Source organism: Streptosporangium sp. CA-115845 (assembly GCF_050943795.1).
Classification (GTDB): Bacteria; Actinomycetota; Actinomycetes; order Streptosporangiales; family Streptosporangiaceae; genus Streptosporangium.
This window is the reverse complement of record NZ_CP191988.1, coordinates 612,874-670,544: the sequence shown is the minus strand read 5'-3', so window position 1 is coordinate 670,544 and position 57,671 is coordinate 612,874. Positions and strand designations below refer to the sequence as shown.

50 protein-coding genes (2 of these 50 only partly in view) are annotated in these 57,671 nt (G+C 70.8%); 15 read left to right on the top strand and 35 right to left on the bottom strand.

The genetic code is table 11. The annotated features are described in order from the left end of the window. Nucleotides 1-860, bottom strand: the beginning of a protein-coding gene (locus ACQP0P_RS05215) for a glycosyltransferase (RefSeq protein ID WP_433371594.1). It extends 1,561 nt beyond the left edge of the window; 860 of the gene's 2,421 nt are visible here — the first part of the coding sequence; the start codon lies at nt 858-860; the stop codon falls past the left edge of the window. Continuing rightward, nucleotides 857-1,702, bottom strand: a complete 846-nt coding sequence (locus ACQP0P_RS05210; RefSeq protein WP_433371591.1) for a WecB/TagA/CpsF family glycosyltransferase — start codon at nt 1,700-1,702, stop codon at nt 857-859. The genes ACQP0P_RS05215 and ACQP0P_RS05210 overlap by 4 nt, the downstream gene beginning before the upstream one ends. Nucleotides 1,703-1,810: 108 nt before the next feature. Here ACQP0P_RS05210 and ACQP0P_RS05205 point away from each other — a divergent pair, with 108 nt between their 5' ends. Continuing rightward, complete coding sequence (locus ACQP0P_RS05205) at nt 1,811-2,359, top strand: dTDP-4-dehydrorhamnose 3,5-epimerase family protein (RefSeq protein WP_433371588.1); 549 nt, start codon at nt 1,811-1,813, stop codon at nt 2,357-2,359. Here the strand turns inward: ACQP0P_RS05205 and ACQP0P_RS05200 are convergent. The 17 genes from ACQP0P_RS05200 to ACQP0P_RS05120 all read right to left on the bottom strand — a co-directional run bounded on the left by ACQP0P_RS05200 (nt 2,298) and on the right by ACQP0P_RS05120 (nt 19,614). Beyond that, nucleotides 2,298-3,704, bottom strand: coding sequence for an O-antigen ligase family protein (locus ACQP0P_RS05200; protein ID WP_433371585.1), 1,407 nt, complete (start codon nt 3,702-3,704; stop codon nt 2,298-2,300). The two genes, ACQP0P_RS05205 and ACQP0P_RS05200, sit on opposite strands and share 62 nt — an antisense overlap. Continuing rightward, a complete protein-coding gene (locus tag ACQP0P_RS05195) occupies nt 3,701-4,387 on the bottom strand; it encodes a hypothetical protein (protein WP_433371582.1) in 687 nt (228 codons plus the stop codon). Before ACQP0P_RS05195 ends, ACQP0P_RS05200 begins: the two co-directional genes overlap by 4 nt. Nucleotides 4,388-4,512: 125 nt before the next feature. Then, on the bottom strand, nt 4,513-5,307 hold the full coding sequence (locus tag ACQP0P_RS05190; protein WP_433371579.1) for a hypothetical protein: 795 nt from the start codon (nt 5,305-5,307) through the stop codon (nt 4,513-4,515). 115 nt (nt 5,308-5,422) lie between these two features. Continuing rightward, the gene (locus ACQP0P_RS05185) at nt 5,423-6,319 is read right to left on the bottom strand and encodes a hypothetical protein (RefSeq protein ID WP_433371576.1); all 897 of its coding nucleotides are present in this window, start codon (nt 6,317-6,319) and stop codon (nt 5,423-5,425) included. 21 nt (nt 6,320-6,340) lie between these two features. Then, a complete protein-coding gene (locus tag ACQP0P_RS05180; protein WP_433371573.1) occupies nt 6,341-7,252 on the bottom strand; it encodes a glycosyltransferase family 2 protein in 912 nt (303 codons plus the stop codon). Between the two features lie 28 nt (nt 7,253-7,280). Continuing rightward, the gene (locus tag ACQP0P_RS05175; RefSeq protein ID WP_433371570.1) at nt 7,281-8,867 is read right to left on the bottom strand and encodes a lipopolysaccharide biosynthesis protein; all 1,587 of its coding nucleotides are present in this window, start codon (nt 8,865-8,867) and stop codon (nt 7,281-7,283) included. A 34-nt stretch (nt 8,868-8,901) separates the two neighbouring features. Further along, a complete protein-coding gene (locus ACQP0P_RS05170; protein ID WP_433371567.1) occupies nt 8,902-9,924 on the bottom strand; it encodes a hypothetical protein in 1,023 nt (340 codons plus the stop codon). Then, nucleotides 9,921-11,210, bottom strand: a complete 1,290-nt coding sequence (locus tag ACQP0P_RS05165) for a DUF4910 domain-containing protein (protein WP_433371564.1) — start codon at nt 11,208-11,210, stop codon at nt 9,921-9,923. The genes ACQP0P_RS05170 and ACQP0P_RS05165 overlap by 4 nt, the downstream gene beginning before the upstream one ends. Continuing rightward, on the bottom strand, nt 11,200-12,249 hold the full coding sequence (locus tag ACQP0P_RS05160) for an NAD-dependent epimerase/dehydratase family protein (RefSeq protein ID WP_433371562.1): 1,050 nt from the start codon (nt 12,247-12,249) through the stop codon (nt 11,200-11,202). The genes ACQP0P_RS05165 and ACQP0P_RS05160 overlap by 11 nt, the downstream gene beginning before the upstream one ends. A gap of 5 nt (nt 12,250-12,254) precedes the next feature. Next, entirely contained in the window at nt 12,255-12,905 is a 651-nt protein-coding gene (locus ACQP0P_RS05155; RefSeq protein ID WP_433371559.1) for a PIG-L deacetylase family protein, read from the bottom strand. Then, nucleotides 12,902-13,699 (bottom strand): sugar phosphate nucleotidyltransferase, encoded by a 798-nt coding sequence (locus ACQP0P_RS05150; protein ID WP_326634945.1) that lies wholly within the window; start codon nt 13,697-13,699, stop codon nt 12,902-12,904. The genes ACQP0P_RS05155 and ACQP0P_RS05150 overlap by 4 nt, the downstream gene beginning before the upstream one ends. Continuing rightward, the gene (locus tag ACQP0P_RS05145) at nt 13,696-14,931 is read right to left on the bottom strand and encodes a class I SAM-dependent methyltransferase (protein WP_433371556.1); all 1,236 of its coding nucleotides are present in this window, start codon (nt 14,929-14,931) and stop codon (nt 13,696-13,698) included. Before ACQP0P_RS05145 ends, ACQP0P_RS05150 begins: the two co-directional genes overlap by 4 nt. Beyond that, the gene (locus ACQP0P_RS05140) at nt 14,928-15,995 is read right to left on the bottom strand and encodes a glucose-1-phosphate thymidylyltransferase (protein ID WP_350955429.1); all 1,068 of its coding nucleotides are present in this window, start codon (nt 15,993-15,995) and stop codon (nt 14,928-14,930) included. Before ACQP0P_RS05140 ends, ACQP0P_RS05145 begins: the two co-directional genes overlap by 4 nt. Next, nucleotides 15,995-17,365: a sugar transferase gene (locus ACQP0P_RS05135; RefSeq protein WP_433371554.1), complete on the bottom strand. Its 1,371-nt coding sequence runs from the start codon at nt 17,363-17,365 to the stop codon at nt 15,995-15,997. The genes ACQP0P_RS05140 and ACQP0P_RS05135 overlap by 1 nt, the downstream gene beginning before the upstream one ends. A 326-nt stretch (nt 17,366-17,691) precedes the next feature. Beyond that, nucleotides 17,692-18,042, bottom strand: a complete 351-nt coding sequence (locus ACQP0P_RS05130; RefSeq protein ID WP_433371551.1) for a hypothetical protein — start codon at nt 18,040-18,042, stop codon at nt 17,692-17,694. Between the two features lie 58 nt (nt 18,043-18,100). Continuing rightward, nucleotides 18,101-18,724 carry a GntR family transcriptional regulator gene (locus tag ACQP0P_RS05125; protein ID WP_433371549.1) on the bottom strand — a complete coding sequence of 208 codons (624 nt, stop codon included), beginning with the start codon at nt 18,722-18,724 and terminating at the stop codon, nt 18,101-18,103. After that, nucleotides 18,721-19,614, bottom strand: coding sequence for a DMT family transporter (locus tag ACQP0P_RS05120; RefSeq protein ID WP_433371546.1), 894 nt, complete (start codon nt 19,612-19,614; stop codon nt 18,721-18,723). Before ACQP0P_RS05120 ends, ACQP0P_RS05125 begins: the two co-directional genes overlap by 4 nt. Nucleotides 19,615-19,757: 143 nt before the next feature. Here ACQP0P_RS05120 and ACQP0P_RS05115 point away from each other — a divergent pair, with 143 nt between their 5' ends. Next, the gene (locus tag ACQP0P_RS05115; RefSeq protein WP_433371543.1) at nt 19,758-20,186 is read left to right on the top strand and encodes a barstar family protein; all 429 of its coding nucleotides are present in this window, start codon (nt 19,758-19,760) and stop codon (nt 20,184-20,186) included. On the opposite strand, the gene ACQP0P_RS05110 is transcribed toward ACQP0P_RS05115, so the two are convergent. After that, a complete protein-coding gene (locus ACQP0P_RS05110; protein ID WP_433371540.1) occupies nt 20,096-20,425 on the bottom strand; it encodes an SWIM zinc finger family protein in 330 nt (109 codons plus the stop codon). The two genes, ACQP0P_RS05115 and ACQP0P_RS05110, sit on opposite strands and share 91 nt — an antisense overlap. A gap of 219 nt (nt 20,426-20,644) precedes the next feature. On the opposite strand from ACQP0P_RS05110, the gene ACQP0P_RS05105 reads away from it, so the two are divergent. Further along, a complete protein-coding gene (locus ACQP0P_RS05105) occupies nt 20,645-22,666 on the top strand; it encodes a sensor histidine kinase (protein WP_433371537.1) in 2,022 nt (673 codons plus the stop codon). Next, entirely contained in the window at nt 22,666-23,022 is a 357-nt protein-coding gene (locus ACQP0P_RS05100) for a DUF742 domain-containing protein (RefSeq protein ID WP_355631179.1), read from the top strand. Before ACQP0P_RS05105 ends, ACQP0P_RS05100 begins: the two co-directional genes overlap by 1 nt. Nucleotides 23,023-23,048: 26 nt before the next feature. Here the strand turns inward: ACQP0P_RS05100 and ACQP0P_RS05095 are convergent, their stop codons facing one another. The 3 genes from ACQP0P_RS05095 to ACQP0P_RS05085 all read right to left on the bottom strand — a co-directional run bounded on the left by ACQP0P_RS05095 (nt 23,049) and on the right by ACQP0P_RS05085 (nt 27,857). Beyond that, nucleotides 23,049-23,540, bottom strand: a complete 492-nt coding sequence (locus tag ACQP0P_RS05095; RefSeq protein WP_433371532.1) for a GNAT family N-acetyltransferase — start codon at nt 23,538-23,540, stop codon at nt 23,049-23,051. 250 nt (nt 23,541-23,790) lie between these two features. Continuing rightward, nucleotides 23,791-27,366, bottom strand: coding sequence for a BTAD domain-containing putative transcriptional regulator (locus ACQP0P_RS05090; protein ID WP_433371530.1), 3,576 nt, complete (start codon nt 27,364-27,366; stop codon nt 23,791-23,793). Further along, a complete protein-coding gene (locus tag ACQP0P_RS05085; protein WP_433371527.1) occupies nt 27,366-27,857 on the bottom strand; it encodes a GNAT family N-acetyltransferase in 492 nt (163 codons plus the stop codon). The genes ACQP0P_RS05090 and ACQP0P_RS05085 overlap by 1 nt, the downstream gene beginning before the upstream one ends. 219 nt (nt 27,858-28,076) lie before the next feature. Between ACQP0P_RS05085 and ACQP0P_RS05080 the strand changes: the two genes are divergently transcribed. Next, a complete protein-coding gene (locus ACQP0P_RS05080) occupies nt 28,077-29,477 on the top strand; it encodes an FAD-binding oxidoreductase (RefSeq protein WP_433371524.1) in 1,401 nt (466 codons plus the stop codon). A 61-nt stretch (nt 29,478-29,538) separates the two neighbouring features. Here the strand turns inward: ACQP0P_RS05080 and ACQP0P_RS05075 are convergent, their stop codons facing one another. Further along, a complete protein-coding gene (locus ACQP0P_RS05075; protein ID WP_433371521.1) occupies nt 29,539-30,444 on the bottom strand; it encodes a hypothetical protein in 906 nt (301 codons plus the stop codon). Nucleotides 30,445-30,937: 493 nt separating this feature from the next. Here ACQP0P_RS05075 and ACQP0P_RS05070 point away from each other — a divergent pair, with 493 nt between their 5' ends. From ACQP0P_RS05070 to ACQP0P_RS05045, 6 genes are all read left to right on the top strand, one after another. Next, nucleotides 30,938-33,436, top strand: coding sequence for a discoidin domain-containing protein (locus tag ACQP0P_RS05070; RefSeq protein WP_433371518.1), 2,499 nt, complete (start codon nt 30,938-30,940; stop codon nt 33,434-33,436). 474 nt (nt 33,437-33,910) lie between these two features. After that, nucleotides 33,911-35,512: a sensor histidine kinase gene (locus ACQP0P_RS05065; protein WP_433371515.1), complete on the top strand. Its 1,602-nt coding sequence runs from the start codon at nt 33,911-33,913 to the stop codon at nt 35,510-35,512. Nucleotides 35,513-35,610: 98 nt separating this feature from the next. Beyond that, on the top strand, nt 35,611-36,045 hold the full coding sequence (locus ACQP0P_RS05060) for a roadblock/LC7 domain-containing protein (protein ID WP_433371512.1): 435 nt from the start codon (nt 35,611-35,613) through the stop codon (nt 36,043-36,045). Next, on the top strand, nt 36,042-36,398 hold the full coding sequence (locus ACQP0P_RS05055) for a DUF742 domain-containing protein (RefSeq protein WP_433371510.1): 357 nt from the start codon (nt 36,042-36,044) through the stop codon (nt 36,396-36,398). The genes ACQP0P_RS05060 and ACQP0P_RS05055 overlap by 4 nt, the downstream gene beginning before the upstream one ends. A gap of 4 nt (nt 36,399-36,402) precedes the next feature. Continuing rightward, entirely contained in the window at nt 36,403-36,987 is a 585-nt protein-coding gene (locus tag ACQP0P_RS05050; RefSeq protein ID WP_433381699.1) for a GTP-binding protein, read from the top strand. An 11-nt stretch (nt 36,988-36,998) separates the two neighbouring features. Continuing rightward, nucleotides 36,999-38,324 carry a cytochrome P450 gene (locus ACQP0P_RS05045; protein WP_433371507.1) on the top strand — a complete coding sequence of 442 codons (1,326 nt, stop codon included), beginning with the start codon at nt 36,999-37,001 and terminating at the stop codon, nt 38,322-38,324. Between the two features lie 59 nt (nt 38,325-38,383). Here ACQP0P_RS05045 and ACQP0P_RS05040 read toward each other — a convergent pair whose 3' ends face one another. From ACQP0P_RS05040 to ACQP0P_RS05010, 7 genes are all read right to left on the bottom strand, one after another. Then, the gene (locus ACQP0P_RS05040) at nt 38,384-39,895 is read right to left on the bottom strand and encodes a serine/threonine-protein kinase (protein ID WP_433371504.1); all 1,512 of its coding nucleotides are present in this window, start codon (nt 39,893-39,895) and stop codon (nt 38,384-38,386) included. After that, nucleotides 39,862-41,271 carry a serine/threonine-protein kinase gene (locus ACQP0P_RS05035; RefSeq protein WP_433371503.1) on the bottom strand — a complete coding sequence of 470 codons (1,410 nt, stop codon included), beginning with the start codon at nt 41,269-41,271 and terminating at the stop codon, nt 39,862-39,864. The genes ACQP0P_RS05040 and ACQP0P_RS05035 overlap by 34 nt, the downstream gene beginning before the upstream one ends. Continuing rightward, nucleotides 41,268-42,200, bottom strand: coding sequence for a hypothetical protein (locus ACQP0P_RS05030; RefSeq protein ID WP_433371500.1), 933 nt, complete (start codon nt 42,198-42,200; stop codon nt 41,268-41,270). Before ACQP0P_RS05030 ends, ACQP0P_RS05035 begins: the two co-directional genes overlap by 4 nt. 6 nt (nt 42,201-42,206) lie before the next feature. After that, entirely contained in the window at nt 42,207-42,800 is a 594-nt protein-coding gene (locus tag ACQP0P_RS05025; protein ID WP_433371498.1) for a hypothetical protein, read from the bottom strand. Nucleotides 42,801-42,840: 40 nt separating this feature from the next. Beyond that, nucleotides 42,841-44,532 carry a protein kinase domain-containing protein gene (locus ACQP0P_RS05020; RefSeq protein ID WP_433371495.1) on the bottom strand — a complete coding sequence of 564 codons (1,692 nt, stop codon included), beginning with the start codon at nt 44,530-44,532 and terminating at the stop codon, nt 42,841-42,843. A 41-nt stretch (nt 44,533-44,573) separates the two neighbouring features. Then, nucleotides 44,574-45,425, bottom strand: a complete 852-nt coding sequence (locus ACQP0P_RS05015) for a hypothetical protein (RefSeq protein WP_433371492.1) — start codon at nt 45,423-45,425, stop codon at nt 44,574-44,576. Between the two features lie 283 nt (nt 45,426-45,708). Continuing rightward, nucleotides 45,709-46,968: an RNA polymerase sigma factor gene (locus ACQP0P_RS05010; RefSeq protein ID WP_433371489.1), complete on the bottom strand. Its 1,260-nt coding sequence runs from the start codon at nt 46,966-46,968 to the stop codon at nt 45,709-45,711. A gap of 198 nt (nt 46,969-47,166) precedes the next feature. Between ACQP0P_RS05010 and ACQP0P_RS05005 the strand changes: the two genes are divergently transcribed. Together ACQP0P_RS05005 and ACQP0P_RS05000 are read left to right on the top strand one after the other, a co-directional pair. After that, nucleotides 47,167-47,799, top strand: a complete 633-nt coding sequence (locus tag ACQP0P_RS05005; protein ID WP_433371487.1) for a TetR/AcrR family transcriptional regulator — start codon at nt 47,167-47,169, stop codon at nt 47,797-47,799. Then, complete coding sequence (locus tag ACQP0P_RS05000) at nt 47,796-48,476, top strand: VC0807 family protein (protein ID WP_433371484.1); 681 nt, start codon at nt 47,796-47,798, stop codon at nt 48,474-48,476. Before ACQP0P_RS05005 ends, ACQP0P_RS05000 begins: the two co-directional genes overlap by 4 nt. Nucleotides 48,477-48,517: 41 nt before the next feature. Here the strand turns inward: ACQP0P_RS05000 and ACQP0P_RS04995 are convergent, their stop codons facing one another. From ACQP0P_RS04995 to ACQP0P_RS04980, 4 genes are all read right to left on the bottom strand, one after another. After that, complete coding sequence (locus ACQP0P_RS04995; RefSeq protein WP_433371481.1) at nt 48,518-49,681, bottom strand: FAD-dependent monooxygenase; 1,164 nt, start codon at nt 49,679-49,681, stop codon at nt 48,518-48,520. Nucleotides 49,682-49,733: 52 nt separating this feature from the next. Next, nucleotides 49,734-52,784 (bottom strand): BTAD domain-containing putative transcriptional regulator, encoded by a 3,051-nt coding sequence (locus ACQP0P_RS04990; RefSeq protein ID WP_433371478.1) that lies wholly within the window; start codon nt 52,782-52,784, stop codon nt 49,734-49,736. 67 nt (nt 52,785-52,851) lie between these two features. After that, nucleotides 52,852-54,198 (bottom strand): PAS domain-containing protein, encoded by a 1,347-nt coding sequence (locus tag ACQP0P_RS04985; RefSeq protein ID WP_433371474.1) that lies wholly within the window; start codon nt 54,196-54,198, stop codon nt 52,852-52,854. A gap of 276 nt (nt 54,199-54,474) precedes the next feature. Next, nucleotides 54,475-56,028 (bottom strand): hypothetical protein, encoded by a 1,554-nt coding sequence (locus ACQP0P_RS04980; RefSeq protein WP_433371471.1) that lies wholly within the window; start codon nt 56,026-56,028, stop codon nt 54,475-54,477. A 210-nt stretch (nt 56,029-56,238) separates the two neighbouring features. On the opposite strand from ACQP0P_RS04980, the gene ACQP0P_RS04975 reads away from it, so the two are divergent. Both ACQP0P_RS04975 and ACQP0P_RS04970 read left to right on the top strand, forming a co-directional pair. Beyond that, nucleotides 56,239-57,054: an AfsR/SARP family transcriptional regulator gene (locus ACQP0P_RS04975; protein ID WP_433371468.1), complete on the top strand. Its 816-nt coding sequence runs from the start codon at nt 56,239-56,241 to the stop codon at nt 57,052-57,054. A gap of 297 nt (nt 57,055-57,351) precedes the next feature. Further along, nucleotides 57,352-57,671, top strand: the 5' portion of a protein-coding gene (locus tag ACQP0P_RS04970; RefSeq protein ID WP_433371465.1) for an RNA polymerase sigma factor. The gene runs 241 nt beyond the window's last position; 320 of the gene's 561 nt are visible here — the first part of the coding sequence; it begins with the start codon at nt 57,352-57,354; its stop codon lies beyond the right edge, outside the window.

The window sequence follows — 57,671 nt, the reverse complement described above, 5'->3', positions numbered from 1 at the left end:
CACAGCCGGCTTGAGGTGGACTGCTCGCCACCGAGATGCACGGCCACGGCCCGGGGCTCGTACCGGACCGCGAACCCCGCGTCCCCGGCCCTGAGCATGTACTCGGTCTCCTCCGAGTAGAGGAAGTAGCGCTCGTCGAGGGGGTCCAGGGCGTCCAGGCAGGCCCGGGAGATCAGCCAGGCCGCGCCGGCCGCCCAGTCGACGGTGTGCGGCCTGTCGTAGGCTGCCGGTTCCACGACCAGCTCGCCGAGTGCCGGGATCCGCCCGGCCCGATGGCCGCCGAGCAGCGCCTCACCCAGTGCCCTCAACACGGTGGGCCGCCTGCGCAGGGAGAGGTGGAGCTCACCCGTCTCCGCGGTGAGGCGGGGGGCGGCGATCCCGGTTCCCGGCACAGCGAGCGCCTGCCTGAGCGGGAGCACCGAACCGGGTGCGAGCCGGATGTCCGGGTTCAGTACCAGCACGTCACAGCCGTCCGCGGCGGCGATGCCCGCGTTCACCCCGGCGGCGAAGCCGGCGTTGCGCCCGGTCTGGATCACCTCGGCCTCCGGCGCGGCCTCGCGTACCCGCTCGACGGTGTCGTCCGCCGAGGCGTTGTCCACCACCACGACACGGGCCGGACCGGCGCCGGCCAGCGCCGCGTCGAGTGAGCGCAGGCACCCCTCGACGACCTGACCGCTCGAATACGTGACGATCACTATGGCGAGAACAGCCATGTCGGAGCCGTTTCTGGTGAGGGAGGGTCGTACCGGGAAGGTGGTCACGCCGGGAGGCGAGGATCGCGCCGTGGAGCCGGTCATGCCGAGGGCCGAGGGTCGCGCGGGCAAGGCGGTCGCGCCGGGAGGTTCGGGATCGCCGGTCATGCGCGGTGTCTCGATGTCAGGCGGGTGCGCAGGGCGCCGGCGAGGAGGGCGACCGCGAACGGCGCGTCGTCCCGCAGGTAGCGGCGGGCCAGCCGGCGCGGTTCCAGGGCGAGCCGGTACAGCCACTCGGCGCCCACCCGCTGGACCGGCCCCGGGGCGCGGCGAAACCGCCCGGCCGCCATCGGGATCCCGGCTCCGCAGCCGAGGTACCAGGCGTCGGGCAGCTCGGCGCGGAGGGCTGCGATGATCCTCTCCTGCTTGGGGAAGCCCAGCCCGGCGAGGACGAGGTCCGGTGCGGCGGCGACCACCTCGGCGACCACCTCACGCACCCCCTCCGGCGAGGAGTCGAACCCGAAGGGAGGCGAGCAGGTGCCCGCCACGCGCAGTCCGGGGCAGCGCCCGGCGAGGACCCGGGCCGCGGCCTCCGGTACGCCGGGCTCTCCGCCGAGCAGGTAGACCGAGCGGTTCTCGCGCGCGGCGCGCCCGGCCAGGGAGTGCACGAGCGAGGCCCCGGTGATCCGGCAGGGCAGGGCCGCCCCGGCGAGCCCCGCGGCCCAGACCACCGGCATGCCGTCGGCGACCACCATCTCGGAGCGGGCGACCAGGCCGGCCAGGTCGGGATCGCGCGTGGCGGCGCGGACGATGTCGACGTTCGCGGTGACGATCGCACCGCCACGTCCCCGTCGCCATTCCGCCGCCACGTGGTCGAGCAGCTCGGCCTCGCTGACCGCCATGACCTCGACCGCGCCGACCCTGATACGGGTGAACCCCGCCCTGCCGCCCGCGGGCTTGGCCGAACCGTTCTGGCCCCGGGTCTCCCCCGGTGTCACCGGGCGTGCCACGGAGCCTGGCGCCCCACCCGCGGGAGGGACGCTCTCCGGCGCGTTCCGATCGGCACTGTTTTCTCCTTCTGGATGGCCGGAAGCTTGGGGAGTCGGGAAGATGGGGGTATGAGAGTCGAACGAGGCGAGATCGACGGCGTCCTGTTGTTCGTCCCGGCCCAGCACAGGGACGACCGCGGGCTGTTCACCCGTACCTTCGACGCCGCGCTCGCCGCCGCCCACGGGCTGCGGCCCGCCGAGTTCGTCCAGGACAGCCAGTCGCGGTCCCGCCTGGGAACGATCCGGGCGCTGCACGGCCGGGGCGGACGGGGAGAGGCCAAGCTCGTCAGGTGCGCCCGAGGCGCCGTGCACGACGTGCTCGTCGACGCCCGGCCGGGCTCGGCGACCTTCGGCCGCCAGATGTCGGTGGTGCTCGACGATGAGATGTTCGTCCACCTCTACGTTCCTCCTGGCTTGTTGCACGGTTATCAGGCACTGACCGATCAGGCGGACGTCTGCTACCGGATCGACCGGGAGCACGACCCCGCCGAGGACCTCTCGGTCCGCTACGACGACCCCGATCTCGGCATCCAGTGGCCGATGCCGGTCACCGCGATCAGCGAGCGCGATCTGGCCGCGGGTTCCTGGGCGGACCTGCGCGCGCGGCTGGTCGGCTGACCTCCTCACCGGGCTTCTCGACGGGCTTCTCGACGGCTTTCCCGGCCGCCCGGGTGCCGCGCAGCAGCGAGCCCGCGGCTCCGATGATCAGGAACGACAGGCCGGTCACAGTCGCGAACGAGCGCAGGTCGAACGTGGCCGCCCCGACCAGGGGGACGACCAGGCAGGCGGCCAGGGCGAGCCCCAGGTCCCGCACGGCGGGGTCGGAGCTGAGGCGGCGGACGCGCAGCGCCGCCCAGAGACCGGTCAGGAAGATCCCGGAAAAGGTGACCAGGCCGATGATCCCGGTCTCCACCAGCGACAGGATGTACTGGTTGTCGAAGATCAGGTGCTTCGGCGCGTACCAGGTGCCCAGCCCCCTGCCGACCCAGGGGTGGTTCCCGATCTCGGTGACCGCCACCGCGTAGTCGTGGGTCCGGTACTGGATGCTCGAATCGCTGGACAGGCTGGTGAACAACCCGAGGAACACGCTGAGCAGGCCGGGCACGGCCACCTTCATCGCCACCAGGAATCCGGCGCCGCCCAGTGCCGCCCACAGCCGCCTGCGTGCGGGCCACCCCACGAGGAGCACCGCGCCGACGACGGCTATCCCGAGGACCGCCGACCGCGACACGGAGAACATCAGCCCGGCGCCGATCAGCGCGGAGCAGATCCACCAGCGCAGGGAGGGCTCGCCCCGATCGCGGGCGCCGAACGCGTAGTGCAGCGCGACCGGAGTGATCATCGCGCAGACGACCCCGAGCTCGATGGGGTGCCCCGTGGTACCCGCGACCCGGCGCAGGGTGTTCCGTTCGAGGATCGCGGGCAGCTCCGCGGTGAACCGGAAGCCGGGAAGGGCCAGATATTTGGTCAGGTCGAATTCGAGCACGAACTGGAGCGCCGCGATCACTCCGACGGCCGCGCCACAGACCACGAGACACTTCAGGACGAAGTCGAGCCGCTCCCGGCCCCGGATGCCGTCGCACGCCCCGAGCCCGATGCCCACCGTCGCCACCACGAGGACGATGCCGTGGTCGGCCATGTTGAGCTCGTCGGGCGGCAGGTACCCGGCACCGGCGTACCCGTAGGTGACCAGCATCGCGACCGCGTACCCGAACAACGCGGTGCGCACGGGGTTGGGGCCCTTGGCCGCGCCGAGCGTGGTGGTGAGGTGCGCGCAGAACCACCAGAGCGCGGCGAAGAGGCCGACCGCGTCGGCCGGTGTGAGCGAGAAGGGCACGCCGCGGAAGACCAGCCGCGCCGGAACCAGCATCAGGACCACGACGAACGCGGCGGCCAGGGTCGCCCCGTCGGCGCTGCGCAGACCGGGGCGGTCAAGGGAGGCGGGGACCATGGAGGCTCTCAACGTCGCAGCAGGGAGGGCTCGGCGGGCAGCCCGGACGCCGGCGCCGGGGGCACCCGGCCCCTCCGCCTCCGGGCGTCGAGGAAGCTCTCCAGGGAGAACACCGCGGCGAGGCCGGCGAGCACCCCGAGAAGCAGGGCCGCGGCGGCCCCCCGGGTCTTCCCGGTGCGCTGGGGTTGCGGCTCCGTCGGCGGCACCATCTCGTTCATCGTGATGTAGGTCGCCGGGGGCGCGTTCAACTGCCGCTGGCGAAGGGCCAGCTCGATCCTCGCCCGGTCCCTGACCCGCGTCACGATGTCCCGGGCCCCGGACGGCGACCTGCTCGTGCCCTCGATGTACACGAAGGGCCCGCCGTCCAGCGACTCCGGGTTGGTGCTGCCGTTGGTGACCGTGAAGGTGGTGTCGCCCTCGGGCCGCACGCCGAGCGACTCCACGGTCTCCGGCGCGCTGATCACCTGGACGAGGATCGACGCGGACATGCTCAGGCCCCAGTCGAAGTTCAGCAGGGGGTTGGTCAGCCCGTTGGGACGGCCGGGATCGCTCGGCAGGCTTCCGCCGGTGGGCGGGATGGTCAGCACGAGCACCGCGTTCGAGACGTAGAGCGTCGGAATCGACGAGTAGACGCCCGCCGCGGCACCTATGGAGAGCAGGAACGCCGGCAGGGCGACGTACCAGCGCCTCAACACGATGAGCACTGTCCCCCAGAAGTCCACGCCTTTCCCTTCCTGGCCGGATGGAGGCCGCCTGGCCGGAGAACCGCACGGTTCCCCGGCCGGTGACCAGGTCCTCTACCGCTTGCCTCGCCCGCTTCTCACACCGTCTGCTCCTTTCGCCCCTCGCACTCCTCGCCGCTCTCCTGCTCCTCTTCGCGATCACCCTGGTCCGCCCCGTCCCGGTTCTGCGGGGTCGCCCCCGTGGCCGGGGACGGCTCCTCCGGCCGCCCGCCGCCGGAGGAGGAGTGCCGGAACACCCTGCGGCGCTCCACGGCGTACGCGGCGCCGAGGCCGAGGACGACGACGAGGAACGCCGCCCCGCCCATGGCCTTCCACGTGCCGCTCCGGTCCACCACGGGATAGGCGGGCGGCACCACCTCGACGAGCCCAATGAAGGTGGAGACAGGGGCGCCGAGCGTCTCCTGCCTGCGAATCAGCTCGGCCCGCAGGCGGGACTGGGTCCTGGCCATGACGGCACGGGAGAGGTCGGCGGAGTCGCTCCGCACCTCCACGTACACGAACGGGCCGTTCATGAGGATGCCCAGCATGCCGGGGTTGGTCCGCCCGTCGTTGATCGTCAGCTCGACGGGGCCGTCCTTCACGACGCCCAGCTCGGCCGCGACCGCCTCGGTGTTCATGGACAGGATGAGGATGCCCGCCGTGGTCCGGAGGCCGTCGCTGAACTGCAGCAGCGGGTTGCTCCGCCCCGGCGGCTTGGCCGGGTCCGTCGTCCCTCCCGCGGGGGGCGTGGTCAGCACCATGGAGGTGCTCGCCAGGTAGCGCGGGGGCACCAGGAAGAAGACGGCCACGGCGCCGAGCAGCGCCAGGCCGACCAGTGGAAACCCGACCCGCTTCCTTCTGGCGAGGTCGAGAACGGTCCTCCAGAACTCCACTACGTCTTCCCCGCTCCCCCGAGCGCGCCGGACGCCCGGGACACGATGCGTATTGGTCGCGGCACACGAACTCCTTGTCACTACTGCGGTGTGTCGGTGGCCGGGAGTCCGCCGCTCACCCGACCCTGGCCAGCGCCTCCGCCTCGTACTCCAGCGCCAGTTCCTCCGGCATCGGGTCGAGGTCGGCGCAGCGCACGAAGTCGCGCAGGGTGGTGCCGGTGCACGCCGCGTCCACGTTGCGCGCGCCGCGGCGGGCACGCACGTCGTCGATGTGCACGGTGCGGAAGTCGATGCTGAAGCGGGTCCTGCCCGAGGTGTTGGGCACCGTGGAGTGCAGCTGGGCGCCGGAGAACACCATCACGCCCCCCGGCTCGGGCACCACCCGCACCTGCGGGTCGAGCACGACGTTCTCCTCCGGCCTGGGCTGCTCCCTGGTGTCGCCGCGCACGTGCCGGGCCGCGGTGAGCCGGCTTGTCCTGTTCCACTCGGCGTAGTCGTAGCGCGCGCTGCCGTTGCGCACCGGGCTGCCGAAGTACTGGGGATGGAAGGCCATCACGTTCTCCGGGACCACCTCGTAGACCGGGATCCACCAGTTGAGCTGGTTGAAGGGGGCCGAGTACCAGCAGTCCCGATGGGGGTGGAAGGCGTAGGAGATCCCGGAGGTGAGGTAGTCGTGGGAGGTGGAGGTGCGCAGCCGGGGCACGTCGAAGTAGGTCCGGTCCAGGTCGCAGCCCAGCTCCCGCAGCACCGCGGGCAGCAGCTCCTTGCACCGGGGGTGGTGGATGAACCGTGGCTTGAGCCGGGCCAGCAGGTCGGCGAACTCCTCGACCGGCATGTCGAACTGTGCGGTCTCCGGGTCGCGCCCGCCGAACGCTTCGGCGGTCATCTCCCGGGCAAAGGCCGCCAGCAGGGTGGCGGCGGGCGTCGCCGAGTAGACGAAGACCTGCCCCTGGTAGAGCAGTTCCCTGCGAGTGTCGTCGTCCACCACGCTGTTGGAGAAGACGGTGGTCACGGTGGTTCGCCTTTCTGTGAGTCACTGGAGCGGGTCACTGGAGCGGATGCCGGGGACGAGCCCCGAGGCGATCAGGGCGAGCCTGCGACCCCGGCGGGCCGCGGTGAGCCGCTGGCGGCGCGCGTACATGCCGAGCACCGCCGCGCGGGCGCGGCGGTGCTGCTCGCCGGTGAGGCCGGCCCCCCGCAGCCAGCCCAGCAGCTCCCAGCACTGCAGGAGGCCGGCGCAGCGGGCCCGCCAGGGCGGCACGTCGAGGCGGCGGGCGATCGCGGACAGGGTGTCGTGCTTCCAGTCGCGGTGGGCGAGGACCTCGGGAACGTGCCCCCACGGTCCGGCCAGCGCCAGCTTCGCCGCGAACACCTCGTCCTCGCGGAGCATGTTCCGCCGGGGGATTCGCGCCAGCGGCTCGCGCCGCAACAGGCCGTACAGCGGGTCGATGAGCAGGTGGCTCTCGTTGAGCAGCCGCAGCATCTCGGCGAACCGGTCGACCGGGTCGTCCGAGGCCAGCCCCGAGCCCTCCAGGGGTGCGGTCGCGGCCATCCCGTCGGGCCCGGTGTAGGCGACCTGCGTGGTGACCAGGACGAGCCGGTCGTCCTCGGCGAAGGCCCTCAGGGAGCGGGAGACGCACGCGGGCTCCAGCCGGTCGTCGTCGCCGACCCAGCGGAAGAACTCGCCCTCGGCCAGCTCGACGGTACGGACGAAGTTGTCGAACAGGCCCACGTTCTCCGGATGCCTGCGGTAGACGATCCGGCTGTCGGCCGCGGCCAGGTCGCGGCAGATCTCCTCGGTGCCGTCCGTGGACGCGTTGTCGGAGATCACCAACTGGAGGCGCTGGTGGTCCTGGCCGAGGACCGAGCGGACCGCGCCCTCGATCCGCCCGGCGCCGTCGCGCACGGGAAGCACGATGGACACCAGCGTGTCGGAGTTCGGCATCCGGTCTTCTCTCCCTCTCGGTGGTGGTTCAGCGGGCACGGGCGGGAACGGCCCGTGCGCCGAGCTCTCTGAGCCGCGCCGCGGGTACGGCGAGCAGGACATAGGCGAGCAGTCCCCCGGCGCCGGCCACGCAGAGCCGGACGAGCGGGGGGCCGCCGGTCATCCCGGCGAGCGTCACGGTGACGGCCGCCGCGAGCACGGCGCCCAGCAGCGGGCGGACCAGGGCCGGAAGCACCGGCGCCAGCCGCACCCCCGCGCGGCTCAGCATCAGCACCGCCATCGGCAGGGCGACCAGGAGGCCGGCCAGCGCGTGACCGATCGCCGCGCCGCGGATGCCGTACCAGTGCGTGCCCGCCCACAGCGCGGGCACCAGCGCCACGGCCCAGCCGAGGTTCATCCACACGGTGGCCCTGGTCGCACCCGCCGAGGTGAGGATGTCGAAGGCGAGGGAGGTGAGCATCCGCACGACCAGCAGGACCGCGAGCAGCGCCAGGACCCCGGCGGCCGGTGCCCACTTCCCGCCGTAGAGAAACGCCACGATCTCCGGCGCCAGCGTGGCCGTCACGACGGCGACCGGGAGCACGAACGCGACCAGCAGCGGCACCGAGCGCTGCACCCCCAGCGAGAGCGATTCCGGCCGCTGCTCGGCCAGCCTGGAGAAGCTGGGCACCGTGACGTAGCGCAGGGCGGTCCCGATCACGCTGGGCACCCAGCTGGAGACGTTGAAGGCCAGCAGGTAGAAGCCGAGCGCGGCGGGGCCGAGCACGGCGCCGACGATGACGTAGTCGGCGTTCATCAGCACCGCCTCGATGCCGAGGCCCAGGGCCAGCGGCGCGCCGAACCGCAGCAGCCTGGCCGCGACCTCCCGGTCGAAGCCGAGGCGGAACGGCAGCCCCGCCCAGGCGAGCACCAGCGCGCCGGTGACCGTGTTGGCCGCGACCTGCCCGCAGGCGAAGCTGTAGGCTCCGGCGCCGTTCGCGGCGAGCGTGACGGCCACCGCCGCGTTGACCAGCGAGCCCGCGATGTTGGCCTTGGTCAGCCTGTCGTGCCCGAACCCGCGCATCAGCGATCCGGCCCGCACCGCGGTGACACCGTCGATGAGGATGATCGCGGTGAGCAGCCGGACCACCGGGGTGGCCTCCGCGCTGCCCGCCAGCTCCGCGAAGTACGGGGCCACCACCCAGAAGATCCCGTATATCCCGGTGCTGAACGCCAGGGCCATGACCGTCGCCGTCGGCGCCATCTCCTCGACCCTGCCCCGCCACTGCACGGTGGCGGCGATGATGCCGACGTCGTTGACGTGCATGACGAAGGTGGTCGCGGCGAGCGCGATGGCGTAGAGGCCGAAGTCCTCCGGCACGAGCAGCCTGGCGAGCACCAGCCCCATGACGAAGGTCGTCACCTTGGTCCCCAGGTTGCCCAGCAGACTCCAGCGCAACCCGCGGCCGGCCTTCCTGCCGATCGTCCCGACCTGCTCACCGGCCGTTCCGGCCGGATCGGTCGCGTCGTCGGCGCGGGCCGCACCGGTCACGCCATCGGCACCGGTCCCGCCGGCCGTGCCGACCGCGCCGGTTCCGCCGCGATCACCGGCGTCCCCGCCCTGTCGCTGGTTCATCCGTGCCTTCCGCCTGTCTCGTGGGGTGATCTGCTCAGCTGGGCTCCTCGACGCGTTCGAGCCAGATCTCCCGCCAGAACGGCACGAACTCGCGCGGGCAGCTGACGTTGTACGCACCCGCGCAGACGACGCCGTCCAGGACGATGCAGGGGTTCTTCATGTGCAGCATCCGGCCGGTCTTCTCGTCCAGGCACCGCTCGACGCGGGCGCTCACCCGCGCGACGTGCCCGCAGTACCGCGACATCTCCTCCTCGAACCCCATGCCGCGGTTGAGCAGGTCGTCGTTGAGCGTCTGGAGGATCTCCTCCTTGGACCTGACCCGGACCAGCTCCCCTGGACGCAGGTCCAGGGTCCGCGTCGGAGTGGTGGGTCCGGCCTTACCCCTGACGAACCCCCAGCGCAGCCCGCCCCTGATCCACAGCCACCTGGGCAGGAGGCGCCTGCCGGCCTGCTGGAAGCGGTTGAACAGCCCGACGAGGAACGAGCGCAGCATCCAGGGCACGCCCACGTTCCCCGTCCGTACGTCGGCGACGTACTGCCCGACGTCCTTGAACGGCAGGCAGGTGGGCGCGGCGCGAAGCAGTTCGGTCGCCTGGCAGGAGAAGCGCTCCTCTCCGTCCGGTCCCGGCTCCTTCCTGGTCGCGGCCTGCAGGATCGGCAGCAGGGGCCGGCCCGCGGCGAGGTCGTGCTCGGTGACCGAGGTGCGGGGGGAGTCCGGATCCACCCGCTTGAGCCAGGACTCCTTCCAGTAGAACTGGCAGGCCGTCTGGCAGCCGCCGTGCGCCTGCCCGTCGCAGCGGGCCCCGGTCAGGTGGACCGCCCGTTCCATCCGCCGCATGCCGCTGCTGCTGATCGTGTCGCAGAGCTTGTGCGCCACCTTGTGCACGGTGAGCCGCCGCCCGCAGAAGGCCAGCATCTCCGGCATGAAGGGCAGCGCGTCCAGCTCTCCCCGCTCGTCCAGGGTGGCCATGATCTCGGCCTCGCCGAGCACCTCCACCGTCTCGCCGACCCGGAGGTTGAGCGTTCCAGAACCCGTCCCGGCCCGTCGCAGTGTCATTTCCCGCACTCCTTGAGCAGTCCCGCGCCGCACAGTTCCCGGGCCGCGTCGGCCACCGCGGCGAAGGGCAGATCGGATCGTTCCGCGACGTCCAGGAGGCTGTGCTCCCCGTCGGAGAGGTTCAGCACCCACAACATCGCCATCTGGGCCTGCTGCGTGTCGCTGCGCCCGCCCAGCGACCCGTACAGGCCCCGCCTGCCCAGCTGCGGCTCTCCGTGGGGGCTGAGGTTGAGATAGGCGCGGTTGCCGTCAAGCACCCGGGTGACCTCCCAGCAGGTCCGCAGGGTGTCGGCCATCGCCTCCGGGGAGACGAGATCCGGGTTGTCGGCGGAGGTGTGATATTCCGGGTAGCCCGCGTAGGGGGTCCTGGTGAGCGAGCCGACGGGCAGGTCGAAGCCCGGCGAGCAGAACTGCCGCTCGTCGTAGCCGTAGGGGGAGAAGTCCACGACCGTGTGGTCACGCCCCGAGGTCCGCAGCACGTGCCGCACGGCGCGATCGATCTCGGCGTCGCCCCGCCTGCTGCGCTTGTAGGTCAGCGGGCCGCGATCCCCCGCGCAGGCCAGCACCAGGCCGTGCCTGATCCGCCCGGTGTGTTCCCGGTTGCGCGCCAGCCAGGTGATCGCGCCGATGGTGCCGGGAGCGAACAGGAAGCGGTAGGTGTACCACGGGTCGGCCTCGGCCAGCCGCCGCGCGAGCCCGACCGCCACCGCGACGCCCGCCAGGTTGTCGTTGGCCAGCGAGGGGTGGCACACATGGCAGGAGACGAGCACCTCCTCAGCGACCCTGCCCGGCACCACGTGCTCGCCGTAGGTCAGGTGGCCGTCGGCGAGCGTGGAGTCGATCATGACCTCGTACCGCCCGCCGGCCAGGCCCGCGAGGGTGTCGTGGGCCAGGCAGAAGCCCCACGTCTGCGCGTAGTAGCCGGTCCGGTACGGGATCAGCCCCGGCTGCTCGGGCAGCGTGTGCAGGTGGGGCCGGAGCTCGTCCAGGGTCATGACGGCCGACACCGGGACGCTGTAGCCGACCACGTGCAGGTTCGACGCGGCGAAGTCGACGACCCTGGCACCGGAGGCGTCCTTGACGTAGGCGTCGCGGATGTTCCACTCCCTGGGCACCGTCCAGTCCAGGACCTGGGTCCCCGTCGGCACCTCGTGGACCCGCAGGCCGATGGACTCCGCGACGATCTCCAGGGTGCGGCGCACGCCGTCGCCGGTGATGCTCCTGCAGAGCGGGTAGAGCCGCTCCACCAGGGCGTGCATCTCACGCCCCTCGGCGTCAGCGGTCACCGTCCACCGCCCCCGCCACCTGGCGCGGGCGCAGCGCGCCGTCGACGGTGCCCGCCTCGCGCCGGGCGGACAGCCAGGCCAGCCTGGTGAAGCGGCACTGGAAGTCGTCCGCCGTCAGGCCGAACCGCCGGTACGCCTCGACCAGCTGGAGCGCGCCCGCCTTGATCGTCCACAGCGCCTGGTAGCCGGGGAGCGCGTCGCGGATGCGGGAGAAGTCGACCCGGTAGGAGCGCGGGTCGGCCCCGGTCTCCCCGGTGATCACGACCCGGGCCTCCGGCACCGCCTCGGCGACCTCGGCGGCGATCTGGGCCACCGTCAGGTTGTTCTCCTCGGCGCCGACGTTGAACGCCCTGGCGTGGACGGCGTCGCGCGGGGCGGCCAGCGCCATGGCGAAGGCGTTCGCGATGTCGGCGGCGTGCACCAGCGGGCGCCACGGGGTGCCGTCGGACAGCACCCTGACCTCCCCGGACAGCAGCGCGTGCCCGGCGAGGTTGTTCAGCACGATGTCCGCGCGCAGCCTGGGCGAGAACCCGAAGGCGGTGGCGTTGCGCAGGAACACCGGGCTGAAGTCCCCGTCGGCCAGCTCGAACAGGTCGCTCTCGACCCTGACCTTGGAGTCGGCGTAAGGGGTCACCGGGCGCAGCGGCGCGTCCTCGTCGACCAGGGCATCGCCTGAGGCGCCGTAGACCGAGCAGGTGGAGGCGTACAGGAACCGGCGCACGCCCGCGTCCCGGGCCAGCCTCGCCAGGCGCACCGCGGCGCGGTGGTTGATGTCGTAGGTCAGCTCGGGCGCCAGCGCGCCCAGCGGGTCGTTGGAGAGCGCGGCGAGGTGTACCACCGCGTCCACCCCCGCCAGCAGCTCGGGGGTGACGTCCCGCAGGTCGACCGGGTGTCCCGGCGGGTCGCCGGGCGCGGGACCCAGCAGGCATCCGGCGAAGAGCCCGGAGTCGAGCCCGGTCACCTCGTGGCCCGCGGCGACGAGCACCGGGGCCATCACACTCCCCAGGTAGCCCTGGTGCCCGGTCAGCAGCACGCGCATCCGGTTCAACCTCCAGACAGGTCAAGGGTCAGCTTGTTGACGTGGAACGCCTCGGCGTAGCGGGCGTGGCATTCGATCCCGCGGATGCGGGCCAGCCCGAGGAACGCCTCGCGGTCGTACCAGGGGCGGTGGCGCTGCGAGGGGTAGTGACGCTGGAGCAGGCTCACCTTCGCCTCGGCCACCTCGGGCGCGAGCGGCTGGTAGACCGAGGGGCGCCCGAGGTCGCCGTCCCATTTGGCGATCTCGTAGCCGAGCACCTGGTGGTCGCGGAAGGCCGTGGGCACCAGCTCGGCCAGCGTCCGGTGGTCCTGGTGGGCGTCGGCGGGGTGCGGCGCGAACAGCAGGCCGGGGTCGGTGCGCCCGCGCAGCTCCTCCACCGCCTCCTTGGCCTCCTCCCAGCGCGCGGGCAGCCGCCCGTCGGGCAGCTTGAGCACGGTGAGCCGCAGGTCCGCGCCCGGACAGAAGGCGGTCAGCGCCGCGTGCTCCTCGTCCTGGCGCTCGGTCCCGCCGCCGGAGAGCACCAGGGCGTCCACCCGGATGCCGGGGCGCGCGGCGCAGAGGGTCAGCAGGCTGCCGCCCGCCCCGATGGCGAGGTCGTCGCAGTGCGCGGCGAGCAGCGCGATCCGGCCCGCCTGGGCCGGTCTGAAGCGGATCACGTGGCCGGCACCGCCAGGTGCTCGCGCTCCCAGAGCGCCCAGGGGCGGTCGCCGCGCGAGTACGCCTCGTCGAGTGCGACCCGCTCCTTGACCGTGTCCGTCGGCCGCCAGTAGCCGCGGTGCGGGTAGGCCAGCAGCCTGCCGCGCTTGGCCAGCTCGGCGCAGCCGTCCGCGACCAGGTCACCGCCTGCCGGGATGTGGTCGAAGATCTCCTGGCGGAGCACGAAGTATCCGCCGTTGACCCAGAGCGGCATCTCGCTGACCGGGGTGATCCCGCCGACCGTGCCGCGCTCTCCCAGCTCGATGCAGTGGAAGGTGTCCGAGGGCGGCACCACCATCATCGACGCGCCCGCGCCCGAGAGGGTGAAGCGGTCGACGATCTCCGGCAGCGGCGCGTCGGTGAGCACGTCCGCGTAGTTGGCCAGGAACATCTCCTCGCCGTCCAGGTGGTCGCGGACCCGGCGCAGCCGCTCGCCGATCGGGGAGGCGATCCCGGTCTGGACGAACGAGATCGACCAGTCGGAGATGTCGGTGGACAGCAGCTCGACCCTGCCGCCGCGCAGCACGAAGTCGTTGGAGGTCGTCTCCTGGTAGTTCAGGAAGAAGTCCTTGATGTGGTGCGCGCCGTAGCCGAGGCAGAGGATGAACTCCGTGTGCCCGAAGTGCGCGTAGTAGCGCATCACATGCCAGATGAGCGGCCGAGGCCCCACCAGCTGCATGGGCTTGGGCGCGTCACCGGGGGTGCCGGTGCGCATCCTGGTGCCGTATCCGCCGCAGAAGAGGACGACCTTCACGGGTTCACCTCGACGATCTCCAGGTTGGGGATGGGGAAGACCAGCCGGCCTCCCCAGGCGTGTACGAAGGACAGCTGCTCGACGAGTTCCTCGCGGAGGTTCCACGGCAGGACCAGCACGTAGTCGGGCCGCTCCTCGGCGAGCCGCTCGGGCGGCAGGATCGGTACGCGGGTGCCGGGGGTGAACCTGCCGTGCTTGTACGGATTGCGGTCGACGGTGAAGGGGAGCAGGTCGGGCCGGATCCCGCAGTGGTTGAGCAGCGTGTTGCCCTTGCCGGGCGCCCCGTAGCCGGCGACGGTCCGGCCCTGGCGGGCGGCGTCGAGGAGGAAGGTCAGCAGCTCCCTTCGCACCCGCGCCACCCGCTCACCGAACTCGGTGTAGCCCGACAGCTCGTGCAGGCCCGCGGCCTTCTCCGTGGCGAGCAGCGCGGCCACCCGCTCGCCCGGCTCGCCCGCGATCTCCGCCGGCCGGGCCCACAGGCGGATCGAGCCGCCGTGCGTGGGCAGCGACTCGACGTCCACGAGACGGAGGCCGCCGCTCGCCAGGGCGCTCCGCGCGGAGGCGACCGTGTAGTACTGGAAGTGCTCGTGGTAGATCGTGTCGTACTGGTTGTGCTCCATCAGGGTGAGCAGGTGCTGGACCTCGATGGAGACCCAGCCGTCGTCGGCCACCAGGGCGCGCAGTCCCCGGGTGAACCCGATGACGTCCGGGATGTGGGCGTAGACGTTGTTGGCCACCACCAGGTCGGCCGGCCCGTGCTCCGCGCGCACCGAGGTGCCGGTCCGCTCGTCGAGGAAGGCCGTGTGAGTCGGCACCCCGGCGTCCCTGGCCGCCTGGCCGACGTTCTCGGAAGGCTCGACGCCCAGGCATCGGATGCCCCGCTCGACGACGTGCCGCAGCAGGTATCCGTCGTTGCTGGCCACCTCGACCACGAACGAGTCACCGCCCAGCCCGAGCCGGTCGACCGCCCCGCTCACGAACTCCCGCGCGTGCTCCACCCACGACGTCGAGTACGAGGAGAAGTAGGCGTACTCGGTGAAGGTCTCCTCGGGCGTGATCATCGGCGGGATCTGCGCCAGCCAGCAGCCGGTGCAGACCCGCAGGTGCAGCGGGTAGGTGACCTCCGGCTCCGCCAGCTGCCGTTCGGTGAGGAATCGTTCGCAGGGCGGTGTCGCCCCGAGGTCGACGACGCTGGCGAGGCTCGTCGAGCCGCACAGCCTGCAGGTTGTCATGAGCTGATCTGCACCTTGCTGTGATCGCCCAGCACGAGGCGGTGGGCTCTGGGGGTGTTGGGGGCGGGGGTGACCTCGACGTCATGGCCGATGAGGGACGCCTCGATCCGCGAGACTCCGGCGATCGAGGACCTGGGCAGGACGATCGAGTACTCGATCTCGCTGCCGCTGATCGCGCAGCCTGTCGCGATCGAGGTGAAGGGGCCGATGTAGCTGTCGCGGACCCGGGCTCCGGAGCCGATGATCGCCGGACCGACGATGCGGGACCTCTCGATCTCGGCGCCGGCCTCGACGACCACCCGGCCGATCAGCTGGCTGGCGCCGTCGACCAGGCCGTCCACCCGGGGCTCCAGGGACTCCAGCACCAGCCGGTTGACCTCCAGCATGTCCGTGACGTTCCCGGTGTCCTTCCAGTAGCCGGAGATGACCGTGGAGGCGACCGGCCGTCCGTCGGCGATCAGCCAGTGGATGGCGTCGGTGATCTCCAGCTCGCCCCGCCAGGAGGGCTTGAGCTCGGCCACCGCCTCGTGGATCGCGGCGCTGAACAGGTAGACGCCGACCAGCGCGAGATCGCTCTTGGGGACCGGCGGCTTCTCCTCAAGCCCGATCACCCGGCCCGCCTCGTCGAGCTCGGCGACCCCGAACTGCCGGGGATCGCCGACCCTGGTGAGCATGATGTGGGCGGCGGGCCGCTCGCGGGCGAAACTCTCGACGACCCCGTTGATGCCGCCGACGATGAAGTTGTCGCCGAGATACATGACGAAGTCGTCGGCACCGAGGTAGTCGCGGGCGACGAGCACCGCGTGGGCCAGGCCCAGCGGCGCCCGCTGGCGGATGTAGGTCACCTCCAGGCCGAGCGCGCGGCCGTCGCCGACGGCCGCTTCGATCTCGGCGTGCGTGTCGCCCACCACGATCCCGATCTCACGGATGCCCGCGGCGGCGATGGCCTCAAGACCGTAGAAGAGCACGGGCTTGTTGGCCACCGGTACGAGCTGTTTGGCCGAGGTGTGGGTGATCGGCCGCAGCCGGGTGCCCGCCCCTCCGGCGAGCACGAGTGCTTTCACTAGTAGGCCCCTTCTCCGCCGATCACGGCGCTCCAGGTCTTCCAGAGGATCTGCAGGTCCAGAAAGAGCGACCAGTTCTCCACGTAGCGGAGGTCCAGCCGGACCGACTCCTCCCAGGTCAGGTCCGAGCGCCCGCTGACCTGCCACAGGCCGGTCATACCGGGGTGGACGACCAGGCGGCGGCGCACGTCTGCGCCGTACTGCCTGACCTCGTCGGGCAGTGGCGGCCGCGGGCCGACGAGGGACATCTCACCGCGCAGCACGTTGAGCAGCTGCGGCAGCTCGTCGATGGAGTATCGGCGCAGGAAGGCGCCCACCCGAGTGATCCTTGGATCGTTCCTAATTTTGAACAGGACACCGTCGAAGTCGTTCTCGCGCTCCAGGTCGATCTTGAGCCGCTCCGCGTCGACGACCATCGTGCGGAACTTCACCACCTGGAACTCCACCCCGCCCTTGCCCACCCTGACCTGGCGGAAGAGCGCGGACCCCGGACTCGTCGCGCGGATCAGCGCGGCGATCACCAGCATGGGCACGCCCAGCACCAGGAGGGCCAGGCCCGCCCCCATCCGGTCGAACAGGCTCTTGGCCAGCCTCCTGGCACCGCGGAAGTCGGGGTGTTCGACGTGCAGCAGCGGCATGCCCGCGACCGGGCTGATGCTGATGCGCGGGCCGGCCACGTCCATCAGCGCGGGTGCCACGAACAGGTCGGTACGGGCGTCCTCCAGGCCCCAGGCGAGCCTGCGCAGCGCCGCGCCGTCCAACTCCGGGCAGGCCAGCACGGCGACGGCGTCGGCGTTGACCTTGGCCACCACCGCGGCGACGTCGGAGAAGCCCCCGAGGACCGGGATCCCGTCGACATCGACCATGTCGGGACCCGCGGGCAGGCAGACGGCGACGACGAGCATGCCGTGGTGCGGCTGCCCGCGCAGCTGTATCACCAGGTCGAGCACCGACTCCCGGTGGCCGACGGCGACCACCTGGCGCATGTGGTCACCGCGGATGCGCCTGCGGTGGAGCCGCTTGCGCATCCGGTGACGGAAGACGGCGTTGAGGATGAAGGCCAGCGGGAACATCGCCATGACGAAGCTGCGGGCGATGGGCGTCTGAGTGACGTAGGCCCCGATCGCGACGGTGGCCGTCAGGCCCGCGGCGCCGTTGAAAACCGTCCGGAACTCATCCGTGCCCTCACCGTAGGTGCGCTTGCGATAGGCACCCCCCGCGGCCAGGGCCAGTGGCCACACCAGGGCGAGCCCCAGTCCGAGCAGCGCCTCCGTCTCGGGAATGAAAGCACCGAACCAGATTCGAATTCCGAGAACGACCCCGCAGGAGATTACCGAACACGCGACATCTCCGACCAGGAGAATACGCACATAAGGGCGTGTCCAAATACTCGGAGAAGTGCGCACCGGACTCTTAAGGAGCCCGATGACGAGCTCCTCAGTTCCCACTCTCATACCACCCCACCCAAGATGCCCCGACTCGTCCGGATAAGGTGCCACGCATCTCATTTCAATAGTTGACAGTATTCCCTAATGCATCAGGAGCGTGGATACCCATGGAAATCCTAGTGATCACCAATGGGCAGGGGAATACCGACTACTGTCCACTATTGGCCGAACTGCAACGGAGATGACATCTTGACGAAGCGGTTCAAACGTGTACCTTTGACCGCTTATTATTTGTCAATAATGTAAAATTAGTCGTATTCGAAATCCGGAAGAGCGGAAGGTGGTTCTGGACTGCGCCATACGACGACGTAGTCGTCGTGCGCGGCCTCCACCGCCGCACCGAGCCGATCGAGATCGAAATCCGGGAGATACCGGAGACGGGCGAGGAAGGTCGCGTCGGTCGCCGAGTTGGGCACCACGCACCCCTGGCCCTCTCGATCAAGAAGGATGTACAGGATGTCCGAGTCCGTATCGCCCACTACCCGCACCTCGACGACGTCCTCCCACGCGAGGGCGTCAACGCTGCCGTCCGCGTAGTGACGGGTCACGCCTTCTTCGGTGACATATACGTAGGAGTCCGGCACTGAGTTGCCGTGCATGGGCGCGATTGTGACCACTCCGGGGCTCCGCGTGCAATAGAACCGTGCAAGTCAGTGCCTAATGATCGCCCCAGCCGTGATCGAGATGCGCGGCGACCGCCTCCCTGGCGGCCTCCGCGGGGCCGCCGCCGATCGCGTCGAGCAGGTTCCGATGCTCGGCGACCAGCACGTGCCGGTCGGAGTAGACGGCGCGCAGCCTCACCAGGCCGAGCCGGGTCTCGACGGCCAGCATGCCGTAGAGCCGCTCCAGCCGGGGACTGCCCACCGCGACGACCAGCGCCTGGTGCAGCGCCATGTGCTCGGCCACCATGTCCGACCAGGGGGCGTCCGCGGGCAGCGCGGCCATCCGCGCCAGTGCCGCGTCCGCCTCCCCGACCCGTCGGCCGGCCAGCGCGGTGGCCGTCAGTTCCTCAAGCGGGCGCCGGACGAACATCAGGTCGTCCAGGTCGGCCACGGTCACCTCGGCCACCTGGGCGCTGCGGTGCCGCTCGCGCCTGAGCAGCCCCTCGTGCACGAGCACGGCGAGCGCCTCGCGGACCGTCGGGCGAGCCACCCCGTACAGGGCCGAGAGCTCCTGTTCCGGCAGCGTGGTGCCCGGGTCGATCTCGCCGGACAGCACCCGCCGGCGCAGGGCGTCGGCGAGCGCGCCGACGGCGGAGACGGGATGGAGCGGGAGGGTCACGCCGACGACCCTATTGCCCTTCCGCCCCGGCCGGCAGGAGAGACGCGCTCGGGCAGGGAGACCGCGACCAGACTGGCGCCGAGCAGCAGCAGGCCGGTGACCGAGGCGGGTCCGAGCCGCTCGCCGAGCACGACGACGCCGAGCAGCGTCGCCACCGCGGGCTCGGCCAGCGCGAGGGTGGCGGCGGTCGCGACCGGGGTGGTGCGCAGCCCCCTTCCGTACAGCAGGTAGGCCAGCGCGGTGGTGGCACAGCCCAGGTAGAGGGCGGTGAGCAGGCCGCGCGGCTCGGTGAGCCAGCCGGTGCCGGTCCACAGCAGCACGGGCACCATGACGACCGCCGCCCCGCCGAACATCAGCCCCATCACCGCGTCGGAGGGCGCCCCCGCGCTGATCGTCCGCGCGGCGGTGACCGCGTAGAAGGCGTACAGCAGGCCGCCGAGCAGCGCGAACAGGACACCGTCGGCCCGCACCTCGCCTCCCCCTCCGGTGAGTACGGCGCAGCCGGCGATCGCCGCCGCGGTCGCCGTCGCCCAGCGGCGGCTGGGCCGCACGCGGTCGAGCAGCCAGGACAGCAGCCCGGTGAAGACCGGACCGCTGCCGATGGCGACCACCGTGCCGACGGCCACCCCGGTCCTGCTGACCGCGGCGAAGAAGCACAGCTGGTACGCCGCCACGGCCAGTGCGGCCGCCGTGAGCGGGCCGAGGCGTGCCGGGAGCGGCCCTTTGGGGAGGCGCAGGAGCCGCACCGGGGCGGTGACGGCCGCGAGGACCAGGCCGCCGATCACCAGGCGGGCGGCGGCCATGGAGACGGGATCGACCCCGGCGACGAGCAGGCCCGCGGTTCCCGCGGTCCCCCAGAGCACGGCGGCTCCGATCACGGCGAGTTTCATGGGGCGATTGTAGGCATATTGTCTGACAACTATACAATGTCATTCCAGCGGACGACCGGGGTCCCGTTTTCCAGAGGGCACGCGTGGGTAGTTCGGCGAGGTGAGATGTCCGAGAAGCAGTGCGAACCAGCAGCTCAGGATGTGTGGCCGACGATGAGACGGGACGGCGGCCGGCGCGTGCCCCTCCCCGGCGACGGGCGGGGGTGATCGCGTTGCCCAGGGGAACGTTCCGCCAGGGGTCGGCGGCGGAGGCCGAGTCCATGCTCGGCACCGCGACGCCGCACCCGCTGAACGGCGCGAAGATCACCACTTCGGCCGAGGCGATGGACGCGATCGCCGAGGCCCTCGACCTGCCCGACCGTTTCGGGCACACCCTTGACTCGCTTTATGACGTGCTGACCGACCTGTCGTGGCTGCCGCCGGGCGAGCACCTGCTGCTCTGGTCGGAGCCGTCGACGCTTCGGAGCGAGGACCGCCAGACCTATGACGCCATCCGGACCGTCCTCACCGAGGCGGTCGCCGATGACACGCCCGGAGAGTCCTTCCTGTCCGTTCTCGTGTTGACCGACTGAGCCGTCGCCACGCAGTGCGCACAGAAGGCACCGCCACGACCCTCGGGACAACTGCAGCGCCAGTCCAGCGTCTCGTCGACGATCCGGAACTCGACGCACGCGGCGCCCTCTCCGACCTCGGCCGTCACCAGCCGCGGGCTGAAACGGACCAGCTGCACCGCCAGCGTGCCGCCCTGGGCCCGCGCCGACTGTCCTGCCCGCTCAGCCTCGGCTTTGACCAGCTCCGCAAGCGTTCGCATCGAAGGCTCCCTCCCACCTAAAGAGACGTATCTGAGGCATGGAAGGTTCCAAACCGATACAGCACGATAAATCATCTCAACGTGACTCACATGCACATCTAGCACCAAGTGACCCGCATTGCTATGTTTGGCGACTGTTAACCACGCATCTCGGTAGTGCGAGGTATTATGGCTGGCCGAAAATACTCAATTAGGGTGAAAATTTTCACCTTACTTTTGGTGCCAATTATATCCCTTGTAGTCATTTGGGCGTTTGCTGCCAGCCTGACGGTCCAGAGCGGCCAGGAACTCCTCAAGATCCGCGACGGCTACGCGTACGCGGTCCTGCCCGCCAGAAAGGTGACCACCGAGCTCCAGCACGAACGGCTGCTGTCGCTGTCCGTCCTGGGAGACGTCGACGTCTCGCGTGCGGAACTGGACGCCCAGCGCGTCCGTACGAACGCCGCGCGCGCCGAGCTGGAGCGGCTGATCACCGAGGTCCGTTCCGACCTCGTCCCGGGCACCTGGGAGCGGCTGAACCGGCTCCTTCGCACCATGGACCGGCTCACCGAGATCCGCAGCGGCGTCGACACCCGCACCGACACCCGGCTGCAGACGCTCGACGCCTACACCGGGATCGTCGAGGCCGCCTTCGACGTCTACGAGAAGGTGCGGATATCCACCGACATCGAGTTGACCGACCAGGCGCGGGCCGTCGTCACGGTCGGGCGGAGCCGCGAGATCCTCAGCCAGCAGGCCGCCCTGATTTCCGGAGCCGTGGTCGAGGGGGCCATGAGCCCCTCGGAACGTGCCAGGTTCAGCGAACTGGTCACCGGCCGCAGGCTCCTCTACTCCCTGGGCTTCGACCAGTTCGACGCCGAGTTCCAGGCCCTCTACACCCCCCTGCACGACTCCCCCGACTACTCCTCGTTCGAGGGGATCGAGAACGCCATCGCCGCGTCGGCGGTCCCGGCCCCCGCCTGGGCCGAGGTCGCCACCCGTCTCTCCGACGGCTTCGACAGCCGCGCCGGAAAGGTCAGCGAACGCATCAGCGAGCGGTCCATGCCGCTCGCCCGTGGCATCCTGATCCAGATCGGCCTCGCCGGCGGGCTGGGCCTGGTCGCGGTCGGGCTGTCGGTCTTCGTCTCGGTACGGTTCGGCCGGCGGCTGGGCGGCGAGCTCGTCGACCTCCAGCGGGCGGCCCTCGACCTGGCCGACAGGCGGCTGCCCGACGTGGTCCGGCGGCTGCGCCGGGGCGAGGACGTCTGTTCGGAGGCACCCGAGATCAACGTCGGCAGCACCATCGAGGTCGCCAGGGTCGGCGAGGCGTTCTCCTCCGTGCAACGGACCGCCGTCGAGGCCGCCGTCGGTCAGGCCGAGATGCGCAAGGGCGTCAACAAGGTCTTCGTGAACCTGGCCAGGCGCAGCCAGTCCCTGCTGCACCGGCAGCTGGCCATGCTGGAGACCATGGAAGGGCGGGCCCGCGACCCGGAGACCCTTGAGGACCTGTTCGGCCTGGACCACCTGACCACCCGGATGCGCCGCCACTCCGAGGGCCTGATCATCCTGTCCGGCGCCGTCCCCGGCCGGGGCTGGCGGACACCGGTCACGATCTACGACGTGGTCCGCGCCGCGGTCGAGGAGGTCGAGGACTATCCGCGCGTGACGATCAGCGTTCCGCACGGCCCGTCCGTGATCGGCGCGGTCGTCACCGACGTGATCCACCTGGTCGCCGAGCTGGTCGAGAACGCCGCCATGTTCTCTCCCCCGCACACCTCGGTACGCGTACACGGCGAGACGGTCGCCAGGGGCTACGCCATCGAGGTCGAGGACCGGGGGCTCGGCATCCCCGCCGAGGAGATGGCCCGGCTCAACGCGCGGCTGGCCGACCCGCCGGAGTTCGACCTGGCCGACAGCGACCGGCTCGGCCTGTTCGTCGTCGCGCAGCTCGCCATCCGGCACGGCATCCACGTCTACCTGCGCCCCTCCCCCTTCGGCGGCACCACGGCGATCGTGCTGCTCCCGAGCGAGCTGGTGGTCGAACCGCTCGATCCCCGGTTCACCTACTCGGTCGAGGTCGAAAGGCTGCCCTCCGGCAACGGCCTCCCCAAACGGGTGCGCCAGACCGTACCCGCCGAACGGGCCGCCTCCGGCGACCCCGGCGCGGAGACCACCCCGGAGAGCAGGGGAGCCGTCCCGAGCGGCGTGCTCGCGTCGTTCCGCGACGAACGGCAGCGCACCGGGCAGGAGGGTGGGCCCTGATGACCGAGCGCTGGCTCGACCGGGAGGCCGGTCCGATCGTCCGTCCGTACACGATGACCCGCGGCAGGACCAGGGCCGCGGGGGCTCATTTCGACCTGATGGCCGTGGTGGTGGCGGTCAGGGCCCCGCGCCGGGACCTGCCGCCCGAGCACATGTCGATCCTGAACGCCTGCCGCGCGCCGATCTCCGTCGCCGAGCTGGCCGGGGAGACCGGCCTGGCCGTCGGCGTGCTCCGGGTGCTCCTCGGCGACCTGCGCGACCACGACCTGATCACCGTACGGCTCCCCGCGGCTCCCTCCGCGATCCCCCGGGAGAACCTGCTCCGCGACCTCCTCGCCGGGCTCAAAGCCCTCTGAGCCCGCATTACGCCGGGCGTTATCGCTCAGTCGGTGGCCAGGCGGGCGTGCCGCTCCACGTCATAGCGGACGCCCTGGTAACTCAGCTTGGCCCGCTCGACCCCCTCGGACCGGAACCCGGCCCTGGTGGCCACCGCGCAGGAGGCCGTGTTGCTGACCCGGTGTCCCAGCTCCAGGCGGAACAGCCCCCGTTCCCTGAACGCCCACTCGGCCATCTTCCTGGCGGCGGCCACGGCCACGCCCCGTCCCCTGGCGCGCGGGATCGTCCAGTAGGACACCCAGCCGGTCTCGTGCGCGTCGATGTTGCTCACCGCGACGTTCCCCACGACCTCGCCGTTGGACACCACGGCGAACGCCCGCGCGTCATCGCGGAAACCCCAGACACCCATCCACTCCAGCGCCGCCTGGGCCGTGTCGATGGGCCGGGCCGCCTGCTCGGCCATGTCCGGGGAACTGAACGCGTCGAGCACGACCCACATGTCGTCGGGTCGCCATCCACGCAACTCCACTTCAACCATGCCGTGCAGGGTAACCCCGCGACCGTCCCGCGAAATGCGCCGGCACCGGCAGGACGAGGCAGATCTGGTGAGAGCGGTTTCACCCGCGGCAGGATGGCTGCCATGACGACTGTCCGGCCGTACCGTCCCGACGACCGTGCCGCCCTCTACGACATCTGCGTGCGGACCGCTCACGAGGGCGGCGACTCCCGGCACAAGGACTGAACACGGCGGGCGACGGCCCGAGGGGACCGCTCCGCGGGAGGCACGGTCACGGCGATCCCTCCGGCCGGAGGGGTCGGCTTTCGCGGATCTCCCTGGCCAGCGCGGCGCTGCGGTGTTCCAGGTGCCGCAGCCCGAGGCTGCGATGGACCTCCCGCGCTCGCTCGGCGTGCGCCAGGGCGTCCTCGACGCGACCGGTCCTGTGGAGCAGCCGGGCGACCACGTCATGGATCGTCCCCCAGGAGATGCATCCCGTTCCCAACGTCACCAGCTGTTCGGCGATGGGTTCCAGCTTCTCCAGCAGCCCGTACGGATCGGGACGACCGATCCTGGCCGCGACGAGACCCCACTGCCAGGTGACGAACTGCCACGCCCAGTCGCGCTCGACGGCAACGCCCCACCGGTCGATCAGACGGTGGGCGAGCGCCTCGTCCCCCGCCTCGATCACCGCCAGCACGGCGGCGGGGCGCAGCAGGCTGTTGGAGTCGTCCTCGGCGGCCTCAAGCAGTTCCGGCAGCAGCACCCCGTGCCGGCCCTGTGCCCAGGACGAGAAGAAGGCGCAGAGGAGATGGATGTACTCCGGGCCCCAGAGGCTGATGCGCCGGTAGCTCTCGGCGCCGGTCGCGGCGAGCCTCTCCACCTCCTCCCAGCGGCCGTCGAGCATCGCCCGCCCGGTCGCGGCGTAGGTCACCTGCGTCTCGATCTCCGGCATCCGCACCTCGCCGGTCAGGTGCAGGCAGCGGGCCAGCTCGGCGTCGTAGTCGGCCAGCCTTCCCGCGCGCAGGAAGGTCGGCATCCGGTGCAGGCGGGCGATGATCTCGGCGGCCCGGGGCAGGCCGGGGAGGGACAGGATCTCCTCCGCCGCCCGGTAGCGCTCCTCCTCGTACTCCGGGGTCCATGAGGCGATGACGAAGTTGTTGAGCGTGCGCGCGAGCAGGCGGTGGTCACCGGCCCGCCGGGCGAGCGCGACCGCCTCGGCCGCCAGACGCGCTCCCTCCCACCGCCGTTCGCTGTAGTAGAGCTCCACTCCGAGGGTTCCCAGCAGCTCGGCCCTGACCGCCTCCCGCCCGGGCGGCAGCCGGTCCAGCTGGTCCTCCAGCACGTCGATCATGCGCGTGTCCACCACGCCGTAGGCGCGCCAGTTCCACAGCGTCACCCCGCCGAAGACCGTCGCCGCCTCGATCACCGCCGCGTCGTCGCCCTTACGGGTGGCGAGGGTCACGGCCTCGTCCAGGGCGGTGTGCGCCGCGATCACGTCGCCGGCCACCCTACGCGCCCGTCCCAGCTCGATGAGCAGGGCACCGCGGCTGAGCGCCGGATCCGCGGACTGCGGGTCGAGCGCCGCGAGCGCCTGCTCCCAGAACATGACCGCCTCGTCGTAGGCCAGGCGGGCCGCCGCCTGTACCGCCGCCCTGACGGCGTACGACGTCGCCTTGGCCGAGTGGCCGATCCTGGCCGCCATACCGAAGTGGTGGGCGAGCACGGGCAACTGCGGCTCCAGGTTTCCCGGGTGAAGATTCTCGACCGCCTCGCCCACCCGCCCGTGGATCTGCGCCCGCTGCAGCCGGCTCAGTCCCGTGTAGAGAGCCTCGCGGACGAGCGCGTGCGAGAAGCGATAGTCCCAGCCTCCGGCCACCTCGGTGAGCAGGCCGGTCGCCACCGCGGGTTCGAGCAGCATCATCATCCGGGCGCCGCCGATCCCGGTGGCGGCCTCCAGCACGTCCGCGTCGACGTCCCTGCCGATCACCGCGGCGGCCCGCAGGAGCGTCTGGGAGTCCTCCGGCAGCCGCGAGACCCGCTGGGTGATGACGTCGCGCACCCCCTCGGGGACGGAGAGGGAGGTGACGTCCGCGGCGGCGACCTGGTCCAGGGGCGAGACGCTGTCCAGCAGGCGGAGCACCTCGCCGAGGAAGAAGGGGTTGCCACCGGTACGGTCGTGCAGCGCGCGGGCCAGGGCCGGGTCGGGGCCGATGTCCGCACGGCCGGACCGGCCCGGATCGGCAGGGTTCAGGTGTGCGTCGCCGGAGCCGGCGTCGTCCAGGTAGTCGGCGACCTGCTCCCGCGTGAACGCGGTGACGCTCATCCGCTCGGTACCGCGCTGTCGGATCAGGTCGCCGAGCGCGTCCGTCAGCGCCGGCCGCGCCTCGGCGGCCTCGGGGCGCAGGGTCGCCAGCACGAGCAACGGCACCCGGTGCAGGTCGCCGCCGAGGAAGGTCAGCAGCTTCAGGGATGCGGCGTCCGCCCAGTGGACGTCCTCCATGAGGACGAGCACCGGTGCCGCGCCCGCCCGCCGTGACAGCGCCCTGGCCACCGCGTCGTACAGCAGGAAGCGCGCGGTGTCGGGATCGTCCGCGACCGAGGCCCCGTCCGCGCCCGTCAACCGGCGGATCACGTTCTCGACCCCCGCTGCCTCCCGGGGCACAGTCTCAAGCCCTCCGGCGCCGGCCTCCGCCCCTTCTTCGAGGGCGGTCAGCACCTGGATCCACGGCCAGAACGCGGGTGCGCCACGCCCTTCGACGCACCGGCTCCACACCGGGATGACGCCCAGTTCCCCGGCGATCTCGGCCGCGGCCTCCGCCAGACGGGTCTTGCCGACGCCGGACTCGCCGCTGACCAGCAGCACACCTCCCGCACCACGGGCCGTGTCCCGCACCCGCTCCCGGATCCGGTGCAGGTGGGGCTCCCTGCCCACGAGCCTGCGCCCGCGCGGGGCGGGGGCTCGCCACTCCCCTGCCTCCCGGGGAGCCACGACGTCTTCTTCGTGCGCGGGCGAGATCTCCTCCCTTCGCGCGATCGACGGCCAGGAGCCTTCGAGAGACTCGTCCTGGTCGAGGATGGCCTGTTCGAGACGGCGCAGTTCCAGGCTGGGATCGAGCCCGAGTTCGGCACCGAGGAGGGTGCGGCAGCGCTGGTAGGCGGCCAGCGCCTCGGCCTGCCTGCGGTCGCGGTACAGGGCGCGCATGAGCAGCGCCCAGGCCCCCTCCCGGTAGGGGTCGAGATCGAGCAGATGCCCGGCCTCGACGGCGGCCTCGCTGAACCTGCCGAGCAGCATCCACGCCTCGGCCCGCGTGGACAGCGCCGACAGGCGCACCTCGGTGAGGCGGGCCACGGTGGGCCCCACGAAGGAGCGGTCGGCGAAGTCGGCGAGCGGCTCACCTCGCCAGGTGCCGAGTGCCGCGTCCAGAGACCGCTCGGCCTCCCCCGCCCGCCCATCGGCCAGGGCGGCCTGCGCCTTCTCGACGGCCTGGCTGAAGCGGTTGGCATCCACCTGATCGGGCGAGATGTCCAGCAGGTACCCAGGCTCCCGGGTCCGCAGGACGCGAGCGGGGGACCGAGGGCTGCGCAGCGGTTCGAGGACCCTACGGAGCTGGGAGATGTACGCCTGGAGCGTTCCTGTCGCGCTGGACGGCGGCTCGTCGGCCCAGAGCCGGTCGATCATCTGGTCGAGGGAGGCGACATGGGGCGCGTTGAGCACCAGGAGCGTCAGCACGGCCCGCTGCTTGCGGGATCCGAGGTCGAGGACCGCACCGGTGCCGTCGGCCACCTCCACCGGTCCGAGGATGCGGAAATCCAGGCACGCCGCAGCCTGGACGGTATCCGGTGCTTCGCCACCGTTAGCGAGCATCACAACTCCCGCACGAGCCACGCGACCGCCAGTGCCTCGATCGCGGGTTCATCGTATCGGCAGGCCGCGATGGGGGTTCTGTCGGCGGCGACGAAACCGGAGGAGCCAAGGAGCGAGAACGTTCCCGGATCCGCCGCCACCACGCGGTAGCGCACCCGTTGGACGCCGTCCGCGCGCATCTCCGTCAGCAGGTCTCCCAGCAGTCGCCGGCCGAGCCCCCGTCCCCGGTGTGGCAGCGCGACGGCCAGGGCTCGCAGGCGGGCGTCCCGGGCGGGCTGCCCCACCTCGACGAGGGCACCGGCCACCGGCGGATCGTCCGCCGGCCGTGCCAGATCGGCCAGCACGTACATCCGGCAGCGAGCGACCGACACCTCGGACAGGGCCTCCGCCAGGGCCTCGTCGAGCAGATCGGGACCCGTCGCACCCACGTATGCCAGGACCTCCCGCAACAGCAGGGTGCTGGAGGGCTGGGACTCCGGTGGCGACGACATGCGCGCAGCGTCCCACGGCCGTCTAGGAAACGGCTAGGAGACCTCTAGGCCCTCGGCCGGGACCGGCGGCCACCACTCCGATCGCCGTGGCCGCCGGGCACCCGGTCACCGACCAGTCGTCTCCAAGTGCCGGCTGCGATAACTGGAGGACCGCGTCGATCGAGGCCCTACGACCTCGCCCCACGCCGCGAGTCGTCTCACACCATCGGGAGAACCCTCATGAGTACCGTCTTTTCCACAGCCGAGCATCTCGGCGGAGAGCTGGAAGTCCTGCGAGGCCAGGTCGCCGGCCCTGTCCTGTCTCCCGGTCAGGACGGCTACGACGAGGAGACCACGGGTTTCAACACCGCGGTCCGGCACCACCCGGCCGTCGTCGTGGGCGCCACCCGCACCGCGGACGTCATGGCGGCGGTCCGCTTCGCGGTCCACCACTCCCTTCCCGTCGCCGTGCAGGCCACCGGGCACGGCGCCGTCCAGGCCTCCGACGGGGCACTGCTGATCAACACCTCCAGGATGCGCGAGGTCACCGTCGAGCCCTCCGACCGCACCGCGCGGGTCAGCGCGGGCTGCCGCTGGGCGGACGTCATCGCGCAGACGGCCCCGTACGGCCTGGCGCCCCTGAGCGGCTCGTCTTCTGGCGTGGGGGCGGTGGGCTACACGCTGGGCGGCGGCATCGGCCCGATCTCACGGACCTTCGGCTTCGCCGCCGACCACGTACGGGAGATCACCGTGGTGACCGCGGACGGCATGGTCCGGGTGACGGACCCGGACACCGAACCCGACCTGTTCTGGGGACTGCGCGGCGGCAAGGGCAGCTTCGGCGTGGTCACCTCCATGGTCATCGACCTGTTCCCGGTGTCGACCCTGTACGGGGGCGGCCTCTACTTCAGCGCCGAGGACACCCCCGCCGTCCTGCACGCCTACCGGACCTGGGTCGACACGCTGCCGGAGGCCACGACCACCTCGGTGGCGATGCTGCGCCTGCCCCCGGTGCCCGAGCTCCCCCCGCAGCTGCGTGGCCGCTTCGTGACCCACCTGCGCTTCGCCCACCTCGGCGACGCCCACAAGGCGGAGGCCCTGCTCGCCCCGATGCGGGCCGTCGCCGAACCGATCCTCGGCGAGATCGCGCAGATGCCGTTCAACGCGATCGACTCCGTGCACCAGGACCCGGTGCACCCCATGCCGAGCTGGGATCGCGGCGTCCTGCTGCGCGAGCTCGGTGCGGAGACCGTGGAAGCGCTCCTGGCGGCGGCCGGCCCGGCGGCCGACGTGCCGCTGGCCATCGTGGAGGTGCGCCAGCTGGGCGGGGCGCTGGGCCGCGAGCCGCGCCGGCCGAACGCCGTGGGCGGGCGGGACGCCGCATTCGGCGTGACGGTGATCGGCGCTCCCGTTCCCGAACTGCTCGACACGGTCATCCCGGCCGTGGGCGGTGCCGTGCTCGGCGCCCTGGCTCCCTGGCAGACCGGCGGGACGCAGCTCAACTTCCACGGGCCGATGCTCGCCCCCGAGGACCTGGCCCGCGCCTGGCCGGAGCCGACACTGCGCAGGCTCACCGCCCTCAAGGACCACTACGACCCGGCCCGGGTGTTCCGCTTCGGCCACGTCGTGCCCCGCGTCTGAACGCCCCGATTCACCGGCAGGCGAGGGGGCCTGCCGGTGTGATGATCGTGTGCGTGTCCACCTACACGGTGTTGCGGTACACGTCCCGCTGCCACCCGCCGTGGGAGGAGCAGACCCCCTGGATCCCGCCCGACATGCTCACCATGCCGTCATTGCACATGACCAGATAGCCCGTCCCGTCGCGGAAGTTCTCGATGCACGGGAAAACCGCGCAGGCGTCGCCCGCGGGCTGGTAGACCTTGCTCCCCGTGTCGCAGAAGGTGAACCCGTAGGCGTTGGCGGGTGCTCCGCAGAGCGGGCCGGTCGGGAACACGGTGGGCGGCACGGTAGGGGGCACGGTAGGGGGCACGGTCGGCGGCGCGGGCAGCGTGGGGGTGGCGGTCACGGTCGGGGTGGCGGTCACCGTGGCGGTGGCGGTCACCGTGGCCGTGGCGGTGGCTGTGGCGGTCACGGTCGCGGTGGTGGTCACCGTCGTGCTCACCGTGACCGTGGTGTGCACGGTCGGGGTCACCGAGGGCGTCGCGGTGACCGTCACCCTGGCCGCGGGGGCCGAGCGTGCCACCGGCGGCACCGTCACCGACGTGGAGAACGCACCGCTTCTCCGGTAGGCACCGGTGCCGAGATACCTCTCCTGCCAGGCCGTCCGGCCTGCCTGCACCGACAGGGTGGTCGTGACCGTCCGGCACGCCCCCTTCCCGCAGACGCGCTGCTTCACGGCGAACCGCCTGGTGCCGCCGTACCCGTTGGTCACCCGCACCCTGAGGTAGGACTTCCCACCGGCCCTCACCACCGAGGTCCTGACCACCCGCTTGGCCGCCTGCCCGCTCGTCCCCACGGAGGTCCCGGCCGTCTGCCCGTCCACGCCGGCGGCGGAACTCGCGGCGGAGGCGGAGAAGATGCTCCGGGCGTCGACGGCCCCCAGGCAGCCGATGACGGCGACAAGAACCGCGACAGCCGCGGTGGACAACGCGAAAGCTTTCATAGCACCACAAACATTCTGCATGCCAGAATTCCTATAGATAAATAATTAATCCGCACTTATATCACTTAATCTCATTAATTGAGCCAGCATCCTCGGGGTCCGCCACCGCGGGGTGCTCGGCGGGACGCCCTCGACCGGCGCCCAGTGCGTGATCTTGCAGACCGGCCCGCGGGGATCGAACACGGCAGCGGGATCCGGCGGAGCCCAGGGGACCCGCGAGGACAGCGCGCAGACCTCGGCGGCCCAGGGCGCCTCCCACGCGCGGGGCCGGAACCCCGATCCCGCCCCATCCATGACGCGCGATCTATTGACCCCATGTTTCCGACGAGTTAAATTAAGTGTAGAAATAAGGCGTTGATTTACGGGTGCCGTAGTCGCGCCTCATCTGCTGTCGGACCTTCCACCCCCCGGATCCACTGTGGAGACAAGCATGAGAGGTCTGTTCCGTCCTGCCGCCTTATGGACTGCCACGGCAGTCGTGGCGGCTCTGCTCGCAGTACCGTCGAGCCCGGCCTTCGCCGACACGTTGTTGTCGCAGGGCAAGACCGCGACGGCCTCCTCGACCGAGAACGGCGGAACCCCGCCGGCCGCCGCGGTCGACGGCGACACCAGCACCCGCTGGTCCAGTGCGGTCGGCGACTCCCAGTGGCTCCAGGTGGACCTGGGCGCCTCGTCCAGCATCAGCAGGGTCGTGCTGAACTGGGAGGCCGCGTACGGCAGCGGATACAAGATCCAGGTGTCCGAGAACGGGACCACGTGGACGGACCTGAAGACCGTCACCGGCGGTGACGGCGGAATCGACACCTGGGACGTCACCGGCAGCGGCCGGTATGTCCGGATGCAGGGCGTCACGAGGGCCACCGGCTACGGATACTCACTGTGGGAGTTCCAGGTCTTCGGTGGCGGCTCGAACCCGGTGGGCCAGTGCGGGACCACCAACGCCGCGTTGAACAAGCCCTCGACCGCGTCGTCCACCGAGAACGGCGGAACCCCCGCGAGCGCCGCCTTCGACGGCAACAACGGGACCCGCTGGTCCAGCGTGGCCGGCGACCCGCAGTGGATCCAGGTGGACCTGGGCTCGACCCAGACCATCTGCAGGATCGACCTGCGCTGGGAGGCCGCGTACGCGAGCGCGTTCAAGCTCCAGGGGTCGGCCAACGGCACCACCTGGACCGACCTGAAGAGCGTCACGGGTGCCACCGGCGGCGTTCAGTCACACGAGGTGAGCGGCTCCGCCCGGTACGTCCGGATGCAGGGCACCACCCGAGCCACCGGTTACGGATACTCACTGTGGGAGTTCGCCGTTTACACCACGTCTGACGGTCCGGTGATCCCCGGCGGCGGGGATCTGGGGCCGAACGTGCACGTCTTCGACCCGTCCATGTCCAGCGCCGGCATCCAGAGCCAGCTCGACGCCGTCTTCCAGCAGCAGGAGTCGGCCCAGTTCGGCACCGGGCGCCACGCCTTCCTGTTCAAGCCGGGCACCTACAACGTGAACGCCAAGGTCGGCTTCTACACCTCGATCATGGGTCTGGGGCAGTCCCCCGACGACGTCACCGTCAACGGCGTGACCGTCGACGCGGGCTGGTTCGGCGGCAACGCGACCCAGAACTTCTGGCGCTCGACGGAGAACCTGTCGGTCCAGCCGCCCGGCGGCACCAACCAGTGGGCCGTCTCCCAGGCCGCGCCGTTCCGTCGCATGCACATCAAGGGCGCGCTCAACCTGGCCCCCACCGGCTACGGCTGGGCCAGCGGCGGCTACATCGCCGACAGCAAGATCGACGGCGCCGTCGGCCCGTACTCGCAGCAGCAGTGGTACACCCGGGACAGCTCCGTCGGCGGCTGGGTCAACGGCGTGTGGAACATGGTGTTCTCCGGGGTGCAGGGCGCTCCCGCCACCTCCTTCGCCGACAAGTCCTACACCACGCTGGACAACACCCCGATCAGCCGCGAGAAGCCGTACCTCTACGTCTCCGGCAACGAGTACCGGGTGTTCGTCCCGGCCAAGCGGACCGACGCGCGCGGCGTGAGCTGGGCGAACGGCGCCACCCCCGGAAGCTCGATCCCGCTCGGCCAGTTCTACGTCGCCAAGCCCGGCGACACGGCCGCGACCATCAACGCCGCGCTCAACCAGGGCCTGCACCTGCTGCTCACCCCCGGCATCTACCACATCAACCAGCCGATCAACGTGACCAGGGCGAACACCGTGGTCCTGGGTCTCGGCCTGGCCACGATCATCCCCGACGGCGGCGTCGGCGCGGTCAAGGTCGCCGACGTGGACGGCGTGCGACTCGCCGGCTTCCTGGTCGACGCGGGCCCGCAGAAGTCCGACGTGCTCATCGAGGTCGGCCCGCCGGGGTCGAGCGCCGACCACGCCGCCAATCCGACCACGCTGCAGGACGTGTTCGTCCGGATCGGCGGCGCCTTCGCCGGCAACGCCACCACCAGCGTGGTCGTCAACAGCGACGACGTGATCATCGACCACACCTGGCTGTGGCGCGGTGACCACGGCGACGGCATCGGCTGGAACGTCAACACCGCCGAGACCGGCCTGATCGTCAACGGCGACGACGTCCTGGCGACCGGCCTGTTCGTCGAGCACTACCGCAAGTACGACGTCGAGTGGTACGGCGAGCGCGGCCGGACGATCTTCTTCCAGAACGAGAAGGCGTACGACCCGCCGAACCAGGCGGCCTACATGAACGGCAGCACCAAGGGCTGGGCTGCCTACAAGGTCGGCCCCGCGGTCAACACCCATGAGGGCTGGGGTCTCGGCAGCTACGTCTACTTCAATGTCGACCCGACGATCGAGGTGGAGAACGCGTTCGAGACCCCGGTGAAGCCCGGCGTCAAGTTCCACAGCCTGCTCACCGTCTCCCTCGGCGGCAACGGGCGGATCAACCACGTGATCAACGGCACCGGCGGCCCCGCCTTCGGCACGGCCACGATCCCGTCCAAGCTCGTCTCCTACCCCTGAGGCGCCCTGAGCCCGCCTGATCAGCGGTGGTCAACGCGCTCTCCTCGCTGATCAGGCGTTTCACCCCCACGCCGTGGGTCTCCGCTGTCGCAGGGAGGCCCACGGCCTCGTGTCGTACGGCCCCCGCCACCGATCGAGATCCGCCGTTCTCCGGGCCCGGATGCGCACCCCCGGATCCCCACCGGGCCGACGAGACCGCGCCCCCTCCGGCCCTCACGAAAAATCATGACCCTATGTCGACAAATGTCCGAATAGAGGGCATTAATCAACGAATACATTGACTCATGGTTAGTTAAAATCAAAACACGTGGTTCGAGAGTGATTGTCTGTTCTTAGCCGTAGGCGTGGTGCTACGGTGTGTGCCTGTTCGCGCTCTGCCGTGAAGCGGCACCACCCGGTTGTCCGGTATCGCAGGGGGAACAGCAGGTTCAACGCGGCCTTGTCATGCTCTGCCGCCACCCCCCAAGGACGCCGATGTCAGTAGATGTACCGCACCGGACCCGGAGCAGGCTTTCACCGAGGGAACTGGCGGTCATCGCCTCTCTCGGCACCATGATCATTATGGCCTGTGTGTGGCTGTGGGCGGTGTCGGCTGCCCCCTATGAGGCCAGAGGGCTGATGGCGCTCGCCGGCGGGATCTCGGCCATACTGTTGTCCTGCGCCGCCGCGGCCATCGTCCACTACGCCGCCACCGGTCGCCGGCTGCGCGAGCAGGCCAGGTGGGCCCACGCGCGCCTCACCTGGCTGGAGCGGGAAGCACTGCGGATGGCCGAGGAGTCGCTGCCCTCGCTGGGGCGTCAGGTGCGTGGGGGCGCCTCGGTCGCCGACGCGCTCACCCAGCTGCCGCAGCCCCCGGACGGCTCGCTGCAACACCTGCTCAACGCGGCCGGGCACGAGCTCGAACTGCTCGAACGCGAGCGCGCCACCGCCCGGTCGTCTCACGCGGCGACCGAGGACGAGATCTCCCGGCTGACCGACGACACGCTGCCGGAGCTGGTCAAACGGATCCAGGCGAACCGGATGTCGGCGGGCGCCGCGCTGGCCGGGATACACCAGCCGGGGCACGGCCCGCTGCGCGACCTGCTGAGCGAGACGGCACGGCAGCTCGCCGAGGGCGAGCGCAGGGGCACCGCCGTGATGGCGGCCTGCGCCGGGGCCGCGGCCCGGGTGCAGGCGCAGGCCACCAGCCTGCTCGCCCGGCTGCGCGAACTGGAGGAGCGGTACGGCGAGCAGGAGGAGACCTTCGCCGACCTGCTGGACCTGGACCACCGCGTCTCCCAGGTGAGCCGGCTGGCGGACAACATCGCCCTGCTGAGCGGTGGCCGTTCCGGGCGGCGATGGACCCGGCCGATCGTGATGGAGAGCGTCCTGCGCGGTGCGATGGGCCGCATCGGCGCCTACCGGCGCATCCGGCTGCACTCCACCAGCACCGTCGCCGTGGCGGGATACGCGGCCGAGGGCGTGATGCACGCGCTGGCCGAGGTGATGGACAACGCCGCCACGTTCTCGGCGCACGGTACCGAGGTTCACGTGTACGTGGACGAGGAGGACGCCGGCGTCGTGATCACGGTCGAGGACAGCGGCCTGGGCATGCGCCCGCGCGAGCGGCAGCACGCCGCCAAACTCGTATCCGAGCCGCTCGACCTGCGGACGCTGTCCGGCACCCGGCTGGGCCTGGCGGTCGTGGGACGCCTTGTCGACAAGTACGGCCTGACGGTCAGCTTCCGGCCGTCCGCCCGCGGCGGCATCGGGGTCGTGATGCTGATCCCGCGCCTGCTGATCACACAGCCCCTGCTCGCCACCGCGCCGCCCGCCGTCGAGTCGTCGGCCCGCCTCCCGCTGAAGGCCGCCGTGCCGGCACCGGCCGTACCGGTGCGGGAGGGGCCGGCCGACGAGGCCGAGGATCCGCTACCCAGGCGGCGCCGGGGGCAGACGCTGGCCGAGGCGACCAGGGCTCGGCAGGCACCGGTGGCCAAGCCCGCACGGGAGGGGCGTGACTCGGCGGCCAGGTTCGCCGCGTTCCGCCAGGCGGGCGGCCGTGGGCGTACCCCCTCTCCGGCCCCGGGCGACGCCTGACACGCCCCTGCCGGCCACCGGACCTTGTTGGATTCACAGATTAGGAGGCAGGGGTCGGCCCTCCCGCGCCCGCGCCCGAGGAACACCCCGTCGTTTCGATGAGCACAATCGACGTTTCACACACCACCGATCGCGACTTTGACTGGCTACTGGAGAACCTCAAGGAGAGGACTCCGGGGATCAGGCATGTGCTGGTGCTGACCAGGGACGGCCTGAAGATGTCCTTCACCGCCGGCCTTGGCCGGGACGGAGCCGACCAGCTCGCGGCCCTGGCCGCCGGAATCCAGAGCCTGTCGCTGAGTGCCTCCGCCGAGTTCGGCGACCGCATCGGAGCGGGGCAGGCGATGGTGGAGTTCGCCGGCGGACTGCTGCTCATCGTGCCGGCCGGGGACGGCGCCCACCTGGCCGTGCTGGCCGACGAGGACAGCGAGGTGGGGCTTATCGCGCACAACATGAACGAACTGGTGGAGCAGATCGGGGTGTACCTCACCGCGGCACCACGGCAGACGGAGAACAGCGACGATCGCATATGACCCGGCGAGCCATCGACCGAGAAGATCCGGACCGGCTCTACACGGTCACCGGGGGGCGTACCGGCGCCGATGAGAACGCCTTCGACTCGGTCTCCCTCATCGTCGGCGAGTGCGGCCCCACCCCCGGCATGCAGTCCGAGCACGTCAGGATCCTGCGGATGACCCGGCAGCCGATGGCGGTGGTGGAGATCTCCGCGGAGCTGCGGCTGCCGGTCAGCGTGGTGAAGATCCTGCTGCGCGACCTGCTGGACACCGGCCGCATCACCGTCCGTCATCCGTCGGCCGTCGCACAGGCCGGACGACCGGATCCCGAACTCCTGAAGGAGGTGCTCGTTGCACTCCACAACCTCTGACCAGATGGCGGCCGCCGTACGGACGCCGCTGCGCACGACCGCCGTCGACGCCCTGAAAATCGTGATCGTCGGCGGGTTCGGCGTGGGAAAGACGACCATGGTCGGCTCGGTGAGCGAGATCCGCCCGCTGAGCACCGAGGAGGTCATGACCCAGGCGAGCGTGGGCATCGACGACGCCAGCCGGGTACGGACCAAGACCACCACCACGGTGGCCTTCGACTTCGGCCGGATCACGCTGAACGCGAGCACGGTGCTGTACCTGTTCGGGGCACCCGGCCAGCAGCGGTTCTGGTTCGTCTGGGACCAGCTGTTCGCCGGCAGCCTGGGCGCGGTCGTCATGGTGGACGCCCGCCGCCTGGAGGATTCCTGGTACTCCATCGACCGGCTGGAGCACCATCGGACACCGTTCGTCGTCGCCGTCAACCGCTTCACCGACGGGCCCACCCTGGACGCGGTGCGCGAGGCGCTGGCGCTGTCACCCGAGGTCCCGCTCATCGACTGCGACGCGCGCGAGCGGTCCTCGTGCAAGCACGTGCTGATCACCCTCGTGGAGCACCTCACCCGCCAATACGACCAGTCGCCCGCCTGAGAGAGCATGTCGTGACGAATTCCCCTCCCCTGCCCGACTCCGCAGTCCCGTCCCCGCCCGGCGATCCCGAGCGGAGAGGAGGGCCGCTGGAGGGATATGCCGACCACGCCAATGCCGTACGGCTGTACGAGTCACAGATCTACGACGACCCGGCCGCGTCGTTCCAGGAGATGCGCCGCGAGCACGGACCCCTCGTCCCCGTGCTCCTCGAAAACGACATCCCCGCCTGGCTCGTGATCGGTTATCGCGAGCTGCACCATGTCACCAGCCAGTCGCAGCTGTTCGGCCGCGACCCCAGGCGCTGGAACATGTGGGACCACCTTCCCCGGGACTGGCCGTCGATCATGTATGTCACCTGGCAGCCGTCGGCGATATTCACCGAGGGGGCCGAGCGCCGGCGACGGGGCGGCGCCATCGGCGACGCGCTGGACACCGTCGACCGCACCGAGCTGACCCTGATCTGCGAGCAGGTCGCCGACCTCATGATCGACGAGTTCTCGGGGCGCGGCCAGGCCGACCTGATCTCCCAGTACGCCTACCGGATCCCGGCCCAGGCCGTCATCCGGCTGTTCGGCCTGCCGGAGGCCGACCTTCCGGGCCTGATCAGGGACATCGGCCACGCGCTGGACATGAACGAGGAGACCGCCCCGGCGAATCTCCGAATCGCCGACACGATGCACCGGCTCGTGGCCGACAAGCGCGCCCGGCCCGACCACGACCTCACCTCGCATCTGCTGACGCACGCCGCGCGGCTCACCGACGAGGAGGTCATCCAGGACCTGATGGTGCTGGCGATGGCCTCCCACAGCAGCAGTGCCAACTGGATCGGCAACACCCTGCGGCTGATGCTGGTGGACGACCACTTCTCGATGAACCTGCAGGGTGGCCGCAGCAGCGTCGCGGAGGCGCTGAACGAGGTGCTGTGGAAGGACTCGCCCGCGCAGAGCATTCCCTCACGCTGGGCCGTGCAGGACTGCGAGCTGGCCGGGCGGCGCATTCGCAGGGGCGACCTGATGGTGCTCGGCATAGCCGCGGCCAACGCCGATCCGCAGGTGCGGCCGGCCGCCCATTCCGGCTCCGGCGCCAACCGGGCGCACATGTCCTTCGGCCATGGCGAGTACGGCTGCCCCTTCCCCGCGCCCGAGCTCGGCGAGATCATCGCCAAGACGGCCGTGGAGGTGCTTCTCGACCGGCTACCCGACGTCCACCTCGCGGTGGCCCCGGAGGCGCTGCGATGGCGCCGGTCGATGTGGGTCCGCGGCCTGGAGGCCCTGCCCGTACGGTTCAGCCCGACCGTGCCGGCCGGCCGTAGCCCGTCGAACACCTGGGCCCGGTAAGGCTCCTCCTGGGCGACCGGAACCACGACCGTCCAGGACCCATGAGCCTCGGGAGCCGGTCATTGTCCGAGCCCCTCGGCGACCAGGTCGGCCATTGCCGCCACGCCCTTCCCCTTCGCCCGGGCCGCGGCGAGCGTCCTGTTCTTGGTGACCTGCCCTATGTATTCGACCTTGACCAGCAGGTTGCCGGTCCGGAACGCGATGGTGCTGGTAGCGGATTCGGGACTGAAGTGCTCGATGGAGAAGGCATCGTCTCCCAGGTCGGCGATGTCCTTCACCGACGCTTTTCGCTCCTCGGTCTCACCGAACCCTCTCGACCTCGCCTGGGCGATGTCCTGCAGTTTCCTGACGGCGTAGAGCTCCCCGGCCACCTCGGGGCCGGTCTTTCCCTGCCTGGAGGCGACAAGCTCGACATTCACCTCAAAGTAGTCGGAATCATCCGCCCAGCCGCAGGTCCCGCCGAGGGGAGTCGGTTGCCGCTCGACCATGACGAGGGGCCGCACCTGTTCGAGGGTCAGCAGGAGACAGGGGTTCGGGGCCACCGCCGGAGCCGTCGCGGACGGCGCCGGTGTCTCGGTGCGCCCCCCCTGTGGCATTCCGACGGCCACCGGCACCGTGACCGCCCCGGCCAGCACCAGTGCGCCGAGAGCGAAGAGGACCCCCCGCCGGCGACCGGCGGACGATCCCGTCGCCGGAGTCCGCGGGCCGGGCACGCTGGGATCGACCGGCAGGCCGTCGGCGATCCGCCCGAGGGTCCGCCGGAGTTCGGCGACGTCCGGCCGATCGGCGGGGTCCTTGGCCAGCAACGCGAGCAGGAGAGGGCCGAGCGGGCCGGGGAAGGACGGCGCGGGCGGCGGCTGGGTGAGCACGGCGCCGAGCACGGCGATCGGCGTCTCCCGGTGGAAGGGCGGCTTCCCCTGTGCCGCCGTGTACAGGGTGGCGCCCAGCGACCACAGGTCCGCCCGGGGATCGTCGGCCTCCCCGCCGAGCCGTTCCGGCGCGATGAATCCCGGCGAACCGACCAGGTTTCCCGGCGCGGTCAGCCCTGCGTCCCTCGCGAAGACGGCGATGCCGAAATCGGTGAGCAGCGCCTGCCCGTCCGGCCCGAGCATGATGTTGGCCGGTTTGACGTCGCGGTGCATGATCCCGCGCCGATGCGCCTCGGTGAGCGCGTCGAGCACGCGCACCCCGATCGCGGCGACCCGCTCGGGCGGCAGCGGCCCCTCCGCGCGTACCGTGCCCTCCAGCGTGCGCCCCGCCACCAGGTCCATGACGATCCATGGCAGGCCGCCCTCGTCGAGCACGTCGTGGACGGCGACGATCGCCGGGTGCCTGAGCCGGGCGGCGGCGCGGGCCTCACGCAGGGTGCGCTCCCGCAGTTCCGCCTCCCTGGCCGCCGACATGCCACGCGGCGACCGTACCTCCTTGACCGCCACGTCACGGTGGAGCAGTTCGTCCCTGGCCCGCCAGACAGCGCCCATACCGCCCTGGCCGAGGATCTCGACCAACCGGTAGCGCCCGGTCAGGACCCGGCCGCTCACCCCCGCCTGCTGAGCGCGTCCACGATCCACCGGGCGGACCGCAGTGAACCGGCCGCGAGCCGCCCCTGTGGATCCTCCTTCACCTTGCCGGTGTACTTGACCTCGGCCACCACATTGCTCACCCGCACCACGACCACCTCGGTGATCTTCCCCCAATTTTCGCTCCGCAGACGGTAGGCGAACGCCTCGTCGCCGAGGCCGGGCACCGCGCGCCGCCCCTCCCCGTCGAACGGCAGGGGCTCCTCGCTCTTCCTGCTGAAGAACTCCCGGCTGCGGATGAGTTCGGCGGGTGGGTGGTGCTTGAGCACGAGAACAACCTCGCGATGCAGACCCTTGGGAAGTTTCGCCCCAATGAACGTGCTCCAGGAGCAGTTGCCGGGAGAGCTCGTCTGCTCGGCCCCGACGACATCCGAGATGACCGGGGCCGGGACCAGCTCGGTGAACTGGTCGTCGGTCAGCAGGCCGCAGGCACGAGGGACCTCCGCGAAGCGACCGACCGAAGCCGCGGCCACCCGGGCCGCCTCGGCCTCGTGGCCGGCCCGGACCCTGGCGCCGAGCACTCCGGCGACGGCCGCCAGCATGACCGAGCAGGCGATCACCGCGGCGACGACGCTCCGGGGAACGACGAGGGGTGCCCGCACCGGCCTGGTCGCGGCGATCCGGCGCAGCGACCTCCCCAGCTCGCGCGGGCTCGGCCTGGCCGACGGGTCCTTGGCCAGCAGCGCGTTCAGCACCGGGCCGAGAGGACCCGCGTGCGCCGTCGCGGTCGGCGGCTCGGTGAGCACGGTGCCCGTACTGGCCAGCGGGGTCGCACGCCGGTACGGCGGTACGCCCTCGACCGCCGCGTACAGGGTCGCGCCGAGCGACCACAGGTCCGAGGCCGGGCCGGGCGGCCCCGTCAGGCACTCGGGCGCGGTGAAACCGGGGATGCCCGCGGACGAACCGATCCTGCCCCCGGTCCCGAACCCGGCGAGCCTGACCCGCCCGCCGGCGGCGATCACCACGGTGGCCGGGGTGACGGCGCCGTGCAGTACGTTCCGCCGGTGGGCCGCGGTCAGCGCGGCCAGCACCTCCGCACCGAGCGCCGCCACCTGCTCGACGGGCAGCCGCCCCCGCTCGGTGAGGACCCGGGCCAGGCTGGTGCCGTCTTCGAGGTCGGTCACGATCCACGGCCGGTCACCGTCGAGGACCACGTCGTGCACGATGCCGATCGGCGCGTTCCTGATCCCGTCGATGACACCGATCTGCTTGACCACGTGCTCGTACCACTCCGCGCCGTCGATCCCCGGGGGAGCCGCGAGCTCCTGCGCCAGCACGTCACGGGAGAGCAGGTCGTCGTGGGCCAGCCAGGCGGCCCCCATCCCGTCCGCCCCCAGCGGGCCACGTAACCGGTATCTGTCGTTCATCGCTCCAGGGCCTCCACCGTACGGCGTGCCGCCTTGATGACGAGTTCCTTCAGCGGGCCGACGGCCTGGGCGTCCGCTTCCTGCGTGACGTTCTGCCGGCTGTAGCTCATCAGGACCACAACGTTGCCGAGACGGTAGAGAACGGCCGAATCGAGGACGCGGCGCTTGTCGGAGCCGAGCGACACACCCCCCAGAAAGAACGCCTCGTCGCCGAGATCCGGCACGGATGCGAGATGACGGCCTTCGGGAGCGCCGGGGAAAAGGGTCTGACGGAGGCTCTGCGCGCTCTTCCACCGATCGGTGAAATCCGTGACGGCCTTGTCCGCACCGTCCCCGTGCCACCGGACGGAGATGATCAATGCAGGCCGCTGACCGGAGTGAAGCGCCTTGTCCCCGGTGGAGAATCCGCAGTCGGAGACGTTGGGGCCGGGGGTCGGAGGCGCGGTGACCGACACCTTGGCCTGCGGGATCAGCGCCTCCGCCTCCTGCGGTGTCAGCAGGTCACAGGCGCGAGGCAGCGCGGTGACGGGCGAGGTCCGCGAGCCGACGACGACCAGCACCGCGGCGGTCACGGCGGCGGCGGTCACACAGACCGCGGCGACGGCGAGCGCCCGGCGGCGCCTTCCCCCCGTGTCCAGCCGCATCACCAGCCACGACGCGTCGTCCTCGACCACGAGGTCGTGGACGGCGGTGAGGACGACCGAACGGCGCCGCACCGCCTCGTTCGCCACGACGAACTCCGCGGCCAGGTCCTGCCCGGTCGCGAACCGTACGGCCGGCCCCTCGGCCTCCCGATGATCGCCGGGTGCGCACCGCACCTCCTTGACCGCGACGTCCCTGCCCAGCAGCTCGTCACGCGCCCGCCAGACGCCGGTACGGCCCAGTTGCCCCGTCAGGCGGTAGCGTCCAGCCAGAACACGTTCTGCCATCCCCGCTCACCCCAGCCGATTCAGTGCGCGAACCGCCCACTCGGCGGCCCGCCGGGAGCCTCTTTCCAGGCGCCCATCCCGGTCGGTTCTGACACCCTCGGCCATATAGTCGATCTTGGCGATCAGGTTGCCGAGCCGGACCACCGTGCTCCGGGTGAATCCGGAGAAGGGGGTGCTCGTGAGCCCGCCGGTCTTGTATGCCTCTTCACCGAGCCCGGCCACCGCCCGCGGGGCGGTCGCGTCAACCCGCTGCGCCGCGAAGAACTCCCGCGCCCGCGCCTCGGTGGGCAGGAACTCCACCATGATCGACAGGCTGTAGCGGCGGGGTTTCGCGTCGCTGGAGTCCCATTCGCAGCCGCCACGACCGTTGCGCCGGCTGAACGGGGTGGGAACCAGTTCGGCGAACTGGGACCGGGTGAGCAGGCCACAGGCGTACGGCGGCTCGGTGAACCGCCCGGTGACCGGCTCGACGGGCACGGGGGGCGGAACCGCGAGAGCCGGCGGCGCGGGGACGGGCGCGGCGGCGACGGGGATCCGGCCGTAGAGCACCCCGACGGTGGCGGCCAGCCCGATGAGGAGCGCCACGGCCAGAGCGGCCACGGGCCGGGATACGGTGACGCCCCGTCCGCCGGTCAACGGATCAGCCCGCACGGTTCAACCCGGCCACGACCCACCGGGCCGCGGTCCGCGCCCGCCGTTCGATGATCTCGGCGTCGTCCGCGACGTTGATGTTGCAGTAGAGCACCGTAAGGACCAGGTTGTCGACCCTGAAGGTCACATCGCTGCAGATCCGGCCACCGATCCATCGGTCGTTCGTATGGACGAGAAACGCCTCCTCCCCCACCCCGGTCAGCGGCGTCGCGGCCGACGTGCGGGCGGTGGTGGCCCGCGCCAACCCGATCTGCGGCCATTGGATGCCCACCCACGAACTGGGCCTGAGGTACTTGGAGCGCTCGTTCACGAAAACATGGTGGGCCTTGTTCGGACTCATGCCCCACGGCTCGTCTCCGGCGACTTTCACCTCCATCCCGGATCCCTCGGCCAGAACGGTGTCCTGGCCGAAGCGCTGGACGGTGTCGGAGCCCGCTGGGATCGCCTCGCCCTTCCGGTAGCGATGCCCCGGCCCTTTGACGGTCCACCCGCATGAGGTGCCCTCCCAGGCCCCGGCCGTATCGGTCAGCTTGGGAAGCAGTTCCCGCACCTGCTCGGGGGTGAGCAGTTCACAGAGTTTGACGGGAAGCCCGAACCTGCCCGGTTCGTCGCGCGGATCGGCGGCCGGTGGCCGGACGGTGGGGACGGACACGGCTGCCGCGCCGGGGCCACCGAGCGCGAAACCGGTGGCGGCCGCGAGCACGCAGGCCACCACGGTTCCCGCGAGCACGGCCGCCGGACCACCGGAGGTCCGCCGACGGCCGGGACGGGGCGCCGGGCCCGAACTTTCCCGAGGTGACCCGGCCCCGCCCGGGTCCGGCGTGCCTGCCGGGATCGGGGCCCGCGTGTCCGCGGCCGAGGGGTCGGCGGCGACCTCCGCCAGCATCGCGGCGACCGAGGCGGCGTCCGGTCTGGCCTCGGGGCGCTGGTCGAGCAGGCTCATCAGCACGGGCGCCAGCGATCCGGCCAGGACCGGCGGGCGCGGATCCTGGGTCAGCACGGCGGCGAGCACCGCCATCGGGGTGCCGCCCGAGTGCGGCGGCACCCCCTCGACCGCGGTGTAGAGCACCGCGCCGAACGACCACAGATCCGATTCCGGCCCCCCGGGTTCACCGCGCAGGCGTTCCGGCGCGATATAGCCGGGCGACCCCACGACCACGCCCTCGCTGGTGATCGTCGCCTGGCCGCCGAGGGTGGCGACGCCGAAGTCGGTGAGGACCGCGTGGCCGTCCTGGTGCAGGAAGACGTTGGCGGGTTTGACATCGTGGTGCAGCACCCCCGCCTCGTGGGCGAAGGTCAGGGCGGCGAGCACCTCGGCGCCGAAGGACGCGACCCGGGCCGGGGGCAACGCCCCCTCCTCCGCGACGGCCTCCTGCAGCGAGCGGCCGTACAGGACCTCCATGACCAGCCAGGGCTTGCCGTCCTGGGAGATCACATCGTGCACGGTGACGATTCCCGGGTGTCGTACCCGGGCGGCGATCCGGGCCTCGCGGATGACCAGCTCGCACAGCCTCGCGCGTTCGGTGTCGTCGGCCTCGGCGGGGAGGATGACCTCCTTGACCGCCACATCACGATCGAGGAGCTCGTCATGGGCCAGCCAGACCGTGCCCATGCCACCCGCCCCGAGGGGCCCGCGCAGCCGGTACCGATCGGCCAGTGGGCCTTCCCTGGGGAAGATCATGAATCAGAGACTAGCAACGTAGATCACGCCGAACACCAGAGTTATCCAAGTTTGTCAGCCGCCGCTTTCGCCGCTTTTTGCGCGCCCTGCTCCAGGGTGCCGAACGCATCGTCTCCCCAGCGGTAATAGGACGTCTCGACCACCAGATTGCTCACCCGAAAGTGCACCTTCATGGTGAGCCTTTCGTCCGTCCAGTGCTCCCGCAGGAGCGCCTCGTCCCCTATGCCGGGCAGGTCACGAACAGATGATGCTCGCAGACTCTCGTAGTACAGGTCGGCCCGGGCCGGCCCGGCATCCCCCGGCGGGAACCATTTCACCTGGTACCTGAGACTGGGCTGCTGCACGGGAAGCGAAGCGCCGCTGACCGACCAGAGGCACATCTCGGACGTGCTGTTGACGATGGACGGCTTTCCCTCGCGAAACAATTCCCCGAGTTGGTCCGCGGAGATCAGGTCGCACGGTTTCGGCCGTGCCGCGAAGCGTCCGGGGCCGACGGCGGGCGCGTTGACCCTGACGGTGGCCTCACCCTCGTCGCGCAGCAGGGTGATCCCGATCAGCAACCCCCCGACCAGGACCGCCGCGATGCCCACCACGCCCCACACCGGCACCCGGCGTCGCCGGATGGCGATCACCATCCCCGGCGGCCCACCGTCGTCAAGCCCCATCACGAGCCACGTACGGCCGCCCTCCTCGACCAGATCGTGGATGCCGGCGATCGAGATCCGTCGATGCTCCACGGCCTTCCTGGCGGAGAAGAGCTCCCGCTCCGGCGCGAGCCGTATCTCCTTCATCGCCACGTCCCGACGCAGAAGCTCGTCCCTGGCACGCCAGACGGCGTCGTCACCTTCCCCGCCCAGCAGCCCGGTCAGACGGTAACGCGCAGAAACAATCATGCATCCTCCGTCAGGACGTACCGTCGATGACCCCGCCGACGCGTTGGCGACCGGGGATCGCCGGCGGAATCCTCTCCGGATCCGAAGTTTCCGGATGTCCTCACGGAGAAGTCTTCCAGAAGCCAGAGATCCTGCGCCCTTTCCCCAATATCTGGGGGAGAAGGCACGGAAACACCGCCTCGGCCTTTCTGCCCTGCCGTTTCTCCACGATCGGTACCAGAGCCGTCATGTCAGGAATGGTCAGCCGGTTTGACGGCGGTACCGCATAATGGCCGGCGTTCGCCTACCCGTGGACGGCTGCCGCACGGTTAAGAAAGAGGGTCCGCTCGCGCTCGTTGCGGGTGAGTGCCGCGGCCCTTTCGAACTCCTCGCGCGCCTCGTCGAGACGGCCCAGTCTCACCAGCAGATCACCCCGTACGGCGGGCAACTGCGGATAGCCCCTCAGCGCGCGCTCCGCCATCAGCCCGTCCACGATCTCCAGGCCCCAAGCCGGGCCGTCCGCCCTGCTCACCGCGACCGCGCGGTTCAACTCCACCACGGGTGAGGGGGCGAGGTGGGCGAGCACCCGGTAGAGGGCGGCCATCCGTTCCCAGTCGGTGTCGTCGGTGGACCGCGCGCGGGCGTGACAGGCGGCGATCGCGGCCTGCAGGCCGTAGGGACCGAGCGTGCCGAGCGCCTCGGCACGTTCGAGCGCCTCCAGCCCCCGGCGGATCAGTAGCCGGTCCCACAGCCCCCGGTCCTGGTCCGGAAGCAGGACCGGCTCGCCGTCCGGACCCGTCCTGGCCCGGATGCGCGACGCCTGGATCTCCATCAGGGCGAGGAGGCCGTGCGCCTCGGCCTCCCGCGGCATCAGAGCCGTCAGGATCCGGCCCAGGCGCAGCGCCTCCTCGCAGAGCGAGGGACGCATCCAGTCGTCACCGGCGGTCGCCGAGTAGCCCTCGTTGAAGATGAGATAGACGACCTCCAGCACCGATGCGAGGCGCTCGCCCAGCTCGGCCGGGGCGGGCAGCTCGATGCGCACCCGCTTCTCGGCGAGGGTGCGCTTGGCCCGGAAGATCCGCTGCCCGACCGTCGGTTCCGGCACCAGGAAGGCACGCGCGATCTCCTCGGTGGTCAGGCCGCCGAGCAGGCGCAGGGTGAGCGCCAGGCGCCCCTCGGTGGACAGCACCGGATGGCAGGCGGTGAAGAGCAGGCGCAGCACGTCGTCACCGATGTGGTCGTCGAGGGCGTCGTCCAACTCGGCCTCGGCCGACTCCTGACGGATCTCCATGTCCCGGCCGACCTCTTCGAGCTTCTGCTCGTAGCGGGTCCTGCGGCGGATCAGGTCGATCGCCCGGTGCTTGGCGGTCAGCATGAGCCAGGCTCCGGGATTATCCGGCACGCCGGATTTCGGCCACTGCTCCAGCGCGAGGACCAGGGCGTCCTGCGCGAGCTCCTCGGCCAGGCCGACATCGCGCACCATCCGGGCAAGCCCCGCGATCACCCGCGCGGACTCGATCCGCCAGACCGCCTCGACCACCCGATGAGGATCACCAACCGTCATGCCTGCCGATCCAACCATCCCGCCCGCACTCGCGACACCTTTCGATCCCGTCGCCCGAGGGCCCCGGACACGGCGCGGGCGCGTACGGACCGCGTGCCGCTCACCGGCCGGCGAGCGGCACGCGAATCGGACGGGACAGCCGGCCTTGCCGGGCCCGGCACGCTTGCGCGTGTTACTCGTATGACGTATTTTTTACTCATGCAAGTAAGCCAGCGTGGGGAAACACCCGCCGAGCACTCCTTCACCGGCGCGGCCAGGCGCGCCCAGATCATCGCGGCGACCGTCGAGACGATCGCCGAGCTCGGCTACGGCCAGGCGTCCTTCGCCCGGATCGCCGAACGGGCGGGGCTGAGCAGCACCCGCCTGATCTCGTACCACTTCGCCGGCAAGGACGAGCTGATGAGCGCGGCCGTCGCCGAGTTCCACGATCACATCGGACGGTTCATGGCCGGGCGGATGGCCGGCGTGACCTGTGCCCGTGACGCGCTGCGTACCTACATCACCGCGCTGGTCGCGTATATCGCGGACAACCGCCCACGGATGCGGGCGATGATGGAGATCTTCCTCAACTTCCGCGACGAGGGCGGAGCGAGTCGCTCCTACGACGAGGGCGACGAGAACGAGGTCCTCGGCCACCTCCAGCGCATTCTGCGCGACGGGCAGCGCGGCGGCGAGTTCCGCGACTTCGACACCTTCGTCATGGCGGCGACCGTGCAGCGCGCCCTGGACGGCCTGCCGTTCCTGCTGGAGGCCAGACCCGACCTCGACCTCACCGCCTGCGCCGAGGAGCTGGTGACGCTGTTCGACCTGGCGACCAGGAGCGGGCCGTGAGCGCCCCGAGCAGCAGGCGCACGCTGCTGCGCCTGCTGGTCGACCTGCTCGTACCGGCCGTCCTGTACTACGTGCTGCGCTCGGCCGGGATGAGCGTCTACCTGTCCCTGCTCGTCACGAGCGTGGCGCCCGCGGCCATGGGCACCTACACGCTGGTCAGGGAACGCAGGGTCGACGGGCTCTCCGTTTTCATGACGGCCATGATGGTGCTGGGCGTGGGGGCGTCGCTGATCAGCGGCAGCGAGCGGTTCCTGCTCGCCAGGGAAGGGTGGCTGACGGCTGCCGTCGGGCTCTGGTTCCTGGCCAGCCTGCGGGTCGGGATGCCGCTCACCTTCCTGTTCAGCCGGCCGCTGCTGGAGCACAGGTTCCCGGTCCGCGGCACCGGCGAGACATGGGACGTGCTGTGGGAGCGGATCCCCCGCTTCCGCAGGGCCTGGCGGGTCACGACCGTCCTGTGGGGCGCCGGCACCCTCCTCGACTCCGCGGCGCGCGTGGTCATGGCCTACACGCTGCCGGTCGACGCCGTCCCCGCGCTCGGCACCGCCCTGTACGCCGGCACGTCGATCACGCTCATGGTGATCGGCAACGTCTACTTCGTCACGGTGGGGCTCTTCGACAGGCGGAGCGCGATGTACGCACCGCTCAATCGCGAGCACGCCCCGACCCCCTCCACCTGAAGGAGCCCGCCGATGACCGGCGGGTCCTGACCCGCGCCGGGTCAGCGGCGCACCATCGACGGGTAGTCCTTGAGGGTTATGTTGGTCGCGAACCTGTCGGTCAGCCACAGCATCAGCTTCAGCAGGAATCCGTAGCGGAAAGTCCAGTTGCGCATCCGGATCCGGCCCGGGGTGCCGGGGGCGAGGAAGGGACCGGCGTTGCCGTTCCTGGCGATCCTGGCGTAGCCGCGGAACCCCTCCTCGTAGCGCCGGAAGGCGACCCGATGGTCCCCCTCCGCCGCCGCGAGCTCTCCGGCCAGGACGTACGCGCCGACCATGGCCAGGCCGGTGCCGAAACCGCCCAGCGTGTTGCCGTAGGCGGCGTCACCGAGCAGCACGACACGGCCCCTGGCGTAGCGCTCCATCCGGACCTGGCTGATCGAGTCGAGGTAGAAGTCGTCCGCCTGCCGTACCGCGTCGAGGACCGCGGGGGTCTGCCAGCCCATCCCGGCATAGGCGTCGATCACGATCCGCTTCATCGCCTCCACGTCGTAGCGGTCGTAGTCGAGCGGCGGCGAGGCGAAGGCGAAGAAGGCATCGGCTCCGGGCCCCCCGACGGCGACCAGCCTGCCGGGCTCGTTGTACATTTTCGCGGTCTTCCCGAAGCGCTGCGGAAGGTCAGCCAGGGCGTAGTAGTGGCCGAGGAAGCGGACATGGTCGGCCTCGGGGCCGAAGGCCAGCCGGCGAACGCCTGAGTGGATGCCGTCCGCGCCCACCACCAGGTCGAAGGCCCGCGGGGCGCCGTGCTCGAACGTGACGTGGACACCGCCCTCGGTCTCGGTGAGCGAGGTGATGGAGTCGCCGAAGACGTACCGGCACCCGGCGGCGAGCGTCCTGTCGTACAGCAGCCGGGACAACTCCCCGCGCGGGATCTCCAGATCGCCACCGGTGAACTCGCCGGGCATCACCGCCAGCCTGCGGCCGTTCGCGTCGACGATCTCCTGGTCGGTCCCGCCGGTCTGCAACCGCCGTACGTCCTCCAGGATGCCCATCCGCTCCAGCACCGACAGGTGGGTCTCGCCTTTGAAGTCGACCGCCTGGCCTCCGGTGCGCAGGGCAGGGGCCTTCTCGACCACGGTCACGGTGTGGCCGTAGCGGTTGAGCCAGTAGGCGAGAGCGGGGCCGCCGATACTGGCGCCGGAGATCAGGACGTTGCTGTTCCTCATGTCCCCGAGCTTCACCGGGAGCGCTGACAGGCCGGTGACAACCGGCTGACAGTCAGGAGATGGCCGTCAGCGCATCGTCCCGGCTCAGCGCGGCGCCCCTGGCGAACTCCGCGGCGAAGGCCTCCGCGCCGATGAGCTCCGTGGCGCCCGCGGCGACCCTCGCGACGTCAGGGTCGCCGGTGACGGCCGCACCGCGCAACGCCACCCCCACACCGAGCAGGAACGCGGCCCGCTCCGCCGCGCCTTCGAGCAGGGCCAGCCCCGCGTACCCCTCGGTGACCTGGGCGAGATCCATCGTCACCGCCGGTGACGTGCGCACCAGCGCGAGCGCCTCGCCGTGACGGCGCCCGGCCTCCGCGTGGTCACCCTCTGCCTCGGCCAGCCGTCCCAGCGCGGTGAGCACGAGCGACGCGATGCTCTCGGTGACGTAACCGCCTGGGCCGGCGGCGTCCAGCGCCGCCGCGTAGTGTTCGCGCGCCCGTGCGTGATCGCGGCACAGCCGGGCGAGTTCACCCCAGCCCAGCTCGATCGGCGACCGGTGCGACGCGCTCGTCCCGCGCGCCAGCTCGGTGGCGCGCCGCAGGTCGGCGCGGGCCGCGGGAACATCGCCCGCGCGCAGCAGCCCGTCGGCCCTGCGGCAGAGCACGTCCACCATCTCGTCCAGAGCGCCGAGCTGTTCGTGCAGATCCAGGGCCTCCCCCCACAGCCGCCTGGCCCGCGCCCAGTCCCCCCGCCAGCCGGCGATCACTCCCAGCCATTCGAGCCCCTGCGCCATCCCCCAGCGCTCGCCCACGGAACGGAAGCTCGCCAGCGTCGACTCCAGCTCTGCCTCGGCATCGGCCACCTGGCCGTCGAGCAGGTGCATCAGGGACACCCCGAGCATGGCCACGGCCCGGCTCCACGGGTCGGAGCCGAGCAGCCGCTCCCGCATCAGGCCGGCCCCGGGAGCCGGTGGCCCCGCGACCATGCCCCACAGCACGGACGTGAAGGGGTAGCGCAGCTCCCGGTCCAGCGACCGCATGATCTCCTCGGCCCGCGCCCACTGCGCCGGCAGGACATGCGGTACGGCCTGCAACACGCACAGGACGTACTCCTCCGCCAGCCCTTCGGGTGGCTCGGCGCCGAACCGTTCGAGCAGCCGGAGCGCCGACGAGACCGCCTGCTCCCGCCGCCCGCTCAGCCACTGGTACGCCGCCAGGGCCGCGATCAGCCGCAGCGCCGTCTCAGGATCATCCGGTACGGCACGGCCCAGCGCGGCCCGCAGGTTGCTCTGCTCGGCGGAGAGCAGGGCCAGCCATTCGAGCTGCTCGGCCCGGCGCAACCACGGGTCGGCGCGCTGTGCCAGCTCCAGGAAGTAGGCGGCGTGCTCGGCGCGCACCCGATCCCGCTCCCCCGCCTCGGCCAGCCGCTCCGCACAGAACAGGCGGATCGTGTCGAGCATCCGGTAGCGGCCGTCGCCTGCCTCGATGAGTGACTTGTCCACCAGGTCGGCCAGCACCTCGCCGGATCCGCAGATCCGTTCGACGGCCTCCAGGGACGAACTGCCCGAGAACACCGAGAACCGCGCGGCCAGCGTCTGCTCCTCGGGGCTGAGCAGGCTCCAGCTCCAGTCCACCACCGCGTACAGCGTCCGATGCCGTGCCGCCGCGGTGCGATCACCGCGGGACAGCAGCGTGAACCGGCCGTACTCCTTCAGCCGCGCGACGATCTCCTCGACGGTGAACGATCTCAGCCTCGCCGCCGCCAGCTCGATGGCCAGCGGCAGCCCGTCCAGCATGCCGCAGATCTCGGCGACCTCGGTTCTCATGACGGAGCCGGGACGTACGGCGGCGGCTCGCTCCATGAACAGCCGCACCGAGGGATAGCCGAGTGCGTCGTCGAGATCCGCGCCCGGGGGCGGTACGGCCAGCGGCGAGAGCGGGACGAGCATCTCGCCGGTGAGCCCGAGCGGCTCGCGGCTGGTGGCCAGCACGGCCAGCTCCGGGCAGGCGTCGAGCAGCCGCCGGACGAGCGCCGCGGCCGGAGCGATCACGTGCTCGCAGTTGTCCAGGACGAGCAGGAGCTCCTGGTCTGCCAGGGCCGCCACGAGCCGGCCCGTGGGGTCGATCCGGTCCGGCACCGGTGACCGCAGCCTCGCCTCGCGCAGACCGAGCGCGCCGAGCACCGCCAGGGGGATCTGACCTCCGTCGTCGAGCGGGGACAGATCGACGAAGCACACATCCCGCGTCCGGCGGCGGGCCGCCTCGATGGCCAGCCTCGTCTTGCCGGTGCCGCCCGTACCGGTCAGGGTGATCAGACGGGAGTCCCGCAGCGAGTCGATCCGGTCCAGCTCGGCCTCGCGGCCCACGAAACCGGTGAGCTGCGCGGGCAGCCGGTGCCGTACCGTCCCGGGCCTCTCCGCGCCACGCAGGATCGCCAGGTGCAGCGCCGCCAGTTCCGGCGACGGGTCGGCGCCGAGCTCGTCCGCCAGCAGCCGCCTGACCTCGTCGAAGACGGCCAGCGCCGCGGCCTGCTGCCCGGAGGCGTGCAGCACCCGCATGAGCTGGCCCCACAGCCGCTCGCGCAACGGGTTCTCGGCCGCCAACTGCCGCAACTCGGCTATCGAGGTGCCCTCCGGGAGCGCGAGCTCGGCCTCGACCAGATCCTCCCGCGCCGCCAGCCGTAGCTCTTCCAGCCGGGCCGCCTGCGGCATGCCGGCCGGCGCGGGCCCTCGCCACAGCGCCAGTCCTTCGCTGAGCACCCTCGCGGCATGCTCATGCCGGCCTGCGGTCAGCAGCCTGTGCCCCTCGCGCGCGAGCCGCTCGAACCGGTGCGCGTCGATGTCATCGGGGTCGACCGCGAGCCGGTATCCGGCCCGGTGAAACGTGATCAGGCCGGGCGGCAGGCCGCGGCGGAGCCGGGACACCTGGGCCTGGATCGCGTTGGCCGCACCGGCCGGAGGATCGTCACCGTACTGCCCGTCTATCAACCGGTCCACGCTGACCAGCCGGCCCGCGTCAAGCAGGAGCAGCACCAGCAGGGCACGCGACCGGGGGCCGCCGACGGAGACGGGTTCCCCCTCCTCCGTCCGCACCTCCAACGGTCCCAGGATCCCGAACTGCACGAGACCGATTGTGGCCCATGCGCCCTACTTCACGAGGATCAGCGCGAACCTCGCGGCCGGAGCCGGCTCAGAACGCGTCGCGGTACTCGGTGGCCGCGGCCCTGATCCGGTCCACCTGCGCCTCCAGCTCCCGGACATCGAACGGCACTGCCGAGGCCTCGAACTCCCTGCCCAGCGCGTGCAGCATGTCCAGGCCGTCCCAGATCGCGGCGAACTCGTCGTCGATCGGCCGCACCAGATCACCGAGTGCGCCCTCGACCCGGTGACGCAGGACGAGCATCCGCCACTTCCCAAGGAACCAGCGGAACTCCGCGAGCCGTTCGCCCGCCTCGGCGATCTCGGAGACGACCTCGCGCAGTGTCTGGTTCACCTGCTGTGCCCTGGCCGACATCTCCAGCACGCTCTCCTGCACGGCATCGCAGAGCTGGGGCACCTCGCTCAGCGAGGTACGCGGCGCGATACCGTCCACGACCTCGGCGGCGAACGCGGCGACCATGTCGTTGTGCAGGCTCGCCAGCACGATCCGGAAGCGCAGATCCGTGACGTACGAACGCAGCGTGGCGAGCCTGGGCACCAGCCGCTCCAGCGTGCCCATCGCGGTGCGCGTCGGCGTGGCCATCACCCGGGCGACGTTGCTCAGCACCGGTGCGGTGTCGGCGACCGTCTCGGAGGCGACCTGGGCGCCGGCGACCACCTCGTCGAGCCGGCGGGCGACGTCGAGCACCCGGGTGGACGACCGTATGAGCCGGTCGCTGAACACCCGATAGCTCTCCAGCCGCTCCACCAGACCGGTCAGCAGCGTTTCCAGCGCTCCGGCCCCGGCCAGCACCTCCGCGATCGGTCCCCCCGACCAGGACCGGGCACAGGTCGCGGAGGCCAACCGGCCGCGCGCCGCGACCTCGGCGGTCAGCGCCTCGGTGAGGAACTCGTCATGCGAGCCGAATCCGCGCTCTCCCAGCAGCCGTTCGATCTGTTCCCTACCGAACAGCGCCACGTCACGCCGGTTCATCCGACCGCGCTCGGCCTCCTCGGACTCGACGTCGGCGACATACTTGTATATGCGTTTGACCTCCTCGAACAGCTCGGACCGCGGCGCCATCCGAACCGACAGGAAACCCTCCGCCGAGGGCGTCATGGTGGCGAAAACCCAGTAGTGGCTGCCGTCCTTGGCCAGGTTCCGCACATAGGCTCCCGCTGGACGCCCGGCGAGCAAGCGGTCCCACAGCAACCGGAAGACCCCGGCAGGCATGTCGGGGTGGCGCACGATGTTGTGCGATGCCCCGGTGAGCTCGTCCAGGGAGAACCGGGAGGTCCGGACAAAGACGGAGTTCCCGCTGCGGATCAACCCGTGCCGATCCGTCGTGGAGAAGAAGAGTTCCTCCGGGCCGATGACCTGCTCAGATCCGCTAGGCACGATCAACTCGCCACAACCCATCGTCCGCCTTTCCGATCTTGGGAGACGATATCAGCCGGACCCCACGGCCCCGGGTGGAGGTCACGGCCGCGCGCTCCTTTCCGGCGACTCCCGGCGTACGCGTTCCAGACCGTGAGTACGGCCACGGACTGCCTTCTCCAGGTCGAGTGCACGGGCCGTAGATCAGCCGGCTCTCGCACGGAAAGTCGGCGGATCCAGAGCTGGTCCGCCGACTTTCCGTGCGACCCGCGTCCCGGGGACGCGGGTCGCGCGGAGTCAGCCCGTCTTCACCTCGAACGAGTAGGTGTAACTCCAGACCACTGTGCCGTCGCGATCCAGGGCATCGGCGTAGACGGTGTGCCAATCGGTCTGCGTGGGAGTGATCGTCGTCTTCGCCAGCCCGTTTTCGGCTGGAGCCTCCTCCGTCGGAGCATCGTTGTAGGAGTAACGGAAGACCGTGACGATGTCCCTCAGATCTCCGGCGTCGAACACGAACTCGCCCGGAATCCCGACGCCGCCACCCGGCTCGCCCCCGCCACCGAATTCGGGATATGTGCTGGAGGAGACGGTGGGCGGGTGCTCCAGCCGGTTGACCTCAAAGCAGTATTCGGCATCGGGGCTGAAGTTGCCCGCCCGGTCGAAACCTCGCACCCTGAGGCAGTTGGTGGAGTCTCGACTCGGTTTCACCGTGACGGTGACAGAGCCGTCCGCGGCCGCCGGCGTGTGCTCGTACGCTCCGTCAAGGCCGTATGAGTAGGCCACGATGTCATCGGCGCCGTTGGGCGTGAAGGTGAACGCGCCCGGCAGATGGACGTGCCCGCTCGGCACGTCCTGTGGATAGTCGGTGGAGGACACCAGCGGCGGCTGCGCGGGGGCGGTCAGGTCGACGGTGAACTCCTGCCAAGGGGTCCACTCGCCGATGTCATAGTGCAGTTCACCATCCTCCTTGTACGGGTCCTCAGCTCGGACCCGCCAACGGTACGACGAGTCGGCGACGAGCTGCCCGGCGGGCACCATCACGCAGTGCCGGGTGCCGGAGTCTTCCACGTCGGTGACTTTCTCCCCCAGCTTGGTCCCGTCCTGGGTCGTCCACTCGAAACGACCCCTTACAACCTGCGGATAGGAATTCCTGTCCGGATCGGACAGCTTGGCCCCCAGCCAAGGCGTGATCGAATTCACGTACCGCCCGGTCTGCGGGGAGGCCTGGCAGGATTCATAGTCCGACGTCACCGAGGTCTCGGCGGGAAGGTCGGGCCGGTCATTGTGGGTGACCGCCAGGTTGCCGTCGTTCCACAGTTCGTGTCTGATCTCCGGGTTGGTCTCGTCGATCGACTTGAGGCCCAGTGTGATGTGATCTTTTCCGGCGGCCACCGCTTCCCGGACAGCCGAGGTGATCCGGAAGTGCAGCCGATCGAGACAGGTACCGCCCGGAGTGGCCAGGAGCAGTCGCTCCCATTTGGGCTGGTTCTTCCAGGTGGTCGAGGAGTCGATGTCCCCGGTCTCCCAGAGCTCGACATCTCGGCGTCCGCACTCCCAGGAATTGGCCCGCCCCACGCCGAACCAGGCTTCGGTGATCCGCTCGACGTCGGCGACCGGAGTCAGGTCCAACTGGAAGAACGCCCGGGTGATGTCCTTGGGCTTCTCCTGGAAACCGACGAAGACCCGGTCCTCCTGCCAGTGCGTCCTGTTCTGATGCTTGGAGGAGACGTAGGCCCAGTGGGACCGAGGGATGGTCGTGCTCCCCTGAGCCTCCGCCGTCGCCGGGATCACGAGCACCGGCAGCACCGCCATCAGCGCCACGAGGGCGGCCCGTAGTCGTGAGTGTTTCAAAAGCGTTCTCTCCCCTGAACAGCGCCTGCGACCCGCCCCCGGTTCCTCCGGAGACGCCCCTGTGGTCGCCGCGCATGCTCATGCTGACCGCACCCCGTTGCGGGAACCGTATATTGCCCGCATAAGTTCACCGTAGAAACTTTTCTTATCAGCAATCCGTTATTACCAGGTGCTGGGGGCCGGCAGAGACATTCACTGGGGGAGCCGAGAGTGGAGTTTCGCGTACTGGGTCGGCTTGAGGTACGGCGTGACGGATGGTGCATCGGCATCTCGGCGCCCAAACAGCGAGTGCTTCTCGCGACACTGCTGTGCCATGCCAACGAGACGGTCTCACGCGACCACCTCGTCGACGCCCTGTGGGGAGAGCGCCCACCCCGCTCGGCCGGCGACAACCTCCGGATCTACGTGTATCACCTGCGGCGGCTACTGGGCGACGAGGGCAGAATCGCCCGGCGCACGTATGGCTACATCCTCGACGTCCGGTCCGGAGAGCTGGATGCCGACAGCTTCGGGGAGATGGCCGATCGCGGACTGGCGGCCGGTGCCGCCGACGATCAGGCCACCGCGAGCCGTCTGTTCGGCGGCGCACTGGCGCTGTGGCGAGGCGACGCGTCGTTCGCGGAGGTACCGCGGCGCGGCGCGGTCAGCGCGATGGCCAATATGCTCGACGAGCGACGCGAGGTCGTGGCGGAGGCGCGGATAGAGGCCGAGCTTCTCCTTGGCCGCTCCGGTGAACTGGTCGGCGAGCTACGCCATCTGGTGACTGCCAACCCGCTGCGGGAGAAGCCGTACGCCCAGCTCATGCTTGCCCTCTACCGCGCCGGGCGGCGAGCTGAGGCACTCAAGGTCTACCGAAACGCCCGCCAGGTGCTGATCGAAGAACTCGGCCTCGAACCGGGACCGGAACTGCGTACCTTGGAAGCCGCCATACTCAACGGCGACGCCTCCCTGCTGCCGGCCCCGGGATCGCGGCAGGTGCGCCCTCTCTTCGCCGGCTCAACCCACGCGTACCTCTCACCGGGGTAGAGCCAGGAGTTCCCCACGCGGTGCGCGGTCTCGCCACATGAGCCGTTCGTAGTCCGCTTGCGGGGCGGCGGGATGGACTCCGTGATACGCCCCGATAGAGCGATCGCTCCTTGGGAACCACTGCCCCGCATGCCGATCATGACCTGATTCCCAGCTGACCGGCCTGCGACTCGATTTCCGCGGTCAGCCCGCGCGACCGCCTCCCCGCGGAAACATTTGGCCCTACCTGCTTACTTTCATAACGTTTTCCCGGCCACTGACCAAGAAGGGGTGTAATCGACGAAGGGAGCACGGCCGGTGCGTCGCAGACAGGCGAACATCGCTACGGACCTGGAGGCTTTCGAAGCCTTCTACCGGCGCCACGTCGACGCGATCACGTGGTTCCTCGCCCGCAGGGTCGATGATCCGAACACGGTCGCCGACCTGGTGGCGGAGGTTTTCGTCGCGGTGCTCGACTCCGCCCACACCTACCGGCCCGGACTCGGTAGCGAGATCGCGTGGTTGTACGGCGTGGCTCGCAAAACCCTCTCGGCCGAGCGGCGGCGGGCGTTCAAGGAGACGAGACTGGCCGATCGCGTAGGCGGACGAAGGCCGCTCGACTCCGACGACGTCGCCGA

Bases quoted from the DNA above. Each gene is read 5' to 3' on its own strand.
- ACQP0P_RS05085 (WP_433371527.1), bottom strand. From the start codon at position 27,857: ATGTCGTCGCCACCGGAGTCCCAGCCCTCCAGCACCCTGCTGTTGCGG.
- ACQP0P_RS05010 (WP_433371489.1), bottom strand. From the start codon at position 46,968: ATGACGGTTGGTGATCCTCATCGGGTGGTCGAGGCGGTCTGGCGGATC.
- ACQP0P_RS05050 (WP_433381699.1), top strand. From the start codon at position 36,403: ATGGCGGCCGCCGTACGGACGCCGCTGCGCACGACCGCCGTCGACGCC.
- ACQP0P_RS05090 (WP_433371530.1), bottom strand. From the start codon at position 27,366: ATGCTCGCTAACGGTGGCGAAGCACCGGATACCGTCCAGGCTGCGGCG.
- ACQP0P_RS05145 (WP_433371556.1), bottom strand. From the start codon at position 14,931: ATGACAACCTGCAGGCTGTGCGGCTCGACGAGCCTCGCCAGCGTCGTC.
- ACQP0P_RS05205 (WP_433371588.1), top strand. From the start codon at position 1,811: ATGAGAGTCGAACGAGGCGAGATCGACGGCGTCCTGTTGTTCGTCCCG.
- ACQP0P_RS05120 (WP_433371546.1), bottom strand. From the start codon at position 19,614: ATGAAACTCGCCGTGATCGGAGCCGCCGTGCTCTGGGGGACCGCGGGA.
- ACQP0P_RS05020 (WP_433371495.1), bottom strand. From the start codon at position 44,532: ATGATCTTCCCCAGGGAAGGCCCACTGGCCGATCGGTACCGGCTGCGC.
- ACQP0P_RS05065 (WP_433371515.1), top strand. From the start codon at position 33,911: ATGTCAGTAGATGTACCGCACCGGACCCGGAGCAGGCTTTCACCGAGG.
- ACQP0P_RS05130 (WP_433371551.1), bottom strand. From the start codon at position 18,042: ATGCACGGCAACTCAGTGCCGGACTCCTACGTATATGTCACCGAAGAA.
- ACQP0P_RS05015 (WP_433371492.1), bottom strand. From the start codon at position 45,425: ATGATTGTTTCTGCGCGTTACCGTCTGACCGGGCTGCTGGGCGGGGAA.
- ACQP0P_RS05170 (WP_433371567.1), bottom strand. From the start codon at position 9,924: ATGACACTGCGACGGGCCGGGACGGGTTCTGGAACGCTCAACCTCCGG.
- ACQP0P_RS05080 (WP_433371524.1), top strand. From the start codon at position 28,077: ATGAGTACCGTCTTTTCCACAGCCGAGCATCTCGGCGGAGAGCTGGAA.
- ACQP0P_RS05055 (WP_433371510.1), top strand. From the start codon at position 36,042: ATGACCCGGCGAGCCATCGACCGAGAAGATCCGGACCGGCTCTACACG.
- ACQP0P_RS05160 (WP_433371562.1), bottom strand. From the start codon at position 12,249: ATGCGCGTGCTGCTGACCGGGCACCAGGGCTACCTGGGGAGTGTGATG.
- ACQP0P_RS05035 (WP_433371503.1), bottom strand. From the start codon at position 41,271: ATGAACGACAGATACCGGTTACGTGGCCCGCTGGGGGCGGACGGGATG.
- ACQP0P_RS04995 (WP_433371481.1), bottom strand. From the start codon at position 49,681: ATGAGGAACAGCAACGTCCTGATCTCCGGCGCCAGTATCGGCGGCCCC.
- ACQP0P_RS05030 (WP_433371500.1), bottom strand. From the start codon at position 42,200: ATGGCAGAACGTGTTCTGGCTGGACGCTACCGCCTGACGGGGCAACTG.
- ACQP0P_RS05175 (WP_433371570.1), bottom strand. From the start codon at position 8,867: ATGAACCAGCGACAGGGCGGGGACGCCGGTGATCGCGGCGGAACCGGC.
- ACQP0P_RS05005 (WP_433371487.1), top strand. From the start codon at position 47,167: ATGCAAGTAAGCCAGCGTGGGGAAACACCCGCCGAGCACTCCTTCACC.
- ACQP0P_RS05060 (WP_433371512.1), top strand. From the start codon at position 35,611: ATGAGCACAATCGACGTTTCACACACCACCGATCGCGACTTTGACTGG.
- ACQP0P_RS05180 (WP_433371573.1), bottom strand. From the start codon at position 7,252: ATGCCGAACTCCGACACGCTGGTGTCCATCGTGCTTCCCGTGCGCGAC.
- ACQP0P_RS05110 (WP_433371540.1), bottom strand. From the start codon at position 20,425: ATGCGAACGCTTGCGGAGCTGGTCAAAGCCGAGGCTGAGCGGGCAGGA.
- ACQP0P_RS05095 (WP_433371532.1), bottom strand. From the start codon at position 23,540: ATGGTTGAAGTGGAGTTGCGTGGATGGCGACCCGACGACATGTGGGTC.
- ACQP0P_RS05100 (WP_355631179.1), top strand. From the start codon at position 22,666: ATGACCGAGCGCTGGCTCGACCGGGAGGCCGGTCCGATCGTCCGTCCG.